The sequence below is a fragment of the Bradyrhizobium sp. AS23.2 genome, from assembly GCF_001908185.1.
Taxonomy (GTDB): domain Bacteria; phylum Pseudomonadota; class Alphaproteobacteria; order Rhizobiales; family Xanthobacteraceae; genus Bradyrhizobium.
The window spans coordinates 1-56,108 of sequence record NZ_LGHM01000110.1 but is presented as its reverse complement, the minus strand read 5'-3'; the positions used below and the strand labels follow the sequence as shown (position 1 = coordinate 56,108).

The 56,108-nt window shown below is 64.2% G+C and carries 56 protein-coding genes and 2 pseudogenes (1 of these 58 running past the window's edge); 34 read left to right on the top strand and 24 right to left on the bottom strand.

Annotated features, from left to right (window positions below):
- Window positions 1-14, top strand: partial view of a complex I NDUFA9 subunit family protein gene (locus AC630_RS23190; protein ID WP_074120758.1) — the 3' end only. It extends 952 nt beyond the left edge of the window; the window shows 14 of its 966 coding nt (coding positions 953-966); the start codon falls outside the window, past its left edge; its stop codon occupies window positions 12-14.
- Window positions 15-198: 184 nt separating this feature from the next.
- On the opposite strand, the gene AC630_RS23185 is transcribed toward AC630_RS23190, so the two are convergent.
- The 3 genes from AC630_RS23185 to AC630_RS23175 form a co-directional block, all read right to left on the bottom strand.
- Window positions 199-939, bottom strand: coding sequence for an SDR family oxidoreductase (locus tag AC630_RS23185; RefSeq protein ID WP_074120757.1), 741 nt, complete (start codon window positions 937-939; stop codon window positions 199-201).
- Window positions 940-942: 3 nt separating this feature from the next.
- Window positions 943-2,274 carry an FAD-binding oxidoreductase gene (locus AC630_RS23180; RefSeq protein WP_074120756.1) on the bottom strand — a complete coding sequence of 444 codons (1,332 nt, stop codon included), beginning with the start codon at window positions 2,272-2,274 and terminating at the stop codon, window positions 943-945.
- 100 nt (window positions 2,275-2,374) lie between these two features.
- Window positions 2,375-3,181 carry an undecaprenyl-diphosphate phosphatase gene (locus AC630_RS23175; protein ID WP_074120755.1) on the bottom strand — a complete coding sequence of 269 codons (807 nt, stop codon included), beginning with the start codon at window positions 3,179-3,181 and terminating at the stop codon, window positions 2,375-2,377.
- Window positions 3,182-3,352: 171 nt separating this feature from the next.
- On the opposite strand from AC630_RS23175, the gene AC630_RS23170 reads away from it, so the two are divergent.
- The 3 genes from AC630_RS23170 (at window position 3,353) to AC630_RS23160 (ending at window position 6,182) form a co-directional block, all read left to right on the top strand.
- A complete protein-coding gene (locus AC630_RS23170) occupies window positions 3,353-4,045 on the top strand; it encodes a glutathione S-transferase family protein (protein WP_074120754.1) in 693 nt (230 codons plus the stop codon).
- The gene (gene queG, locus AC630_RS23165; protein ID WP_074120753.1) at window positions 3,994-5,169 is read left to right on the top strand and encodes a tRNA epoxyqueuosine(34) reductase QueG; all 1,176 of its coding nucleotides are present in this window, start codon (window positions 3,994-3,996) and stop codon (window positions 5,167-5,169) included. The genes AC630_RS23170 and queG overlap by 52 nt, the downstream gene beginning before the upstream one ends.
- Before the next feature lie 212 nt (window positions 5,170-5,381).
- Window positions 5,382-6,182, top strand: a complete 801-nt coding sequence (locus AC630_RS23160) for an acyl-CoA thioesterase domain-containing protein (RefSeq protein ID WP_074120752.1) — start codon at window positions 5,382-5,384, stop codon at window positions 6,180-6,182.
- A gap of 120 nt (window positions 6,183-6,302) precedes the next feature.
- Here AC630_RS23160 and AC630_RS23155 read toward each other — a convergent pair whose 3' ends face one another.
- Window positions 6,303-6,770: a nuclear transport factor 2 family protein gene (locus AC630_RS23155; protein WP_074120751.1), complete on the bottom strand. Its 468-nt coding sequence runs from the start codon at window positions 6,768-6,770 to the stop codon at window positions 6,303-6,305.
- Between the two features lie 148 nt (window positions 6,771-6,918).
- Window positions 6,919-7,707 carry an alpha/beta hydrolase gene (locus tag AC630_RS23150; RefSeq protein WP_074120750.1) on the bottom strand — a complete coding sequence of 263 codons (789 nt, stop codon included), beginning with the start codon at window positions 7,705-7,707 and terminating at the stop codon, window positions 6,919-6,921.
- Window positions 7,708-7,958: 251 nt separating this feature from the next.
- Between AC630_RS23150 and infC the strand changes: the two genes are divergently transcribed.
- Window positions 7,959-8,498, top strand: a complete 540-nt coding sequence (gene infC / locus AC630_RS23145) for a translation initiation factor IF-3 (protein WP_074120771.1) — start codon at window positions 7,959-7,961, stop codon at window positions 8,496-8,498.
- Between the two features lie 63 nt (window positions 8,499-8,561).
- Here the strand turns inward: infC and AC630_RS23140 are convergent, their stop codons facing one another.
- Entirely contained in the window at window positions 8,562-8,981 is a 420-nt protein-coding gene (locus tag AC630_RS23140) for a hypothetical protein (protein WP_074120749.1), read from the bottom strand.
- Window positions 8,982-9,254: 273 nt separating this feature from the next.
- On the opposite strand from AC630_RS23140, the gene rpmI reads away from it, so the two are divergent.
- The gene (gene rpmI / locus AC630_RS23135) at window positions 9,255-9,455 is read left to right on the top strand and encodes a 50S ribosomal protein L35 (protein WP_008539890.1); all 201 of its coding nucleotides are present in this window, start codon (window positions 9,255-9,257) and stop codon (window positions 9,453-9,455) included.
- An 80-nt stretch (window positions 9,456-9,535) separates the two neighbouring features.
- A complete protein-coding gene (gene rplT, locus AC630_RS23130) occupies window positions 9,536-9,895 on the top strand; it encodes a 50S ribosomal protein L20 (protein ID WP_027550107.1) in 360 nt (119 codons plus the stop codon).
- 3 nt (window positions 9,896-9,898) lie between these two features.
- Here rplT and AC630_RS23125 read toward each other — a convergent pair whose 3' ends face one another.
- On the bottom strand, window positions 9,899-10,312 hold the full coding sequence (locus AC630_RS23125; RefSeq protein WP_074120748.1) for a hypothetical protein: 414 nt from the start codon (window positions 10,310-10,312) through the stop codon (window positions 9,899-9,901).
- Window positions 10,313-10,462: 150 nt separating this feature from the next.
- Here AC630_RS23125 and pheS point away from each other — a divergent pair, with 150 nt between their 5' ends.
- Genes pheS through AC630_RS23110 form a run of 3 tightly spaced genes read left to right on the top strand, consistent with a single transcriptional unit; the run spans window position 10,463 to window position 14,776 of the window.
- A complete protein-coding gene (gene pheS / locus AC630_RS23120) occupies window positions 10,463-11,545 on the top strand; it encodes a phenylalanine--tRNA ligase subunit alpha (RefSeq protein WP_074120747.1) in 1,083 nt (360 codons plus the stop codon).
- On the top strand, window positions 11,542-13,950 hold the full coding sequence (gene pheT / locus AC630_RS23115; RefSeq protein ID WP_074120746.1) for a phenylalanine--tRNA ligase subunit beta: 2,409 nt from the start codon (window positions 11,542-11,544) through the stop codon (window positions 13,948-13,950). Before pheS ends, pheT begins: the two co-directional genes overlap by 4 nt.
- Window positions 13,951-14,005: 55 nt before the next feature.
- Window positions 14,006-14,776, top strand: coding sequence for a sulfite exporter TauE/SafE family protein (locus AC630_RS23110; protein WP_074120745.1), 771 nt, complete (start codon window positions 14,006-14,008; stop codon window positions 14,774-14,776).
- A 170-nt stretch (window positions 14,777-14,946) separates the two neighbouring features.
- Here the strand turns inward: AC630_RS23110 and AC630_RS23105 are convergent, their stop codons facing one another.
- Window positions 14,947-16,335, bottom strand: a complete 1,389-nt coding sequence (locus tag AC630_RS23105) for a flavin monoamine oxidase family protein (protein WP_074120744.1) — start codon at window positions 16,333-16,335, stop codon at window positions 14,947-14,949.
- Between the two features lie 192 nt (window positions 16,336-16,527).
- On the opposite strand from AC630_RS23105, the gene AC630_RS23100 reads away from it, so the two are divergent.
- Complete coding sequence (locus AC630_RS23100) at window positions 16,528-17,478, top strand: YiiX/YebB-like N1pC/P60 family cysteine hydrolase (protein WP_074120770.1); 951 nt, start codon at window positions 16,528-16,530, stop codon at window positions 17,476-17,478.
- 144 nt (window positions 17,479-17,622) lie between these two features.
- Here the strand turns inward: AC630_RS23100 and AC630_RS23095 are convergent, their stop codons facing one another.
- Window positions 17,623-17,898 (bottom strand): metal-sensitive transcriptional regulator, encoded by a 276-nt coding sequence (locus AC630_RS23095; RefSeq protein ID WP_007598521.1) that lies wholly within the window; start codon window positions 17,896-17,898, stop codon window positions 17,623-17,625.
- A 50-nt stretch (window positions 17,899-17,948) separates the two neighbouring features.
- On the opposite strand from AC630_RS23095, the gene AC630_RS23090 reads away from it, so the two are divergent.
- The 3 genes from AC630_RS23090 to AC630_RS23080 all read left to right on the top strand — a co-directional run bounded on the left by AC630_RS23090 (window position 17,949) and on the right by AC630_RS23080 (window position 22,061).
- A complete protein-coding gene (locus tag AC630_RS23090; protein WP_074120769.1) occupies window positions 17,949-20,411 on the top strand; it encodes a heavy metal translocating P-type ATPase in 2,463 nt (820 codons plus the stop codon).
- A gap of 188 nt (window positions 20,412-20,599) precedes the next feature.
- On the top strand, window positions 20,600-21,046 hold the full coding sequence (gene nikR, locus AC630_RS23085; RefSeq protein WP_074120743.1) for a nickel-responsive transcriptional regulator NikR: 447 nt from the start codon (window positions 20,600-20,602) through the stop codon (window positions 21,044-21,046).
- A gap of 274 nt (window positions 21,047-21,320) precedes the next feature.
- Window positions 21,321-22,061, top strand: coding sequence for a sulfate transporter family protein (locus tag AC630_RS23080; RefSeq protein WP_074120742.1), 741 nt, complete (start codon window positions 21,321-21,323; stop codon window positions 22,059-22,061).
- A 154-nt stretch (window positions 22,062-22,215) separates the two neighbouring features.
- Here AC630_RS23080 and nth read toward each other — a convergent pair whose 3' ends face one another.
- Window positions 22,216-22,983 carry an endonuclease III gene (gene nth / locus AC630_RS23075; RefSeq protein ID WP_074120768.1) on the bottom strand — a complete coding sequence of 256 codons (768 nt, stop codon included), beginning with the start codon at window positions 22,981-22,983 and terminating at the stop codon, window positions 22,216-22,218.
- 22 nt (window positions 22,984-23,005) lie between these two features.
- Here nth and AC630_RS23070 point away from each other — a divergent pair, with 22 nt between their 5' ends.
- On the top strand, window positions 23,006-23,518 hold the full coding sequence (locus AC630_RS23070) for a DUF2244 domain-containing protein (RefSeq protein WP_074120741.1): 513 nt from the start codon (window positions 23,006-23,008) through the stop codon (window positions 23,516-23,518).
- A gap of 55 nt (window positions 23,519-23,573) precedes the next feature.
- Entirely contained in the window at window positions 23,574-24,470 is an 897-nt protein-coding gene (locus AC630_RS23065) for a methylated-DNA--[protein]-cysteine S-methyltransferase (protein ID WP_074120740.1), read from the top strand.
- Window positions 24,471-24,592: 122 nt separating this feature from the next.
- Here AC630_RS23065 and AC630_RS23060 read toward each other — a convergent pair whose 3' ends face one another.
- From AC630_RS23060 to dnaK, 8 genes are all read right to left on the bottom strand, one after another.
- Complete coding sequence (locus AC630_RS23060; protein WP_074120739.1) at window positions 24,593-25,216, bottom strand: 2,3-bisphosphoglycerate-dependent phosphoglycerate mutase; 624 nt, start codon at window positions 25,214-25,216, stop codon at window positions 24,593-24,595.
- Between the two features lie 105 nt (window positions 25,217-25,321).
- Complete coding sequence (gene dapB, locus AC630_RS23055) at window positions 25,322-26,137, bottom strand: 4-hydroxy-tetrahydrodipicolinate reductase (protein WP_074120767.1); 816 nt, start codon at window positions 26,135-26,137, stop codon at window positions 25,322-25,324.
- Between the two features lie 179 nt (window positions 26,138-26,316).
- Window positions 26,317-26,622, bottom strand: a complete 306-nt coding sequence (locus AC630_RS23050; RefSeq protein ID WP_074120738.1) for a DUF1330 domain-containing protein — start codon at window positions 26,620-26,622, stop codon at window positions 26,317-26,319.
- A gap of 79 nt (window positions 26,623-26,701) precedes the next feature.
- Window positions 26,702-27,412, bottom strand: coding sequence for an orotidine-5'-phosphate decarboxylase (gene pyrF, locus AC630_RS23045; RefSeq protein ID WP_074120737.1), 711 nt, complete (start codon window positions 27,410-27,412; stop codon window positions 26,702-26,704).
- 6 nt (window positions 27,413-27,418) lie between these two features.
- Window positions 27,419-27,997 carry an NADPH-dependent FMN reductase gene (locus tag AC630_RS23040; RefSeq protein WP_074120766.1) on the bottom strand — a complete coding sequence of 193 codons (579 nt, stop codon included), beginning with the start codon at window positions 27,995-27,997 and terminating at the stop codon, window positions 27,419-27,421.
- Window positions 27,998-28,054: 57 nt separating this feature from the next.
- A complete protein-coding gene (locus AC630_RS23035) occupies window positions 28,055-28,654 on the bottom strand; it encodes a class I SAM-dependent methyltransferase (RefSeq protein WP_074120765.1) in 600 nt (199 codons plus the stop codon).
- A gap of 87 nt (window positions 28,655-28,741) precedes the next feature.
- Window positions 28,742-29,866, bottom strand: coding sequence for a molecular chaperone DnaJ (gene dnaJ / locus AC630_RS23030; protein WP_074120736.1), 1,125 nt, complete (start codon window positions 29,864-29,866; stop codon window positions 28,742-28,744).
- A gap of 245 nt (window positions 29,867-30,111) precedes the next feature.
- Entirely contained in the window at window positions 30,112-32,013 is a 1,902-nt protein-coding gene (dnaK, locus tag AC630_RS23020) for a molecular chaperone DnaK (protein WP_074120735.1), read from the bottom strand.
- 394 nt (window positions 32,014-32,407) lie between these two features.
- Between dnaK and AC630_RS23015 the strand changes: the two are divergent.
- Both AC630_RS23015 and pncA read left to right on the top strand, forming a co-directional pair.
- Window positions 32,408-33,350 (top strand): annotated as a pseudogene (locus tag AC630_RS23015) (hypothetical protein).
- Window positions 33,351-33,635: 285 nt separating this feature from the next.
- Complete coding sequence (gene pncA / locus AC630_RS23010) at window positions 33,636-34,358, top strand: bifunctional nicotinamidase/pyrazinamidase (RefSeq protein WP_074120734.1); 723 nt, start codon at window positions 33,636-33,638, stop codon at window positions 34,356-34,358.
- A 144-nt stretch (window positions 34,359-34,502) separates the two neighbouring features.
- Here the strand turns inward: pncA and grpE are convergent, their stop codons facing one another.
- A complete protein-coding gene (gene grpE / locus AC630_RS23005) occupies window positions 34,503-35,117 on the bottom strand; it encodes a nucleotide exchange factor GrpE (protein ID WP_074120733.1) in 615 nt (204 codons plus the stop codon).
- A 96-nt stretch (window positions 35,118-35,213) separates the two neighbouring features.
- Entirely contained in the window at window positions 35,214-36,302 is a 1,089-nt protein-coding gene (hrcA, locus tag AC630_RS23000; protein WP_074120732.1) for a heat-inducible transcriptional repressor HrcA, read from the bottom strand.
- A gap of 180 nt (window positions 36,303-36,482) precedes the next feature.
- Here hrcA and rph point away from each other — a divergent pair, with 180 nt between their 5' ends.
- The 3 genes from rph to hemW are packed head-to-tail and all read left to right on the top strand — an operon-like array spanning window position 36,483 to window position 38,984.
- A complete protein-coding gene (gene rph, locus AC630_RS22995; RefSeq protein ID WP_074120731.1) occupies window positions 36,483-37,196 on the top strand; it encodes a ribonuclease PH in 714 nt (237 codons plus the stop codon).
- 11 nt (window positions 37,197-37,207) lie between these two features.
- Window positions 37,208-37,843, top strand: coding sequence for an RdgB/HAM1 family non-canonical purine NTP pyrophosphatase (rdgB, locus tag AC630_RS22990; RefSeq protein WP_074120730.1), 636 nt, complete (start codon window positions 37,208-37,210; stop codon window positions 37,841-37,843).
- Entirely contained in the window at window positions 37,830-38,984 is a 1,155-nt protein-coding gene (hemW, locus tag AC630_RS22985) for a radical SAM family heme chaperone HemW (protein WP_074120729.1), read from the top strand. Before rdgB ends, hemW begins: the two co-directional genes overlap by 14 nt.
- 111 nt (window positions 38,985-39,095) lie before the next feature.
- Here hemW and AC630_RS22980 read toward each other — a convergent pair whose 3' ends face one another.
- Window positions 39,096-40,328, bottom strand: a complete 1,233-nt coding sequence (locus AC630_RS22980) for a penicillin-binding protein activator (protein ID WP_208867039.1) — start codon at window positions 40,326-40,328, stop codon at window positions 39,096-39,098.
- Between the two features lie 362 nt (window positions 40,329-40,690).
- Here AC630_RS22980 and rsmI point away from each other — a divergent pair, with 362 nt between their 5' ends.
- The 7 genes from rsmI (at window position 40,691) to AC630_RS22945 (ending at window position 47,852) form a co-directional block, all read left to right on the top strand.
- On the top strand, window positions 40,691-41,665 hold the full coding sequence (rsmI, locus tag AC630_RS22975; protein ID WP_074120727.1) for a 16S rRNA (cytidine(1402)-2'-O)-methyltransferase: 975 nt from the start codon (window positions 40,691-40,693) through the stop codon (window positions 41,663-41,665).
- Window positions 41,652-42,053, top strand: coding sequence for a YraN family protein (locus tag AC630_RS22970; RefSeq protein WP_074120726.1), 402 nt, complete (start codon window positions 41,652-41,654; stop codon window positions 42,051-42,053). Before rsmI ends, AC630_RS22970 begins: the two co-directional genes overlap by 14 nt.
- A gap of 10 nt (window positions 42,054-42,063) precedes the next feature.
- Window positions 42,064-43,008, top strand: coding sequence for a glutathione synthase (gene gshB / locus AC630_RS22965; protein WP_074120725.1), 945 nt, complete (start codon window positions 42,064-42,066; stop codon window positions 43,006-43,008).
- A 428-nt stretch (window positions 43,009-43,436) separates the two neighbouring features.
- A complete protein-coding gene (gene cpaB / locus AC630_RS22960; protein ID WP_074120724.1) occupies window positions 43,437-44,258 on the top strand; it encodes a Flp pilus assembly protein CpaB in 822 nt (273 codons plus the stop codon).
- A gap of 10 nt (window positions 44,259-44,268) precedes the next feature.
- Window positions 44,269-45,786 (top strand): type II and III secretion system protein family protein, encoded by a 1,518-nt coding sequence (locus tag AC630_RS22955; protein WP_074120723.1) that lies wholly within the window; start codon window positions 44,269-44,271, stop codon window positions 45,784-45,786.
- Window positions 45,787-45,831: 45 nt separating this feature from the next.
- Window positions 45,832-46,566: a CpaD family pilus assembly protein gene (locus AC630_RS22950; protein ID WP_074120722.1), complete on the top strand. Its 735-nt coding sequence runs from the start codon at window positions 45,832-45,834 to the stop codon at window positions 46,564-46,566.
- The gene (locus tag AC630_RS22945) at window positions 46,563-47,852 is read left to right on the top strand and encodes a CpaE/TadZ family protein (RefSeq protein ID WP_074120721.1); all 1,290 of its coding nucleotides are present in this window, start codon (window positions 46,563-46,565) and stop codon (window positions 47,850-47,852) included. The genes AC630_RS22950 and AC630_RS22945 overlap by 4 nt, the downstream gene beginning before the upstream one ends.
- Window positions 47,853-47,927: 75 nt before the next feature.
- Here AC630_RS22945 and AC630_RS22940 read toward each other — a convergent pair whose 3' ends face one another.
- Window positions 47,928-48,701 carry a tetratricopeptide repeat protein gene (locus AC630_RS22940; RefSeq protein WP_074120720.1) on the bottom strand — a complete coding sequence of 258 codons (774 nt, stop codon included), beginning with the start codon at window positions 48,699-48,701 and terminating at the stop codon, window positions 47,928-47,930.
- A 79-nt stretch (window positions 48,702-48,780) separates the two neighbouring features.
- Window positions 48,781-49,026, bottom strand: a complete 246-nt coding sequence (locus AC630_RS22935) for a PilZ domain-containing protein (protein WP_011083489.1) — start codon at window positions 49,024-49,026, stop codon at window positions 48,781-48,783.
- Between the two features lie 229 nt (window positions 49,027-49,255).
- Between AC630_RS22935 and AC630_RS22930 the strand changes: the two are divergent.
- The 5 genes and pseudogenes from AC630_RS22930 to AC630_RS44135 all read left to right on the top strand — a co-directional run.
- A pseudogene (locus AC630_RS22930) lies at window positions 49,256-49,897 on the top strand (magnesium chelatase domain-containing protein); the annotation flags it as partial.
- 203 nt (window positions 49,898-50,100) lie between these two features.
- On the top strand, window positions 50,101-50,658 hold the full coding sequence (locus AC630_RS22925; RefSeq protein WP_074120718.1) for a hypothetical protein: 558 nt from the start codon (window positions 50,101-50,103) through the stop codon (window positions 50,656-50,658).
- A gap of 116 nt (window positions 50,659-50,774) precedes the next feature.
- A complete protein-coding gene (locus AC630_RS22920) occupies window positions 50,775-51,383 on the top strand; it encodes a hypothetical protein (RefSeq protein WP_143198242.1) in 609 nt (202 codons plus the stop codon).
- Between the two features lie 216 nt (window positions 51,384-51,599).
- Window positions 51,600-53,159, top strand: a complete 1,560-nt coding sequence (locus tag AC630_RS22915) for a DNA polymerase (protein ID WP_167561259.1) — start codon at window positions 51,600-51,602, stop codon at window positions 53,157-53,159.
- Between the two features lie 170 nt (window positions 53,160-53,329).
- Entirely contained in the window at window positions 53,330-53,734 is a 405-nt protein-coding gene (locus tag AC630_RS44135; protein ID WP_143198241.1) for a hypothetical protein, read from the top strand.
- Here the strand turns inward: AC630_RS44135 and AC630_RS48385 are convergent.
- A complete protein-coding gene (locus AC630_RS48385; RefSeq protein ID WP_502691531.1) occupies window positions 53,695-53,844 on the bottom strand; it encodes a hypothetical protein in 150 nt (49 codons plus the stop codon). The genes AC630_RS44135 and AC630_RS48385 overlap by 40 nt on opposite strands.
- Window positions 53,845-54,800: 956 nt before the next feature.
- Here AC630_RS48385 and AC630_RS22905 point away from each other — a divergent pair.
- A partial coding sequence (locus AC630_RS22905; protein ID WP_074120763.1) for a recombinase family protein occupies window positions 54,801-56,108 on the top strand: 1,308 nt, incomplete at its 3' end.

Here is a 56,108-nt window from a genome sequence, read left to right as displayed (position 1 = left end):
ATAACGGCGCGTAAGGTCTTCCTTCACCTCGCCCCGCTTGCGGGGAGAGGTCGGATCGCCCTTGCGATCCGGGTGAGGGGGTACAGGTCCCTCGACCATGTCACGTGTGGAGAGAGGCCCCTCACCCCAACCCTCTCCCCGTAAGAACGGGGCGAGGGAGTGCACCGCCGCCGTGGCCGCAGCGCAGACCCTCAAGCGTCAGAACTTCAGCTTCTTGAAGATCGCCTCCGGCAGCGTCTTGATGATGAGCATCACGAGGCGCCATTTGCCGCTGACATAGACGACGTCGGTCTTCTTCTCGACGGCCTGAAGGATCGCGTCGCCCACGACTGGCGCTTCGACAGTGAGCGGCCCGATCAGCTTCATGCCTTCTGTCATCCTGGTGCGGACGAAGCCGGGCTTCACCGTGACGACATGCAAGCCGCCGCGGCTGGCGCGGGCGCGTAGGCCCGACAGGAACGCCGAGAACCCGGCCTTGGCCGAACCGTAGACATAGTTCGAGGCGCGGCCGCGATCGCCCGCGACCGACGACACGCCGACGATCGTACCGTTGCCGCGCGCCAAGAACTTTTCCGCGAACAGGCCGAGGATCAGCGATGGGCCTTCGTAGTTCGAGCGCATGATCGTCGTGGCGTGCGCGAGATCTTCTTGCGCGCTCTCCTGCGTGCCCAATAATCCGACGATCGAGATGACCACGTCAGGCAACGCCGGAAGAGCGTCGACAAACCCGTCGAACGAGGCGGTGTCGAGCACGTCGAACTTATGGATGCCAACTTCGACGTTGTAACGCGCGCGCAGATCGGCGGCGTCGGGCTCCAGCACGGCGACGTCGCGCCCTGCGAGGGCGACATCGTACCCTGCCTTCGCAAAGGCGCGCGCGGTGGCACGGCCGATATCGGAGGAGCCACCCAGCACCAAGACTGTCTTGCGTGACGTCACGGCTTAAACCTCATCAATCAGACGCTGTGATAGTTTCGAGCGGATATTTCCGGCGGGATCGAGCGACTTGCGGATCGCGTTGAAGCGCGACAAGGCCGGATAGCCGGCCTCGAACGTCGCGCGCGACTGGCGCGCATCCTTGGCGAGATAGAGCCGGCCGCCGGCGGCGACGACGAGGCGATCGATCTCGTCGAGGAAATTCAGGACGTCACCCTTCATCGGGAAATCCAGCGCCAGGGTGTAGCCGGGCAGCGGGAACGACAGGATGCCGTCGCCCTGGCCGAGTTTCTTCAGCACCGCGAGAAAGGAGGCATCGCCGCGCCGTGCGACGCGGTCCAGGATATCGCCGAGCACGTCGCGCGCACCCTGCTCCGGGATCACGCATTGATGCTGGAGGAAGCCGCGCCGGCCATAGATGCGGTTCCAGTCGGCGATGCTGTCGAGCGGGAAGAAATAGGGATAGAGCGAAACCACATGATTGCCGCCGGCGCGCCTTGCGCCCATGCGGTAGTAGAGTTCGTTGAAGGCGCGGATGCTGTAGCGGTTCAGCGTCATCGACGGCAGGTCGACGGGCACGGCGAGCCCGGGATTCCTGCCGGCCGGAAATGCACCGGCGCCACCGGCAAGCTCGTCTGCGCGTGCGTGCTCACCGAGATAGATCAGCGAGCGGCCGAGATCGCGCCCTCGCGACGCGCAATCGATCCATGCCACCGAATAGGTCGCGGAATCACCGGCATCGAGCGCGCGCATCGCTGCATCGAGATCGGACGCGGAGATCACCCGCTCGCGGATCCAGCCGGTCTCGACCGGCCGCAACCGCATCGTCGCTTCGAGGATGACACCGGTGAGGCCCATGCCGCCGACGGTCGCGAAGAAGGCATCCGAATTCTGCTCGCGCGAGGCCTCGATGACTTCGCCCTGCCCGGTACGCAGCAGGATGCTGTCGACATAGCGGCCGAAGCCGCCCTCGCAATGATGGTTCTTGCCGTGCACGTCCGCGGCGATGGCGCCGCCGATCGAGACAAACCGCGTGCCCGGCACGACGAAGGGGAGGAAGCCGCGGGGTCCAAAAGTGTCGATCAGGTCCGATAGCAGCAGACCGGCCTCGAGGCGGATGCGCCCGGTCGCCGGATCGAACGACCTGACCCGGTCGAAGCCCGTCATCGCGACGGTCCTGGCTGCACCGATGGCCGCATCGCCATAGGCCCGGCCATTGCCGCGCGCAACTGCGCCGGCCAGACCGGCGACGGCCTCACCAACCGCCGCGAACGATCGCGGCCGCCGGAGATCGGTATCGACGACCGGAAAGCGTCCCCAGCCACTGACGAGGGTCATGGTTCAGCTCCTGTGCAGGGCGCGTACCGCCCTGCCCTGGAAACTGCCTACCGATCAAAAGCTTATATTACGTTGAGGCGTATCGGCGAGTTTTCAGAGGTTAATGACCGAGCGCCAGCGCGATCAGGCCGAGCGTGCCGACGATGACGCGCCACCAGGCGAATACCACGAAGCCGTGGCGGGTGACGTAGTCCAGGAACGTCTTCACCACGATGATCGCGGTGATGAAGGACACCACGAAGCCGATTGCGACGATGCCCATGTGGTCCATCGTCATCTCTGAGCGGTTCTTGTAGAAGTCGTAGGCGAACGCGCCGATCATGGTGGGGATGGCGAGAAAGAACGAGAACTCCGCCGCCGCACGCTTGTCGGCCCCCAGAAGCATCGCAGCGACGATGCTGGCACCGGAGCGAGACACGCCCGGGATCATCGCCACGCACTGCGCAATACCGATATAGAGGTACATCAACAGCGGAAACTTGGTGGCGTCGTGCTCTCGCGGCTTGAGATCGAGCTTGTCGACCCAGAGCAGGATGGCGCCGCCGACGATCAGCGTGAAGCAGACGACCCACGGATTGAACAGCACGCTCTTGATGTATTTGCCGGCAACGAGACCGACAACGACAGCGGGCAGGAACGCCACCAGCACGCCGATCACGAAGCGGCGCGAATAGCTGTCGCCCGTGAAGAAGCCGATCGCGACATCCCACAGCTTCCTGAAGTACAGCCCGACGATCGCGAGGATCGCGCCGAGCTGGATCAGAACGGTAAACGAATCCCAGAAAGCGCCCTCGCCGAGGTGAAAGAAGCGCTCCGCAAGCAGCAGGTGGCCGGTCGAGGAAACGGGAAGGAACTCGGTCACACCCTCGATGATGCCGAGGATTACTGCCCGTATTATATCTGACATATTTACGGTCCATTTCCGCTGGAAAAGCGGGGCTCTTCTCGCCTATTCGTCCCCATGCCGCAATCGCAAAATGCGCGAAATCACGCCCTTGCCTCGCGGTTTTGAAGGACTAGTGTCGCGCCACACAAACATTGATGGATTCTTAAGCACCATCAAATAGTCAAAGGTTTCATGTTTACGCTGTTCCATCATCCGTTCTGCCCGCATTCGCGCTTCATCCGCCTGATCGCGGGAGAATACGGGCTCGAACTTCGGCTGGTCGAAGAGCGCAGCTGGGAGCGGCGCGAAGCATTTCTGCTGCTCAATGCGGCAGGCACCACGCCGGTCCTGGTGGACGACGAGCAGCCGCCTATTCCGGGCGCGGCGATCATCGCCGAATATGTCGACGAGGCCTATGGCGCCGGGATGGGACCCAAGCGCCTGATGCCGGAGACGATCGGCGAGCGCGTCGAAGTGCGCCGGCTGATGGCCTGGTTCAACGAAAAGTTTTTCGAGGAGGTCTCCCATCCTCTCGTCACCGAGCGCATTTACAAGCGCTTCATGAGCGAGGAGAACGGCGGCGGTCCGCCTTCGGCCGACGTAATGCGCGCCGCCAAGGCCAACGTGCGCTATCATCTGGCCTATATCGGCTGGCTGGCGCAGACGCGAAACTTCCTCGCCGGCGACCGGCTCACTTACGCGGATCTCGCCGCCGCGGCGCATCTTTCGGCGATCGACTATCTGGGCGACGTGCCATGGAGCGAGGACGACGCAGCAAAGGCGTGGTACGCGCGGGTGAAATCCCGCCCGTCGTTCCGTCCGCTGCTCAGCGAATGGCTGGCGGGCGTGCCGGCGTCGCGGACCTACGTGGACCTCGACTTCTGAACTCCGATCCGACTGAATTGAAGGCGGCGCTGGCGCACGAAGCACGCGCGCTCGGCTTCGACTGCATCGGCATCACGGAACCCGGCACGATCGAAAATGCCGGAAAGCATTTTCTCGAGTTCATCGCTTCGGGCGGCCATGGCGACATGGACTGGCTCGCAGCACAGCCGGAGCGCCGCGTCGATCCGCGCGGGCTGTGGCAGGACGTGCGCTCGGTGATCATGCTCGGCGTCAACTACGGCCCCGACCAGGATCCGCTCGCGATCCTCGAGCAGCGCACGCACGCGGCGATCTCGGTCTATGCGCAGGGCGACGATTATCACGACCTGATCAAGAAGCGACTGAAGGCGCTGGCGCGCTGGCTGGTCGCGACCGCGCCGTCCGAAGTCAAAGTGTTCGTCGATACCGCGGCGGTGATGGAGAAACCGCTGGCGCAGGCCGCGCATCTCGGCTGGCAGGGCAAGCACACCAATCTCGTCTCGCGCGAATTCGGCTCCTGGCTGTTTCTCGGCGCGATCTACACCACGCTGGAGCTGCCGCGTGACGGCGCGGAGGTCGACCATTGCGGCTCGTGCCAGGCGTGCCTCGACATCTGCCCGACCGCGGCCTTTCCCGCGCCCTACAAGCTCGATGCGCGGCGCTGCATCTCGTACCTCACCATCGAGAACAAGGGACCGATCCCGCGCGAGTTTCGCAAGAGCATCGGCAACCGCATCTATGGCTGCGACGACTGCCTCGCCGCCTGCCCGTGGAACAAGTTCGCACAGGAAGGCCGCGAAGCAAAACTCGCCGCGCGTGACGAATTGCGCGCGCCTGGTCTCGCTGAACTCGTAAGGCTTGATGACGCGGCGTTCCGCGCGCTGTTCACGAAGTCGCCGGTCAAGCGCATCGGCCGCGACCGCTTCCTGCGCAACGTGCTGATCGCGATCGGCAACTCCGGCGATGCGGCGCTGGCGGAGCAGGCGCGGCGATTGCTGGACGACGCAAGCCCGCTGGTGCGCGGGGCCGCGGTGTGGGCGCTGGGGCAATTGATGCCGCGGGAAGATTTTGAGGCGATGAAGGCTGGCGCGTTGGGCAGAGAGTCCGACGAGAGCGTGCGCGAGGAGTGGCAAGCCCCCTCCTAATTCTCGGTGTCATGCCCCGCGAAGGCGGGGCATCCAGTACGCCGCAGCTTCTCGACCCAATCACTGCTGTCTCGGCGTACTGGATCGCCCGATCAAGTCGGGCGATGACAGCCGAGTGTGAGGACGCGCACTCCGTACCTGACCCTCACGCCTCCTCACCATGAGGATTGGGCATCTTGATTTCCCCGCAGCTTCCTTCAAGGTCGCGCGCCATGACAAACATGCCTTTCTTCACCCGCGACGGCGATACATTCCACCCGACGGAAGTCGCCAACGGTCCGTGGGATCCGAAATCGCTGCACGGACGCGTCATTGTCGGCCTGCTCGGCTTCGCCATCGAGGAGCGCCACTCCGGTCCTGAATTCGTGCCGGCGCGGCTCACCGTCGACATGTTCCGGCTGCCGACCATCGACAAGCCGATCGAGGTGACGACGCGGCTGGTCCGCGACGGCCTGCGCATCCGTGTGGTCGAGGCGGAATTCTTCTCGGCCGGCGTCAGCATGGCGCGCGCCTCGTGCCAGCTGCTTCGGCGAACGCAGAATCCGGAAGGTAACGTGTGGTCGCCGCCGAACTGGGATGCGCCGAAGCCGGCCGACATTCCCAAGCCGACCGATCCGCGGCTCGGCATGAACGGCAAATGGGCGACACGACCGATCGTCGGCCATATGGGCTCGCTCGGTCCGCGGCGGCTCTGGATGAGCGAGGTGCGCGAGCTCGTTGCGGGCGTGCGGATGACGCCATTCGTCCATGTCGCGACCGGCGCCGATTTTGCGAGCCCCTTTGCCAATGCCGGCGACAAGGGTCTCGGCTACATCAACAGCGACGTGACGATCTATCTGCACCGCTTGCCGGTGACGAACTGGATCGGCTTCGAGGTGATGAATCACCAGGCCACCGACGGCGTCGCGATCGGCGAGTGCTGGCTCTATGACGAACAGGGCCCGATCGGCACCGCGACGGTCGCGGCGCTGGCGCAACGCAAGCCGATGGCGAAGCCACCGCCGCCGCCGTAGTTTCTCACTACCGTCATTCCGGGGCGCGCCACTTGGCGCGAGCCCGGAATCCATTCAACGACAAACCTTGAGGGCTGATGGATTCCAGGTTCGCGCTTTGCGCGCCCCGGAATGACAGCATCACGCCAGATGCCGCTTCATCTCCGGCCGCGCCTTCAGCTCGGCGCCCTGCTTGCCGACGATCTTCGCGATCCGCTCCGGCGCAAACTTCAGATCGACGAACGCCGGCGCCGTGTTGGCGACTTCGTGATAGCCGGCGATCTTGCCGTCGCGCAGCGTCATGATCGCGACGCCCTCGAACATCGCCCGCGCGCCGCCCGCTTCCGGCAAGGTCGAGCGGTAGCTGAAAGTGTAGCGCGCATAGAGCGTGGTGCCGTTGGTTACAGGATCATGCATGTCCCAGCGGAAATCGGTCGCCGTGCGGTAGAACCAGTCATCGACCATCTCGGCGATTTTGGTGCGGCCTTCGAATGCGCCGTAGAAGACGTCGTGATAGACGCCGTCCTCGGTGAACAGTTCGGCAAAAGCCTTGCCGTTGCGCTGCTCGACCGCGTCGCAGAAGGCGCGCAGCATGGCGGTGGTGGTCATTGGCGTTTCTCCTCGCTCTTTTCTGTCATGCCCCGGCTTGACCGGGGCATCCAGTACGCCGCGGCTTCTCGGTTAAAGCACAACGGCCTCTGGAATACTGGATCGCCCGATCAAGTCGGGCGATGACATCGAGTGCTGAGCAACACCTTCACCCGATCTCCGCCACGGCGGCAAGAATGCGCGCGATGTCCTGCGGGCGCGACAGGCGATGGTCGCCGTCCTGGATCATGGTCAGCACGACGTCATCGGCCGGCAGCCGGTGCGTCAGCGCGAAAGCATGCTGCCACGGCACATCAGGATCCTGCGCGCCCTGCAGGATGCGGACGGGGCAACCGAGATCGATGGCGCTGCCGAGCAGCAGATGGTTCCGCCCCTCCTCGATCAGGTTCCGCGTGATCGGATAGGGCGAGCCGTCACCATAATCCGACGGCCGCAGCCAGACGCCCTTGGTCTCGATCTCTTTCTTCACTTCGGCGGAAAAATTCTTCCACATCAGTTCCTCGGTGAAGTCGGGCGCTGGTGCGATCAGCACGAGGCCGGCGAGCGAGGCCTTGCTGGTCCTCTTCTTGATCTCGCGCGCGAGCAGCAACGCCATCCAGCCGCCCATGGAGGAACCGATCAGAACCTGCGGGCCATCGCAGAACCGCTCGAATACCGCCACGCTCTCCTCCAGCCAGCGCCCGATGGTTCCATCGGCGAAATCGCCGCCGGATTCGCCGTGGCCGGAATAGTCGAACCGGACTGCGGCGCGGCCGTGGTCCCTGGCCCAGTCGTCAAGCGCTACCGCCTTGGTGCCTTGCATGTCCGACTTGAACCCGCCGAGCCAAACCAGCCCGGGTGCCTGTCCGCGACGGCTGCGCACCGCGATCCTGCGCGCGGACGGGCCGTCACCCACATTGATGAAGTCGAGCACGGCATCGGGAATTGCATTGGTCATGGAACGTTTACTCTGGCTGTGCGGTTTGAGCTGTTCGGGCGTGTTCCGCAGCGAAACCCGACGTCGGCATTGACCCTTTGGGACGCTTGCGGAACAGAAGCAAGGTGTCTATGTCGAGCAACGTGCCGACGGGCGTGACCAAAATGCCTCGCATTTGAGGCTTTTTCGATCGCAGCACGGACGACTTGCTTGCCCGCAAACGCATCTTCCTGCAAAATACCCGCCTCTTTCACAACTTTGGAGAACCACCCATTCGCCGTCCCAATAAAGCCCCGCCCGTTGCCGCCAAAGACGGGCCGCGCATCAATGATGATATTCGCAATGCGCAGATCCAGCTGATCGATCAGACCGGTGACAACAAGGGCACGGTCGAGACCGTCATGGCCATCCGGATGGCCCAGGAAGCCGGCATGGATCTGGTCGAGATCTCGCCGAACGTCAGCCCTCCCGTCTGCAAGATCATGGACTACGGGAAGTACAAGTATTCCGCCCAGAAAAAGGCCGCCGAAGCCCGCAAGCGGCAGAAGATCGTCGAGATCAAGGAGATCAAGCTCCGCCCGATGATCGACGATCACGATTACGACGTGAAGATGCGCGCGATGCAGCGGTTCTTCGAAGAGGGCGACAAGGTCAAGATCACGCTGCGCTATCGCGGCCGCGAAATGGCGCACCAGGAGATCGGCACCAAGCTGCTCGACAAGATCAAGACCGACGTCGCCGAGCTCGCCAAGGTCGAGCAGGACGCGCGGTTCGAGGGCCGTCAGGTCGTCATGGTGCTGGCGCCGCGCTGACGCCGGTTCTTCAGGACTGAGAGTTCAACGGCCCGTCCGGATCTCCGGCGGGCCGTTCGTGTGTCAGGTCCGCGTTGCCTGCCAGGTGCCGCTGCACCGGTCTCCCGATATGATGCCCTTCCAGGAGCCGGCGCCGACCAGGCCGACGAGACGGCCGCCGCCGCTGGCGTGGGACGCCCCGACCGAGACCTGAACCGCGACCGTGCCGCTGCGATTGACCCTGCCGGAAACCCGGCCGCCGCCTGCGGACGAAACGCGGCCGCCGGTCACAGTGAAGGGAACACTGTAGCCCGAGCGGCAATTGCCGCGGGTGGTGGCGAAGGTGACATTCCAGACGCCATCATAGCCGCCCGTACGATAGCCGCCCATACGCGCGTCGGCGGTCGAGGGCAGCACGGCTGTGGCAAGCACGGCCAGGAGCGCCAGATGGCGCGGGCGGGCGAGATCAGCCAAAGAGGAGCGCGATTCTGAAAAATGGGCCATTTCGGTCTTGCTCCGGGCGACGCGGCTTGGACATCAGAGTGGCGACTCCGAATAGTCGCCGGGCAGGTTCAGGCGGTTCATCGTTGCCAATTGGCTTCCGCTCTGTCATAAGCCCAGCCTTCATCGCCCGGCTGATTAAGGGCTGCCGTGGCGGTGTTTCGTGCGGGTTTCGCGCTAGTTCGTAAAAACCTGAGCACAATCAACGCTCTAACGAGCATTTTTGACGGCCAGCCGCCTTCGCGGGCGGATTTCTGTGGCCATTAGGAGAGCCAAATGCCCAAGCTGAAGACCAAATCGGGCGCTAAAAAGCGCTTCAAGGTGACTGCCACCGGCAAAGTGATGCACGCCCAGCGCGGCAAGCGTCACGGCATGATCAAGCGGACGAAGAAGCAGATCCGTCAGCTCCGCGGCACCCGCGTGCTGTTCAAGACCGACGGCGACAACGTCAAGAAGTACTTCTTGCCGAACGCCTGATCGCGTCCACGATCATTGCCACTTGCGCCGCGTTTCGCGCGGCAATCCGAAACCAAAGTCATCTCTGAAGGATTTTTGTCATGTCTCGCGTCAAACGCGGTGTGACCGCCCACGCCAAGCACAAGAAAGTCTACAAGGCCGCCAAGGGTTTCTACGGCCGCCGCAAGAACACCATCCGCGCCGCCAAGCCGGCCGTGGAGAAGGCCCAGCAGTACGCCTTCCGCGACCGCAAGCGCCGCAAGCGCACCTTCCGCGCGCTCTGGATCCAGCGTCTCAACGCTGCCGTCCGTCCGTTCGGCCTGACCTACAGCCGGTTTATCGACGGTCTCGCCAAGTCGGGCATCACCGTGGACCGCAAGGTGCTGTCGGATCTCGCGATCCGCGAGCCCGCGGCGTTCCAGGCGATCGCCGAGAAGGCCAAGGCCGCTCTCGCTGCCTAAGGGCTAGCGGGCTTTCCGGCCCGCAGCCTTCAGCGCTCGTTGCGAGTAACGCTGGGCGACCTCCGCCCGGCAGAATGCCGTGAACGATAGATACATGGTGCCGGATTCATTCCGGTACTTTCGGTCGCAGACGCGCATCTCGCGTTGGTAAGCGCGTTTCTGCGCAGTGTTCAGGCCGGGCATGAAGTCCGCCTCGCATTTCTTCTCGACGGCTGCGCCGAGCTTGACGTCGCCGCTCGCGGTCAATTCGCAATCCTGAAACACCTTCATCGCGCTTTTGCAGTCCTTCTGGGCACTGATGGTGTCGGCGACCTCGTCCAGCGTCATGGACTTCTCCATGCAAACCATGGCGCGCACCGGCGTCCCGGCGACCGATAGTACGACGGCCAGAACGGCCAGACAGGATCTTGAAAGCATCGCGCAGTCTCCTCGTATCCCCCTTGGTGCCGAGCCCCCGCGCGAGGTTCAACCCAGCCGTTCCTAAGCCCGAAATGACCGGCTTTTCGCTTGACGTTACGGCCTTCGGGCGGCGACAACCCAGCCGAATTTGGCAGCAGGGATTTGACTGTGTCCGACCTCGCAACGCTCGAAACTTCCATCCTCGATCAGATCGCCGCCGCCGGCGATGAAACCGCACTCGAGACGGTGCGCGTCGCAGCCCTCGGCAAGAAGGGTTCGATCTCCGCGCTGCTCGCCACTCTCGGCAAGATGTCGCCCGAGGAGCGCAAGACGCAAGGCGCCGCGATCAATCAGGCGAAGGACAAGGTCACCGGGGCGCTCGCCGCGCGGCGCGACGTGCTGAAGTCGGCGGCACTCGATGCGCGCCTCGCCTCCGAGACCATCGACGTCACCCTGCCGCTGCGCGACGCGCCGGCCGAGGCCGGCCGCATCCATCCGCTCAGCCAGGTCTGGGACGAGCTGACGACGATCTTCGCCGACATGGGTTTCTCGGTGGCCGAAGGTCCCGATATCGAGACCGACGACTACAACTTCACCAAGCTGAACTTCCCCGAAGGCCATCCGGCGCGCGAGATGCACGACACGTTCTTCTTCCATCCGAAGGAGGACGGCTCGCGCATGCTGCTGCGGACCCACACCTCGCCGGTGCAGGTGCGCACGATGCTGAGCCAGAAGCCGCCAATCCGCGTGATCTGCCCAGGCCGCACCTACCGCATCGATTCTGACGCGACCCACACGCCGCAATTCCACCAGGTCGAAGGCCTCGTCATCGACAAGAGCTCGCATCTCGGCCACCTCAAATGGATCCTGCACGAGTTCTGCAAGGCGTTCTTCGAGGTCGACCACATCAACATGCGCTTCCGCCCCTCGTTCTTCCCCTTCACCGAGCCGTCGCTGGAAGTCGACATCCAGTGTCGCCGCGACAAGGGCGAGATTCGCTTCGGCGAGGGCGAGGACTGGCTCGAGATTCTTGGCTGCGGCATGGTTCATCCGAACGTGCTGCGCGCCTGCGGCATTGATCCCGACGAGTACCAGGGCTTTGCCTGGGGCATGGGCATCGACCGCATCGCCATGCTGAAATACGGCATCGCCGATCTGCGCCAGCTCTTCGACAGCGACGTCCGCTGGCTGTCCCACTACGGCTTCAAGCCGCTCGAAGTGCCAACGCTTGCCGGAGGGCTGAGCTCGTGAAATTCACCCTCTCCTGGCTGAAGGATCATCTCGAGACCGACGAGCCGCTGGAAAAGCTCGCCGACAAGCTCACCATGATCGGGCTCGAGGTCGAGAACATCGAGGACAAGGCGAAGGCGCTGAAGCCCTTCACCATTGCCAAGGTGATCTCCGCCGAGCAGCATCCGAACGCGGATCGGTTGCGCGTCTGCATGGTCGACACTGGCGACGGCGGTGCGCCTGTGCAGGTCGTCTGCGGAGCGCCGAACGCGCGCAGTGGTCTCGTCAGCGTGTTCTCACCGCCCGGCACCTACATTCCCGGCAAGGACATCACACTCGGAATCGGTACCATCCGCGGCGTCGAGAGCCGCGGCATGCTGTGCTCGGCGGCTGAACTTCAGATCTCGAACGACCATGACGGCATCATGGAATTGCCCGCGGATGCGCCGATCGGCGCGGGATATGCCGAATGGGCCGCGCTCGGCGATCCCGTGGTCGAGATCAATCTGACGCCGAACCGGCAGGACTGCACCGGCGTGCACGGCATCGCGCGGGACCTCGCCGCCGCCGACATGGGCAAGTTCAAGGACCCGACGATCAAGCCGATCAAGGGCGAATTCCCCTGCCCCGTGAAGGTCACGGTCGAGGACGCCGCGCTGTGTCCGGGCTTCGCGCTGCGCCTCGTACGCGGCGTGAAGAACCGCCCATCGCCGGAATGGCTGCAGAAGCGGCTGACCGCGATCGGGCTGCGCCCGATCAACGCGCTGGTCGACATCACCAATTTCATGACCTACGACCGCGCGCGACCGCTGCATGTGTTCGACGCGAAGAAGGTGAGGGGCAACCTCGTCGTGCGCCGCGCGCGCGACGGCGAGACGCTGCTCGCGCTCGACGGCCGCACCTACAATCTCGATTCCAACATCTGCGTGATCGCGGATGAGCACGGCGTCGAATCGCTCGCCGGCATCATGGGCGGCGAGGCCTCGGGCTGCGACGAGAACACGACCGACGTGCTGATCGAATCGGCGCTGTGGAACGAGATCAACATCGCGCAGACCGGCCGCAAGCTCGGCATCAACTCGGATGCGCGGTACCGCTTTGAGCGTGGCGTCGATCCGGCTTTCATGGTGCCGGGGCTCGAGCTCGCGACGAAACTCGTGATGGAGATGTGCGGCGGCGCGCCATCCGAGAATGTCGTGGTCGGCAAGGCCTTCGGCGAGGACCGCGTGATCGAATTCCCGGTCACCGAGGTCAAGCGTCTCTCCGGCATCGAGGTGCCGCAGCCCGAGATGAAGCGCATCCTGACCCATCTCGGCTTCATGATGGCGGGCCCGGGTCCCGTGGTAAAGGTCGCGGTGCCGTCGTGGCGCTCCGACGTGCACGGCAAGGCCGACATCGTCGAGGAAATCGTGCGCATCTTCGGTGTCGACAAGGTGCCGATGACGCCGTTCGAACGTGGCGAGGACGCGCGCAAGCCGGTGCTGACCCCGATCCAGCTCCGCACCCGCCGCGCCAGGCGCGCGCTCGCGAGCCGCGGCATCATCGAAGCGGTGACCTGGTCCTTCATCACGAAGTCTGCGGCTGAGCTGTTCGGCGGCGGCCAGCGCGAACTCGAAGTGGCCAACCCGATCGCGTCGGATTTGTCCGACATGCGCCCGACCCTCCTGGCGGGCCTGATCGCTGCGGCGCAGGCGAATGCCGATCGCGGCTCTGGCGATGTGGCGCTGTTCGAGGTCGGCCAGGTGTTCAAGGGCGACCGCCCGCAGGATCAGTTCATGGCGGCGAGCGGCGTCCGCCGCGGCTTTGCCTCCTCGGAAGGTCTCGGCCGGCACTGGTCGGGCTCGGCGCAGGCTGACGTCTTCGACGCCAAGGCCGATGCACTGGCCGTGCTGGCTGCCGCCGGCGCGCCGATGCAGGCGCTTCAGATCGTCGCGGGTGGACCGACATGGCTGCATCCGGGCCGCTCCGGCACGATCCAGATCGGGCCGCAGAACGTGCTCGGCTATTTCGGCGAGGTGCATCCGCGCGCGCTCGAGGCGCTCGGCGCCGACGGCCCGCTGATGGTGTTCGAGGTGACTCTCGATCGCATTCCCGAGGCGAAGAAGAAGCCGACCCGCGCCAAGCCCGTGATCGAGCTGTCGGCGTTCCAGCCGGTCTCGCGCGACTTCGCCTTCATCGTTGACCGCGGCGTGAAGGCCGGCGACATCGTGCGCGCCGCGCAAGCTGTCGACAAGAAGCTGATCACCGGCGTGAATGTCTTCGACGTCTACGAGGGCAAGGGCATCGATGACGGCAGAAAGTCGATCGCGATCGCGGTGACGATCCAGCCGCGCGAGAAGACGTTGACCGACCAGGAGATCGAGGCCGTCGCCGCGAAGGTCGTGGCGGAGGTCACGAAGAAGACCGGCGGCACGCTGAGAGCATGATGCCGAAGAGCGTGAAGCGGTTTTCGGACAACATCATGCTCCAGAATCATCAAGCATGACGCTTACGGACCTCCTCTCGAAGGACGTCAGCCTCACCATCGCGATGGCGCTCTGCGCCGTCGCTTTCGTCTCGGGCACCGCGCGCGGATTCTCCGGCTTTGGTTCGGCCCTGATCTTCATGCCGCTCGCGAGCAGCGTAGCGCCGCCACGGCTCGTCGCGGCCCTGCTCCTCGTCATCGATTTCGTCGCGGCGGCGCCGCTGCTGCCGGACGCGTGGCGGAAGGCTGACCGCAAGGCCACCGCCGTGATCGTGCTGGGCGCGCTGGTCGGCGTGCCCGTCGGCACCTATTTCCTCAGCGTGCTCGAGCCAGTCACCACGCGTTGGATCATCTCCTGCTTCGTCGCGGCGCTCTTGCTTCTGCTGCTATCGGGCTGGCGCTATCGCGGCAAGGATCACGCCTGGCTCTCGGTCGGCATCGGCGGCCTTTCGGGCTTCTGCAGCGGGCTGGCGCAGACTGGCGGCCCGCCGATCGTCGGCTATTGGCTCGGCCGCCCGATCGCGCCGATCGTCGCGCGCGCCAACATCGTGCTGTTCTTCGGCGCGTCGGACTTCTTCTCGATGATCAGCTACGCGACCACCGGACTGATCTCGCGCGAATCGCTGGTGCTCTCGCTGATCGTCGGTCCGGTCTATGCGATCGGCGTCGCGTTCGGCGCCTCGCTGTTTGGACGCGCCAGCGAGAAAGTCTTTCGCGCGATTTGCTACGGGTTGATCGCGATGGCGGTCATCGTCGGGCTACCGGCTTTGGACGGCATATTGCGCTAACTCTCTCCGCCGTCGTCCCCGCGAACGCGGGGACCCATAACCCCAGGGAGAAGTTGTGGCGCGAGCTGACAATCACAAGTCTTCGTCAAACTACTCCCTGTGGTTATGGGTCCCGGATCTGCGCTCCGCTTGTCCGGGACGACAGCTGAATAGGTTGCGGCTTGTTTGCCCTACTGCCGCGGTGCCCTGCGCTTCTTCGTCGACTGCGTCGGCACCTCGATGGGCTCGTCCCTGAGCGCGCCGATCTTGCGGAGGGCTGCGTCCGCGGCGCGTTCGCCACTTTCCCAGGCACCGTCGACGGTGCCCCACAGCGTCTCGTGCGTGGCTTCGCCGGCGAGGAACACATTGCCCATCGGCTCGGTCAGGATCTTGCGCGAGAGCTGGCCGCCGGGAGCGGCCGCCGACATCGCGCCCATGACATAGGGCGAAGCGTTCCAGCGCGTCGCGCTGGTCTTCTGCACGGCGGCCGCAGCTTCGCTGCCGAACAGTTTTGTGATCCATTCCTTCGCGAAGGCCGCCATTGCCTTCTCCCCCTGCTCGGAGAGATCGCGGCCGAACGAGCCGCCGACATCGATCGAGCACAGCGACGAGCCGCCCATATTGGCGAACAGCAGCGCCGTGCGCGTCGAATTGCTCTGCTCGATGAGGATGTCGTCGCGCGACAGGCCGAGCGGATTGCCCGGCAGCTGCAGCACGATGTGATCGTAGCTGCCGAGGGTGAGCTTTGACGCGGCATCGAGCGTGCGCTTGGGGATATCGGGCGCGAATTTGATGGCGCCCGCGGTGAGCACGTTGGTCGACACCGTGACGATGGCGGCGCGGGCGGCGATCTTGCCGGCTTGCGTCTCCACGCTGACGTCGCGATTGCTCCAGGCGATCCGGCTCGCCGGCGTCGACAGCGCGACCGGCGCCTGCTCGCCGAGCTTCGTGATCAGGGTCCCCAAGCCCTGGCGGCAGGCGATCGCTGCATTTCGGTCCTGCGCCCTCGCCTTGTCGATCGCCGACAGCTCCTTCAGATCCTTGCCGGCAAAGCTCGAGCCCAGCACGAACTCGACCGCGCCGGCCCAATCGCCGAGATCCTTCGGCAGCACGGAGGCGCAAGAGCTATCCAGCTTGCCGCGCGCGGCCTCGTCGATGGCCCGATTGGCACGCACCAGCGCCGCCAGAAATTCCTCGGTCTCGCCCGCACGGGCGTTGCGGCGACCGATCCGCATCTTCTGGCCTGAGGGCGCCTGAATCACTTCGAGCCCGGCGCTGCGCGCCAGCCGGATCATCGGATTGGTGTCAGGGTTGTGCATCCAGCGCGCGCCGCGGTCGAACGGCGTGTCGAAGGTCGTGCTGTCCGTGATGCAGCGGCCGCCGATCTGCGATGCCGCTTCCACCACCACGACCTTGCGGTTGGCCGCCATGATGCGCCGCGCCGCGGCGATTCCCGCAGCTCCCGCGCCGATCACGACAATGTCAGCGTCGCGCGGCAAGGTAGCGGCCGTGACGCGCAGGACCGGCATCGCGGCAAGGGCCGCTGACGCCGAAAGGAAACCGCGCCGCGTGATTGTCATGTCATGGTTTCCGGGAACTTGCGACGAAAGGGAACAGCCAGCGAACCTTGCTGCATCTGGTGTTGCACGGCAACCATCATGGTGAATCAATCGTGCTTGATCTCACAGAACGATGAACTGAATTGCAACACGTTTCGACCATGATAGAGAATGGAAAAAAGGCGGCCGGAAAAGGCCGTGGGGGAGTTCGACATGGGGACGGTCTTAGATTCAGTCGGCAAGCTGATTGCCGCGTACCTCTCGAAGGAGGTGCCGGGCTACGAGCCGTTCACGCCAAGCGACCCGGAACATCTGCGCGGCGTCATCGAGCCGGGCGACGTGCTGCTGGTCGAGGGCAATAACCGCATCTCCGGCATCATCAAGTATCTGACGCAGTCGACCTGGTCGCATGCCGCGCTCTATGTCGGCCCGGTCGAGGGCGCGGAAGAGCCCAACGGCGAGCCGCATGTGCTGATCGAGGCCAATATCGGCGAAGGCGTCACCTCCGCACCGCTGTCGAAATACTTCCCGTATCACACCCGGGTCTGCCGTCCGGTCGGGCTATCCCATGAGGACCGCACTACGGTCTGCCGCTATGCGATCAACCGCATCGGCTTCGGCTATGACACCAAGAACATCATCGACCTCATGCGCTTCCTGTTCCCGGTGCCGGTGCCGCAGCGCTGGCGGCGGCGCATGATCGCGATCGGCTCGGGCGACCCGACCAAGATCATCTGCTCGGCGCTGATCGCGCAGGCCTTCGACGCCGTGCGCTACCCGATCCTGCCGAAGATCACCAAGGCCGGCAGCCGCGCCGCCCGCCGCGAGATCCTGCACATTCGCGATTCCTCGCTCTACATGCCCCGCGACTTCGACATCTCGCCCTATTTCGAAGTCGTCAAACCCACCATCGTGCACGGCTTCGACTACACGGCCCTGCATTGGTCCGACAAGCAGAAGCCGCTCGAGGAGGTAGCGGCCTCGTTCGGTGTGTTTCCAGAAACGTTCAGTTCGCCGCCGCTCGTTCCTGAAGCGATTGACGAAGAAGCGCCGGCTGAGATTTCGGCTGCAGAAGTGACGGCCGAAACCGCGCAGCCCGCGGAGATGGTCGAACGCATCACCGACTTGGAGCATCTCCGCCTGCTCAAGAAGCTCGCAGCGTAGGGCATCAACCCCACCGTCATTGCGAGCCAACGGGTCCGCGCAAAGCGCGGCCCGATGACAGGCTCCGCGAAGCAATCCAGAGTCTTTCCATCGTGACAGTCTGGATTGCTTCGTCGCTGCGCTCCTCGCAATGACGGTGGAAATTTATCGTTCCGCCCGTCCGATCACCGCCATCAACTCCGCGATCTTCTCGCGCTGATCGGCCTTGTCGCCGCTTGCGATGGCATGCTCGACGCAATGGGCGACGTGATCCTTCAAAACCTCCTCCTCGACCCGACGCAGCGCGGCGCGCACCGCCGAGATCTGCGTCACGATGTCGATGCAGTAACGGTCCTCCTCGACCATTTTCGAGAGGCCGCGAACCTGGCCCTCGATCCGGCCGAGACGTTTTCCGACGGATGCCTTGATGTCTTTGCGCATGAGGTCTATATACCCCTACCGGGTATGGGTTGCAAGGCCGGAGCATGGAAATGAACGACGCAGAACACAAGCATCACCACGACACGCAGGCTCATTCGGGATGCGGCTGTTCCGCTCACGCCACCCCGCCCGCTCCCAAGCCCGCGGCCTCGTCCTGCTGCGGCGGACACGGCGATCATGCCGGCCATGCGCATCACCACGGCCAAGACCTTGGCGCAGCCGCGACAAAGGTCCTTGATCCCGTCTGCGGCATGACGGTCGATCCCGCGACCTCAAAGCACCGCTTCGACCATCACGGCGAGACCTTCCATTTCTGCTCGGCCGGCTGCCGCACCAAATTCGCCGCTGATCCGGCCAAATATCTAGCCAAGGACGGGGCGCCCGAGCCGGAGATGCCCGCGGGCACGATCTACACCTGCCCAATGCATCCGGAGATCCGCCAGGTCGGTCCGGGAAGCTGCCCGATCTGCGGCATGGCGCTGGAGCCGGAAGTGGCAAGCCTGGACACAGGACCCAATCCCGAACTCGCCGACATGACGCGGCGGTTCTGGATCGGCGGCGCGCTGGCGCTGCCGGCCGTGGTGCTGGAGATGGGCGGCCATCTCGCCGGGCCACACAACTGGATCGATCCGACGCTGTCGAACTGGATCCAGCTCGTCTTCGCCACGCCCGTGGTGTTCTGGGCCGGTTGGCCGTTTCTGGTCCGCGGCTGGCAGTCGCTGCTCACGCGCAATCTCAACATGTTCACGCTGATCGCGATGGGCACCGGCGTCGCCTATGTCTACAGCCTGATCGGCACCATCGCGCCGCAGATTTTCCCCGCAACCTTCCGCGGCCATGAAGGCGCGGTCGCGGTCTATTTCGAGGCCGCCGCGGTCATCACCGTGCTGGTGCTGCTCGGCCAGGTGCTGGAGCTGCGCGCCCGCGACGCGACATCGGGCGCGATCAAGGCGCTGCTGCAGCTCGCGCCGAAGACCGCGCGACGCGTCGATGCCGACGGCAACGAGCACGAGGTCGAGATCGATTCGCTCCATGCCGGCGATTCCTTGCGCGTCCGCCCCGGCGAGAAAGTGCCCGTTGACGGCATCATTCTCGAAGGCCGTTCCTCGCTCGACGAATCGCTCGTAACAGGCGAATCGATGCCGGTCACCAAGGAGCCAGGTGCAAAGGTGATCGCCGGCACGCTCAACCAGTCCGGCAGCTTCATCATGCGTGCCGACAAGGTCGGGCGCGAGACCCTGCTGTCGCAGATCGTGCAGATGGTCGCGGACGCGCAGCGCTCGCGCGCACCGATCCAGCGCCTGGCCGACCAGGTCGCGGGCTGGTTCGTCCCGACCGTCATCGCCGTCGCCATCGTCGCCTTCGCCGCCTGGGCCTGGTTCGGGCCGGAACCGCGGCTGGCCTTCGGCCTGGTCGCCGCCGTCAGCGTGCTGATCATTGCCTGCCCCTGTGCCCTGGGCTTAGCGACCCCGATGTCGATCATGGTCGGCGTCGGCCGCGGCGCGCAGGCAGGCGTGCTGATCAAGAACGCCGAGGCGCTGGAGCGGATGGAGAAGATCGACACGCTCGTGGTCGACAAGACCGGCACGCTGACCGAGGGCAAGCCCAAGGTTGTCGCGATCGTCCCGGCAGCCGGCTTTGCGGAAGATGATATCCTGCGGTTGGCAGCCAGCGTCGAGCGCGCCAGCGAGCATCCCCTGGCCGACGCGATCGTGCGCGCGGCGAAGGAAAAGCAACTTGCTCTTGGGCAAGTCGAGCATTTCGACTCGCCCACCGGCAGGGGTGCGACAGGCAACGTCGACGGCAAGAGCATCGTGCTCGGAAACGCGAAATATCTGCGGTCGATCGGCATCGACACGACGGCGCTGGACGCCGAGGCCGAACGCCTGCGCCAGGACGGCGCCACCGTGATCAACATGGCCGTCGACAACAAGCTCTCCGGCCTGTTCGCGATCGCCGATCCGGTCAAGGCCTCGACCCCGGAGGCGCTGAAGGCGCTGGCGGCCGAGGGCATCAAGGTCATCATGCTGACCGGCGACAACCGCACCACGGCGGAAGCGGTGGCGCGCAGGCTCGGCATCGCTTCCGTCGAGGCCGAGGTGCTGCCGGATCAGAAGAGCGCGGTGGTGACGAAGCTGCAGAAGGCGGGCCGCAGCGTCGCGATGGCCGGCGACGGCGTCAATGACGCGCCCGCACTGGCCGCAGCCGAGGTCGGCATCGCCATGGGCACCGGCACGGATGTGGCGATGGAGAGCGCCGGCGTCACGCTTCTGAAGGGCGATCTCACCGGTATTGTCCGCGCGCGAAAGCTGTCGCAGGCGACCATGAGCAACATCCGGCAGAACCTGTTCTTCGCCTTCATCTACAACGCCGCCGGCATTCCGATCGCAGCCGGCATCCTCTATCCGACGCTCGGCGTGCTGCTATCACCGATCATCGCCGCGGCCGCGATGGCGCTGTCCTCGGTCAGCGTGGTCGGAAATGCGCTGCGGCTTCGCACGACGCGGCTGTGAGCGCTGCCGTTGCTCCCGCGCCCCGCTTGCGGGGAGAGGGTTGGGGTGAGGGGGAGTCTCCACAAGGACGGTAAGAGTTGGACTCGCGGAGATTCCCCCTCACCCGGAATTCAAGCTACGCTTGAATTCCGACCTCTCCCCGCACGCGGGGCGAGGTAAGAGAGAGCAGCGCCCGCGGAGAGGACCAGATGCAGCGAATTACGATCACGATCGAGGACGATCTGCTGGCGGAGATTGATGCTGCGGCCGAAGCGCGCGGCTACCAGAACCGCTCCGAGATCATCCGCGACCTCGCTCGCGCCGGCCTGCAACAGAGCACGGAAGACACCGCACAGACCGGCTCCTGCGTCGCCGGCCTCGTCTATGTCTACGACCATGCCGCGCGCGATCTCTCCAAGCGCCTGGTGCAGGAATTCCACGGCCACCACGACCTCGCGCTGGCGACCCTGCATGTCCATCTCGACGACAACAATTGCATGGAGATGACGGCGCTGCGCGGCGACGCCGCCGAAGTCAGGCATTTCGCCGACCACATCATCGCCGAACGCGGCGTACGCTACGGCCGCGTGGTGATGATCCCGACGGGCGAGGGAAAGCCGGCGAGGGCACGGAAGCACGGGCACCGGCACGAGTAGGAGCCATCCTCTCGTGCCCCGGACGCTGCGCAGCGCTTCTTGGGCGATGCGCTGCAGAGCCAGGGCCCATCTCACCGCGAGCGCAAGCTCCTGGGTCCCGGCTCTGCGGCGCGTCGGACCGGACGATGCTTCGCATCGCGGGGACATGCCGCGCCGCATCCGGGACACGAGAGCGGCTGAGCCTTAAGCCGCAGGAACTGACGGGTCAGCCTCCCTTGCCGAAGCGGCCTGGGGTGTCTACCTCTCGCGGGTGGTTTTCGTGAGAGGAACTCCCATGCTGGATGCCGCCGTGAAGGCGCTGTCGCAAATGCTGTCGCCGGCGATGCGCTCGATCCTGTGGCGCTCGATCGGTGTCGCACTGGTGCTGATCACCGTGCTGGCGATCGGCTTGCAGCGGCTCCTGAGCTGGTTTGCGACCTATGGCGAGGTCTGGCTGGAAGGCCTGCTCGGGCCGAGCTGGCACTCCTCGCTCGAGGTCCTGGCCTGGATCGTCTCAATCGCAGCCGGCCTTGGCGTTGTGTTCGGCGGCGTGTTCCTGATGCCCGCGATCACCTCGCTGGTGGCGAGCCTGTTCGTCGACGACGTCGCCGACATCGTCGAGCGCGAGCACTATTCGGCCGAGCGGCCGGGCGTCGCGCTGCCCTTCAACCAGGCGATCCTCGAGGGCGTCAAGACCGCGCTGCTGACGCTTTTGGTTTATCTCGCCGCGCTGCCGCTGGTGTTTTTCGCCGGCGCCGGTTTCCTGATCTTCTTCCTCGCCGCCGCATGGCTGCTGGGTCGCGAATATTTCGAGCTCGCGGCGATGCGCTTCCGTTCACCGGAGGACGCCAAGGCAATGCGGCGCGACAATGCCGCCACCATCTTCACTGCCGGCCTGTTCATCGCTGCTTTCGTCTCGATCCCGATCGTCAACCTGGCGACGCCGATCTTCGGCATGGCGTTCATGGTCCACATGCACAAGCGCCTGTCCGGAGCGCGCCCCGAGCTGATCGAGCCGGCGCGGCAGATGCGGTGACGGTAGACACAACCGGCTTGCCCGGACACAACTCTCGCTGCCGTTCCGGAACGCCTCGAAGAGGCGAACCCGGAATCTCGAGATTCTCTGGTGCGCAATTGCGCACCTGAGTTCGATGCTTGCGCATCGCCCCGGTCTGACGGCAGATGCTCCCTCAGACCGTCTTTTCCGGCCATCGGCAGAGATCGTTGATCAGGCAAACCTCGCAGCGCGGCTTACGCGCAAGGCAAGTATAGCGGCCGTGCAGGATCAGCCAATGATGGGCATGCAGCATGAACTCGGCCGGGATCACCTTTTCGAGACCAAACTCGACTTCCAGCGGCGTCTTGCCGGGCGCGAGCCCCGTGCGATTGCCGACGCGGAAGACATGCGTGTCGACCGCCATGGTGTGCTCGCCAAAGGCCATGTTGAGCACCACGTTGGCGGTCTTGCGCCCGGCGCCGGGCAGCGACTCGATCTCGGCTCGCGTGCGCGGCACTTTGCCGCCGAACTCGGCTAGCACTTTTGCCGACAGGGCAATGACGTTCTTTGCCTTGGTACGGTAGAGGCCGATGGTCTTGATGTATTCGCGCAGGCGTTCTTCGCCGAGGTCGAGCATCTTCTGCGGGGTGTCGGCAACTTTGAACAATTCGCGCGTCGCCTTGTTGACTCCGGCGTCGGTCGCCTGCGCCGACAGCACCACGGCGACCAGCAGCGTGAACGGATTGACGTGCTCGAGTTCGCCTTTCGGCTCGGGATTGGCTTTGCGGAAACGGCTGAAGACCTCGTGGATCTCGGCCGGCGTCCAAGGTTTTGTAGACTTGGGCTTCGTAGCCTTGAGCGATTTCTTCGCGAGAGCCCTTGGCCTGGCAACAGTCGCCTTTGCCTTTTTCTTCGGCACGGGCGCTTTGCGCGGGGCCGGCTTGCGGGTGATTTTCGCCATGATCGGGATATACTGAGGGACGATGAGCACAGGCAACGAAATTGAGCGCGAGGTGCAGATCTTCTCGGCGATGCTGACGCCGCACCGCTCGCTCAACCGCACCGGCTTCCTCGCCGTGATGCTGTTCGTGAGCGTGGTCAGTTTCGTCACCGGCCTCGTCTTCCTGATGATGGGCGCCTGGCCTGTGTTCGGCTTCTTCGGCCTCGACGTACTGGTGATCTGGTGGGCCTTCAAGGTCAATTTCCGCGCCGCGCGGGCGAGCGAGCAGATCGTGGTGACGCCGTCGGAATTGCGCGTGCGCCGGGTCAGCCATCGTGGCCATGTCGCCGAATGGACGTTCAACCCGCTCTGGGTCCGGCTCGACCAGGAGGTCGACGAGGACTTTGGCCTCGAGCATCTCTACCTGATCTCGCGCGGGCACCGGCTGCAGATCGCCGGCTTTTTGGGACCCGAAGAAAAGACGAGCTTTTACAAAGGCTTGGTCGAGGCGTTGAATGCCGCGAGGCGCGGTCCGACCTACAATCCAATTTCCTGATTCCGGATCAGAAATCGGGTGGTTTCGCGCCCGACGCTCTCCTACATTTCAGGTCATGATGACACTCGCCATACATGACCAGCGCCTGGCCAGGCCGGGCCACCAGAGCGCCGCGCTGCGCGATTATGACTCCGTGCGCCGGGCGATCGCGTTCATCTCGGAGAACTGGCGCGCGCAGCCGACCATCGAAGCGATGGCCGATGCGGCCGGCGTCACGCCGGATGAGTTGCACCATCTGTTCCGCCGCTGGGCCTCGATCACACCGAAGGCCTTCATGCAGGCGCTGACGCTCGATCACGCAAAGGGACTCCTGCGGGACTCGGCGAGCATCCTCGACGCCGCGCTCGACTCGGGCCTCTCGGGCCCCGGCCGGCTGCACGATCTCTTCGTCACCCACGAAGCGATGTCGCCGGGCGAATGGAAGAACGGCGGCGCGGGCCTCACCTTGCGCTACGGCTTCCATCCCTCGCCGTTCGGCACGGCGATCGTGATCGCGACCGATCGCGGCCTGTCGGGTCTTGCCTTCGCCGATCACGGTGAGGAGAAGGCCGCGCTCGCCGACATGACGCGGCGTTGGCCGAAGGCCACTTACGTCGAAGATCACGAGGGCACAGCGCCACTGGCGCAGCGCATCTTCGACCCCAAACTGTGGCGGCCGGATCAGCCGCTGCGCGTGGTGATGATCGGCACCGATTTCGAGGTGCGGGTCTGGGAGACGCTGCTGAAGATCCCGATGGGCCGCGCGGTGTCCTATTCGGACATCGCCTGCAACATCAACAACCCGAAGGCCTCGCGCGCCGTCGGTGCTGCCGTCGGCAGGAACCCGGTTTCGTTCGTCGTGCCCTGCCACCGCGCGCTCGGCAAGAGCGGCGCGCTCACCGGTTACCACTGGGGCATCACCCGCAAGCAGGCGATGCTGGGCTGGGAGGCCGGGCAGCTGGGGATGCACTAGGCCTGCTGCCGTAGGGTGGGCAAAGCGAAGCGTGCCCACTATGCATCAGCGATCGCGGGAGAATGGTGGGCACGGCGCTATGCGCCTTTGCCCACCCTACGGCTCTGCCGTTTGCGGCGAAGCTAGCCCGCCAGATCCACCTTCGACGCCACGGTCGAATCCGCATTGAGGCGGTAGATGATCGGCACGCCGGTGGCGAGCTCGCGCTTCAAGATGCCTTCGGGCGAGAGCTTTTCCAGCACCATGATCAGCGCGCGCAGCGAATTGCCGTGGGCAGCAACCAGCGTGCGCTTGCCGTTGAGCACGCCGGGCAGGATCTCCTGCACGTAATAGGGCAGTGCGCGCGCCAGCGTGTCCTTCAGGCTCTCGCCGCCGGGCGGCGGCACGTCGTAGGAGCGGCGCCAGACCAGCACCTGGTCCTCGCCCCATTTCTTGCGAGCGTCGTCCTTGTTGAGGCCGGACAGATCGCCATAGTCGCGCTCGTTCAGCGCGAGGTTCTTCGATGTCGGCAGGCCTTCCTGGCCGAGCTCGCCGAGGATGAGATCGAGCGTGTGCTGCGCGCGCGTCAGCACCGAGGTGTAGGCGACGTCGAACACGAGGCCCTGCGCCTTCAGCTTGCGGCCGGCTTGCTTCGCCTCGGTCACGCCGAGCTCGGTGAGATCGGGATCCTTCCAACCCGTGAACAGGTTCTTCAGATTCCATTCGCTCTGGCCGTGACGCACGAGCACGAGAAGACGTTCGCTCATTGACTGCTTTCCATTCAGGTTATTGTTTGAGCATGATCTTGTCGGAAAACCGCTCGCACTTTGCGCTAACGCGGCCCTTCGGGTCCGGATCATGCTCCAGCTCGCTCAGATGTCTGCGAGGCCGAGCACGTCGGCCATGGAGTAGTGCCCCGGCTTCTTGCCGTGCGCCCACAGCGCCGCCTTCAGCGCACCGTGCGCGAACAGCATGCGGTCTTCGGCGAGGTGCGACAGCGTCAGGCGCTCGAACGGACCGAGGAACGTCACGCTGTGCTCGCCGGCGACGGTGCCGCCACGCAGGGACGCGAAGCCGATGTTGCCGGGCTTGCGTGCGCCGGTGATGCCGTCGCGGCCACGTTCCGAATGCTCCTCGAGCGAGATGCCGCGGCCGGCTGCAGCGGCCTGGCCCAGCATCAGCGCGGTGCCTGAGGGCGCATCGACCTTCATGCGGTGGTGCGTTTCCACGACTTCGATATCGAAGCTCTCGTCGAGCGCCTTGGCGACGCGCTTGACCACGGCGGCGAGCAGGTTGACGCCCAGGCTCATATTGCCGGACTGCACCACGACCGCGCGGTTTGTGACGCTCTTGATCACGGCGTTGTCGGAGGCCGACAGGCCGGTGGTGCCGACGACGTGTACGATGCCGCGCTCGGCGGCGATCGCGACATTGGCGATGGTCGCGGCCGGCACGGTGAAATCGAGAATGCCGTCGGCCTCCTTCGACATCGCCCAGAGATCGGCGGAAAGCATGATGCCATTGGCGGGCAGGCCAGCGAGCACGCCGGCATCCTTACCGAGCAGCTCCGAGCCCGGCGCCTCCAGCGCGCCGGCCAGCACCGCGCCTTCGGTGTCGGCAATCGCCCGCGTCAACGCGCGGCCCATCCGGCCACCGGCTCCAGCAACAATCAAGCGCATGTCGGACATGGTGTGATCCTCTTCGGGGCCGTTGTAGCGGGGGGATGCAGTTCCGGCAACCGAGGGACCATAGGCCGTCATTCCGGGGCGATGCGGAGCATCGAACCCGGAATCCAGAGTGGTGGCGCGAGATTCCGGGTTCGCCCTTCGGGCGCCCCGGAATGACAGCGTCTGGTGTCGTGGAAACCCTACGACGGCTGCGGGCCGTCATAGCCCTCGATGATGATGAGGTCGGCGATCGAGTGCGGCTGGCGCACCTTGATGTTGGCCTGGTATTCCGGCGAGTTGTAACAGGCGATCGCGGTCTCGTAATCCGGGAATTCGATCACGACGTTGCGGGTGCGGCTGGCGCCTTCGACGGTGGTGAACTTGCCGGCGCGGACGACGAAGCGGCCACCCCATTTCTTGAAGATCGGACCGTTGGCGACGGCATAGGGCTTGTAGCCCTCGTCATTGCTCACGTCGACGCGTCCGATCCAGTAGCCTTTTGCCATTGTTCTTCTCCCTGGTTGTTGCCACCTATTTGGGCATGATCTGATCGGAAAACCGCTGCACACTTTTCGGGATCATGCTCTAGCCAAGCGCCTGTGCGATCTCGGCCTGGATGGCGTCAGCGATCGCCCTGGGGTCCGTGGCTTCCACCACCGGCCGCCCGACGACGAGATAATCGGCGCCCGCAGTGATCGCGCGGCCCGGCGTCATGATGCGCTTCTGGTCGCCGGTCGCCGCGCCCGCCGGCCGGATGCCGGGCGTGACGAGGTGCATCTGGTGGCCGACGATCTTGCGAAGGCTACCGACCTCCTCGGGCGACGACACGAGCCCGTCGATGCCAAGCACCTGCGCCTGCTGCGCGCGCGCCTCCACCAGTTCGGAGACGCCGAGCCGGTAGCCGGCCGCGTGCAGATCGTCTTCGTTGTAGGAGGTCAGCACCGTCACGGCGAGGATCTTCAGGCCAGAGCTGCCGCGGCCTTCGACGGCGCCCTTCATGGTCTGCGGATAGGCGTGCACGGTGAGGAAGGTTGCGCCGAGCCTGGTGATGCTCTCGACGCCTTGCGTCACGGTGTTGCCGATGTCGTGGAGCTTGAGATCGAGAAAGACCTTCTTGCCCTTGTCGGCGAGCTTGCCGACCAGCGGCAATCCGCCGGCATAAGCGAGCCGATAGCCGATCTTGTAGAAGCTGACGCTGTCACCGAGCCGGTTGACCATCGCCTCCGCGGCATCAACGCTCGGCAAATCGAGCGCGACGATCAGGCGGTCCTTCGGGGCGATTTCGGCTGGCGTCATGGCACCTCACATCATGCGTTGGGAAATGTCGATCACCTGCCGCACCAGCTCCTTCAGCGCGTCGATATCGGCCTGGTTCTTGAGTCTGTCCATATCGTCATAGGCCTGGTCGGCAAAGGCGAGCGTGAGCTGGCTGGCAATCACATTGGCGTGGCAGGAGGTCAGGATCAACCGCAACGCCTGGAGCGCGCGGGCAGCGCCCAGCCGGCTCTGCGAGGCGCCTGCGAGCGCGAAGGCGCGGTTGCGAAACACCTCGCCGCGCGCCTCGTGAGGGTCCTGCACGCGGCTGACCCAGTCGATCGCGTTCTTGAGCAGCGGCGGCACCGAGGCATTGTACTCGGGCGAGACGATCAGCACGCCATGATGCGTGCCGATCATGCGCTTGAGATTGACGGCGTGCTTGGGCACGCCGGACTTGGCCTGAAGATCGCCGTCATAGATCGGCAGCGGAAAATCGGCGAGCGAGATGCAGGTGACGTCGACGCCGGCCTGGGCGAATTCATAGGCCGCGACCGCCGCCAGTTTCGCATTGTGCGAACCGGTGCGCAGCGAGCCGGGAATGATCAGGATTTTTGGTGCGGGCATCCGATCCAATGCGTTCGGCGAAACGAGCCCGCCGCGCAAAGAGGGAAGCCGGCGGAATTAGTTCTTGCGATACACCCAGACGCGGGCCGGCGGAAGGTTCATCCAGATCCGTTCCGAGGCCTCTGTGGACACGCCGGGCAACGATTTCGGGATCGGCGGCACGACCGCATAGGTGAACTGCACGAAGGGCGCGCCAGGCGCGAGCGCCGTGAAGGCGTCGCGGATCAGCCGCAGTCGCGTCAGCATCGGCTTGGTCACCAGCGGCAGGCCAGAGACCACGGCGGAGGCGGGCGCGCTCAACACGTTCCAGAGCGTATCGCGCAGGCGGTAGGCATCGCCCTGCACTACCTTGGCCTGCGGATAGCGATCGCGCAGCAGGGCGCAGAAGCCGGGATTGTATTCGACGAGGACGAGGCGCTTCTGGTCGACGCCGCGCTCGATCAGGGCCGAGGTGATGGCGCCGGTGCCGGGCCCGAGCTCGACCACCGGTGCGTCGGAGTCGACATCGACGTAATGGGCCATGGTCCGGGCAAGGAGCTTGCCCGAAGGCATCACCGCGCCCATGTGCAGTGGCTTTTCGATCCACGACCTGAGGAAACGCACCTCATCATCGAGACGAGGCTTCTTCAACGCACGCGCAGACGATGGCAATGGCATGTCAGGACCAGAGGGACCGCGCGACTGCGGCATGTCAGAAAATGGTCATAAAGAGGTATAGGCCGCAGGCGATACGGTCAAGACGAGTCAGTTGGCCCGATTACCGAAGAAATCCTTGACCTTGGCGAAGAAGCCCTCGGATTCCGGCTGGGTATTGCCGGAGGAGAGCTTTTCGAACTCGGCCAGCAATTCCTGCTGCTTCTTGGTGAGATTTTGCGGGGTCTCGACCACGACCTGGACATACATGTCGCCCGTCTGGCGCGAGCGCAGCACCGGCATGCCCTTTGATGCAATGCGGAATCGGCGGTTCGACTGGGTTCCGGCGGGGACCTTCACCTTGGCCTTGCCCTTCTCGATGGTCGGCACCTCGAATTCGCCGCCGAGGGCAGCCGTCACCATCGAAATTGGCACGCGGCAGTGCAGATCGGCGCCGTCGCGCTGGAAGAACTGGTGCTGGCCCAGCGACAGGAAGATGTAGAGGTCGCCCGGTGGGCCGCCGCGGACGCCGGCCTCGCCTTCGCCGGCAAGCCTGATCCTGGTGCCGTCCTCGACGCCGGGCGGAATGTTGACCGACAGCGTCCGCTCGCGGGTGACCCGACCCTGGCCGGAGCAGGACGGGCAGGCGTCCTCGATCATCTGGCCGCGGCCCTGGCAGCCCGGGCAGGTCCGTTCGAGCGTGAAGAAGCCCTGCGACTGCCGCACGCGGCCGGCGCCGCCGCAGGTCGAGCAGGTCTTCGGCTTGGTGCCGGCCTTGGCACCGATGCCCGAGCAGGCCTCGCAGGTGACCGAGACCGGGATCTCGATCTGCGCGGTCTTGCCGCCGAAGGCTTCCTCGAGCGTGATTTCCATGTTGTAGCGCAGGTCGGCGCCGCGCTCGCGGCCGCCGCGGCCGCGCTGCCCGGCCATGCCGAACAGATCTTCGAAAATATCGGAGAAGGAGGAGGCGAAGCCCGCGCCGAAGCCGGCGCCGCCGCCGCCACCCTGCTCGAAGGCGGCGTGGCCGAAGCGGTCATAGGCCGCGCGCTTGTCCTTGTCTTTCAGGACCTCGTAGGCCTCGTTGATTTCCTTGAACTTGATTTCGCTGCTGTCGTCCCCGGGATTGCGGTCCGGGTGGAACTTCATCGCCAGCTTGCGGAAGGACGATTTCAGCTTGCCCTCGTCGGCGTCGCGTTCAACTTCGAGCGTTTCGTAGTAGCAGCGCTTGGTGGACATGTCTGACTCGGTCTATCCAATCGCGATCTAGGTCGGCGACGAATGGCGTCGCCACGCGACGATATAAGCAGCCTTCGGCCTTGCGGCAGAGGGCCGCATAGCGGCATTCAACATAACGGCTGGGAATTGATCGATCGTAACGGGCGCCTCGCCCGTCGAGCCCGACACGACGGCCTCCCCCGGGAGAGGGGAGGCCGATAGTACGTGTGGGGTCCAAGCCGTCCGCATCATCACCCTCTTGGGGTTCAGGCGGACTTCTTGTTGTTCTTGTCGTCGTCGACCTCGGTGAATTCCGCGTCGACGACGTCGTCCTTCGCAGCGTCCTTGGCCGCGTCGGCCTCGGCCTGCTGCTTGTACATGGCCTCGCCGAGCTTCATCGAAGCCTGGGCCAGCGTGTTTGTCTTGGCCTTGATCGCCTCGGCGTCGTCGCCCTTCAGCGCTTCCTTGAGATCGCTGACGGCATCCTCGATGGCGCGGCGCTCGCTCTCGGCGACCTTCGAACCGTGCTCGGCAAGCGCCTTCTCGGTCGAATGCACCAGGCCGTCCGCTTCGTTCTTGGCCGTAACCGCCTCGCGGCGCTTCTTGTCCGCCTCGGCATTGGCCTCGGCGTCCTTGACCATCTTCTCGATGTCGGCTTCCGACAGACCACCGGAGGCCTGGATGCGGATCTGCTGCTCCTTGCCCGTGGCCTTGTCCTTGGCCGAGACGTTGACGATGCCGTTGGCGTCGATGTCGAAGGTCACTTCGATCTGCGGCATGCCGCGCGGGGCCGGCGGAATGCCCATCAGGTCGAACTGGCCGAGCATCTTGTTGTCGGCCGCCATTTCACGCTCGCCCTGGAAGACGCGGATGGTGACCGCGTTCTGGTTGTCCTCGGCGGTCGAGAACACCTGGCTCTTCTTGGTCGGGATCGTGGTGTTGCGGTCGATGATGCGGGTGAACACGCCGCCCAGCGTCTCGATGCCAAGCGACAGCGGGGTCACGTCGAGCAGCAGCACGTCCTTGACGTCGCCCTGGAGCACGCCGGCCTGGATCGCGGCACCGATCGCCACGACTTCGTCCGGGTTGACGCCCTTGTGCGGCTCCTTACCGAACAGCTGCTTCACGACTTCCTGGACCTTCGGCATGCGCGACATGCCGCCGACCAGCACGACTTCGCCGATCTCACCGGCGGTGACGCCGGCGTCCTTCAGTGCCTTGCGGCAGGGCTCGACGGTCTTCTGGATGAGGTCATCGACCAGCGCCTCGAACTTGGCGCGGGTCAGCTTCATCGTCAGATGCTTCGGGCCGGTCTGGTCCGCGGTGATGAAGGGCAGGTTGATCTCGGTCTGCGTCGTCGACGACAGCTCGATCTTGGCCTTTTCAGCGGCTTCCTTCAGGCGCTGCAACGCGAGCTTGTCGTTGCGCAGGTTGATGCCCTGCTCCTTCTGGAATTCGTCGGCCAGATAACCAACGAGGCGCATGTCAAAGTCTTCGCCGCCGAGGAAGGTGTCGCCGTTGGTCGACTTCACCTCGAACACGCCGTCGCCGATTTCGAGAATCGAGATATCGAACGTGCCGCCGCCGAGGTCGTACACGGCGATCGTGCCGGTCTTGGTCTTGTCGAGGCCGTAAGCGAGCGCGGCCGCGGTCGGCTCGTTGATGATGCGCAGCACTTCAAGGCCCGCGATCTTGCCGGCGTCCTTGGTTGCCTGGCGCTGGGCGTCGTTGAAGTAGGCGGGAACGGTGATGACGGCCTGGTCGACCTTCTGGCCGAGATGGGCTTCCGCGGTCTCCTTCATCTTCTGCAGGATGAAGGCAGAGACCTGCGAGGGCGAGTAGGTCTGGCCGTCGGCCTCGACCCAGGCGTCGCCGTTGGAAGCCTTCACGATCTTGTACGGGACGAGCTTCTTGTCCTTCTCGACCATCGGGTCGTCGTAGCGGCGGCCAATGAGGCGCTTCACTGCGAAGAAAGTGCGCTCGGGATTGGTAACGGCCTGGCGCTTGGCGGGCTGGCCGACGAGGCGCTCACCGTCGTCGGTAACGGCGACGATCGAAGGCGTCGTGCGCATGCCTTCGGAATTCTCGATGACTTTGGCGTTCTTGCCATCCATCACGGCGACGCACGAGTTCGTGGTGCCGAGGTCGATCCCAATGACCTTTCCCATGGTCCTGATATCCTTGTTTTTGCGGCAGGTTGGCTGGGCCCAGAAGGCACCCGATCCAAACCCCCTAAGATCAAACATCCGCGATATTGCGATGATTGAGGCTCATATAGGAGGGGGGGAGGGGCCCGCAAGGACCGAACGCAAGTTTCGGCCGTGAAAACATTGGGTTTTAGAACATCATATCCGGGCTTCACCGCCCTTGCGGGTGAGGAATTGTTAACAGGTTCAGGCCTCCGCAAGCCCCCGCCGCCGTGATCCGCCCCACCCTGTTACGGCAAGGCCAAACCCGCTAAAAGGCGGGCGGCCGGACAGGCGCCGCGAGGCTGCTTCGCGCGACATAGCGGCCCGGTGGCCGACCATCGAACGGCCTCAATGTGAACCAATCAGAGTGCCCATGAAGCTGATCCGCCCCCTCGCTGCGCTCACCCTCCTCGTCGCCTCCGCGCTTCCGGCCGTTGCCGCCGACGCCGTTTTCCCGCCCGGGCTGCGCCTCGGCATGGTGCCGCTGATCGGTCTCAGCACGGCAAAGACCTTTCCGGGCTTCGAGAACCAAGACGGCAGCGTCAAGGTGCTGATCACCGAGCTGCCGCCGGCAGCCTATGGCGAGGTCGTGAGCGCCTTCAATTCCAATCCTGCGGGCACCGGCGGCGTGAAGCAGGACAAGATCGAGACACCCGCGGGCCTAGCCTATTTCACCACCGAGAGCGGCAAAGCCGGTGATACCCCGGTGAAGCGCTATTCGATGATCGTGCCGGGCGCCGGTTTCTCCGGCTATGTGGCGGTGCAGATCCCCGAGAACGCGACGAAGATCTACACCGACGAGGCGGTGCGGCAGATGTTTGCGAGCGCCGTCACCCGCAGGGAGGTATCGGCCGACGAGCAGATCGCGCTGATGCCGTTCAAGATCACCGATCTCGCTGACTTCAAGGACATCCGCACCCTGGCACCGGGCAGCAGCATCATCCTGGCCGACGGCAACGAGAGCACAGGCTATGAGTCGAAGCCGTTCATGATCCTCGGCCTGATCGGCGCCACGCCGCAGCAGGCCGACGACCGCGCCCGCTTCGCCCAGGAGGCGGCGCTCCAGATCCCCGGCGTGCGCGAGTCCCGCATCACCATGTCCGAGCCGATCCGCATCAACGGCCAGCAAGGTTTTGAGACCCGGATCGACGGCGTCAGCGGCAAGGACAAGACACCGGTGACCGTGGTGCAGTGGATTCGCTTCAGCAGCGGGGGGGGCCTCGCTGCGCATCATCGCCAGCGCCCCGCGCGACCAGTGGTCGGCCGCCTTCACCCGCTTCCGCGCGGTGCGCGACGGCATCCAGCCGAAGGGGTAAGGCGAAGGCGGCGCAACACACTCGGTGTCATCCCCGCGAAGGCGGGGATCCATACCGCGTGATCTCGCGGTTGCAGTCGGTCGCAGTCCCACGAAGAGTCTTCGCCAAACCTCTCCCTGTGGTTATGGATCCCGGGCTCGCGCTTTGCGCGCCCCGGGATGACGGTGATGTTGGGGTTGTGAGCCCAGGCGCTGGACAAAGCCGGCTGCATTTTCGGGCTTCTGTTCGCGCACAAGCGGAACTAGGCTTCGCCTCCATTGGATTCATCCTGAGGGGAGGCGAACGATGCTGGATCGGCGACACATCCTGGCGGCGCTTGGGACGACGGCGCTGGCGGCTCTCGCGCCAACCGCGCTCTTTGCGGCGACGTCGATCAAGCCGGACGACACGTCCGCGCTGCTCGTGATCGACGTGCAAAACTGCTTCCTGCCCGGCGGCAGCCTCGCGGTGAAGGAGGGCGAGCAGGTCGTGCCCGTCATCAACAAGATCGCAAAGGCATTCTCGAACGTGGTGATGACGCAGGACTGGCATACGCCCGGCCACGTCTCGTTCGCCTCGGTGCATTCCGGCAAGAAACCGTTCGAGACCATCGATCTTCCCTACGGCAAACAGGTGCTGTGGCCGGACCATTGCGTGCAGGGCACCGACGGCGCCGCGCTGTCGAGGGACCTCGCGATCCCGCACGCCGAGCTCATCATCCGCAAGGGTTTTCACAAGGACGTCGACAGCTACTCGGCTTTCCTCGAAGCCGACGGCAAGACCTCGACGGGCCTTGCCGGCTATCTGAAGGGACGCAAGATCAAGCGCATCTTCGTCGCCGGCCTGGCTACCGATTTCTGCGTCGCCTGGACCGCGCTCGACGCGCGCAAGGCGGGTTTCGAGGTCTATGTGGTGGAAGACGCCTGCCGCGGCATCGACACGCAGGGCTCGCTCGCCAAAGCCTGGGCCGACATGGCCAAGGCCGGCGTGAAGCGGATTCAGTCTGCGGATATCGCGGTGAGCGCGTAGGCGACGCGTAAAACTGCAAGACCCTCATCCTGAGGAGCGCGCTTCTTCGCGCGCGTCTCGAAGGATGAAGGCCGAGCTGAGAGACCCGGGCCTGCATGGTTCGAGACGGCGCTGACGCGCCTCCTCACCATGAGGATTGATGGCTTACACCGCGCTGTTCGGCTCGTTGTTGTTGGCGGCAGGCGCGGCCTTCGCGCCGCCCTTGGCAACGCCGACCAAAGCCGGACGCAGCACCCGTTCGCCGATCGTGTAGCCGGCCTGAACGACCTGCACCACTGTGCCTGTCGGCACCGACGGATCGGGCACCTCGAACATCGCCTGCTGGAAGTTCGGGTCGAACTTCTGGCCCTGCGGATCGAACTTCTTCACGCCGTGCTTTTCCAGCGCGTTGAGCAGCGAGCGCTCGGTGAGCTCGACGCCCTCGATCAGCGCGGTCAGGCCGGGGTCTGCCGCGGCACGCGCCTCGGCCGGAACGGCATCGAGCGCGCGCTGGAGGTTGTCGGCGATGTCGAGCACGTCGCGGGCAAAGCCGGTGATGCCGTAGAGACGGGCGTCAGCCACTTCCTTGGTGGTGCGCTTGCGGAGATTCTCCATCTCGGCCAGCGTCCGCAGCGTGCGGTCGCGCGCCTCGGCGGCTTCCTTCTGCAACAATTCGACCGAGCCGAGCTCGGGATCGTCGGGCATGATGTAGGGCTTTGACACCACTGGCTCGCCGGTCGGCGGGGTCGTGTCGTCGGGCTGCCGGTCTTGATCGGTCATCGGCTCTGGTCTCGAACTCGTTTCAAGGGATTGTTGGCCCGGATATCGTGCCTAAAGCCACGAAAATCAAGCGCCCGTGATCAGACGAAATGCCGCTCAGCCCCCCAGGAGCCGACTGACGATGCGGGCGGCGTAGTCCACGGTCGGGATCACGCGGGCATAATTCAGCCGCGTCGGCCCGATCACGCCCAGAACACCGACGATATGGCCGGCGGCATCCCGATAGGGCGAGATGATCGTGGAGGAGCCGGACAGCGAAAACAGCTTGTTCTCGCTGCCGATGAAGATTCGCACGCCTTCCGCGGTTTCGGCCCGGCCGAGCAGGTCGATCACGCCGCGCTTGGTCTCGAGATCTTCGAACAACAGGCGCACCCGTTCCAGATCCTCCAGCGCGTGCAGGTCCTCGAGCAGATTGGCATGGCCGCGGACGATGAGCTGGCGGTCGTCGTTCTCGCCGCCTGACCAGCTTGCGATCCCGGTCGAGATCACTTTCTGCGTCAATTGATCGAGCTCGGCGCTGGCCTCCCCGAGCGCGGTTTCGAGCTCGAGCCGCGCCTCGGCCAAGGTCCGGCCCCGGATCCGCGCGTTGAGGAAATTGCTCGCCTCCGTCAGCGCCGAGGATGGAACTCCGGGCGGCAGCGTCAGCACGCGGTTTTCGACCTGGCCGTCCTCGCCGACCAGGACCACCAGCGCCTTTTCCGGTTCCAGGCGGACGAATTCGATGTGTTTGAGCCGGGCATTGGACTTCGGCGTCAGAACGACCGCGGCGGCGCGGGTCAGACCCGACAGCCGCGTCAGCGCCTGGTCCAGCGCCGCCTCGACCGACTGGGCTTGGCCGACGGAGGCGAGTTGGCCCTGGATTGACTGCCGTTCGGCCTCGTTGAGGTCGCCGACCTGCATGAGGGCGTCGACGAAGAAACGCAGGCCAAGTTCCGTCGGCAGCCGGCCAGCAGAGGTATGCGGCGCGTAGATCAGTCCGAGCAATTCCAGATCGGCCATGACGTTGCGGACCGAGGCCGGCGACAGCGGCGTGGCGATCAGGCGAGAAATGTTCCGCGAGCCGACCGGCTCGCCGGTCGCGAGATAGCTTTCGACAATTTGACGAAAGATGTCGCGGGAACGCTCATTGAGCTGGGCGAGGCCCGCGCGCGGCGCGATCAGATGGATCGGATCGTGATGGGCCACGACGGTAACTCCTCTCAGATGCTCATAATTTGTCCATCCCGGGCCGTTCTGACAAGCGCGGCGTTCGCGGACCGAACGTCGGAGGTGAATAAGGCCTTGATCTTCCCCCTTGCCGCCCACCCGCGCCCCACCTACAAGCACCGCGAACAGCCCTTTTCCGTGAGTTTTGGAGGATTTCCCATGCGGCCAAGCCGCCGTGCGCCCGACGAATTGCGCCCCGTGACGCTTGAGCGCGGCGTGGTCAAATATGCGGAAGGCTCGTGCCTGGTGAAATTTGGCGACACCCATGTGCTGGTCACCGCCACGCTGGAAGACCGCCTGCCGCCGTGGCTGAAGGGCCAGGGCCGCGGCTGGGTCACCGCCGAATACGGCATGCTGCCGCGCGCGACCTCGGAACGTACCCGCCGCGAGGCATCCGCCGGAAAACAGAGCGGCCGCACCGTCGAGATCCAGCGCCTGATCGGCCGCTCGCTTCGCACCATCATCAATCTCGAAGCGCTCGGCGAGCGCCAGATCACGGTCGATTGCGACGTGCTCCAGGCCGACGGCGGCACGCGCACGGCGTCGATCACCGGCGCCTGGGTCGCGCTCGCCGACTGCGTCAACTGGATGAAGGCGCGCAACATGGTCAAGGCCAACGTCCTGCGTGACAACGTCGCCGCGATCTCCTGCGGCATCTACAACGGCACGCCGGTGCTCGACCTCGACTACGCCGAGGATTCGGAGGCCGAGACCGACGCAAATTTCGTCATGACCGGCGACGGCCGCATCGTCGAGGTGCAGGGCACCGCGGAACGCGAGCCGTTCACGCAGGACGAGTTCCTGGCGCTGATGGCGCTGGCGCGCAAGGGCGTTGCGCGTCTCGTGGACTTGCAGAAACTGGCCGTGGCGTAGTCAATAAGCCCATGCACCGCCGAATCACCGGAAAGCTGGTCATCGCGACCCACAATCCCGGCAAGCTCGCCGAGATGAAGGAGCTGCTCGCGCCTCACGGCATCGAGGCGGTGTCGGCTGGTGAGCTCGGCCTCGGCGAGCCCGAAGAGACCGGCAACGATTTCCGCAGCAACGCCGCGATCAAGGCGATCGCGGCAGCTCAGGCGGCGAGGCTTCCCGCTTTCGCCGATGATTCCGGCATCGTGGTCGACGCGCTCGACGGCGCGCCCGGCATCTACAGCGCGCGCTGGGCCGGCCCGACCAAAGACTTCACCGCGGCGATGGCGCAGATCGAACGCCTGCTGCAGGAGCGCGGCGCGGCTACGCCGGACAGGCGCACCGCGCATTTCGTCTCCGCGCTCTGCGTCGCCTGGCCCGACGATCATCTCGAACAGGTCGAGGCGCGCGCCGACGGCACGCTGGTCTGGCCGCCGCGCGGCACCGCGGGCTTCGGCTATGATCCGATGTTCCTCCCCGACGGTCACGCGCGCACCTTCGGCGAGATGACCAGCATCGAGAAGCACGGACTGCCGCCGCTCGGCCTTGGCCTGTCGCACCGTGCCCGCGCCTTCGTGAAACTGGCGGAGATCTGCCTTGAGCCGCGCTAAGGAAGCCTTCGGCGTCTATGTGCACTGGCCGTTCTGCCTGTCGAAGTGCCCCTATTGCGACTTCAACAGCCATGTCCGCCATGCCGCAATCGACGAGGCGCGCTTCGCCGCCGCCTTCGCGCGCGAGATCGCGACCACGGCCGAGCGCGCGCCCGGGCGCGAAGTCACCTCGATCTTCCTCGGCGGCGGCACCCCGTCGCTGATGCAGCCCTCAACCGTCGGCGCAGTGCTCGACGCGATCGGCAAGCACTGGCACGTCGCTGGCGATGTCGAGGTGACGCTGGAAGCAAACCCGACCAGCGTCGAGGCCACGCGTTTCGCCGGTTATCGCACATCCGGCGTCAACCGCGTTTCGCTTGGTGTGCAGGCGCTCGATGATGCCTCGCTGAAAGCGCTGGGCCGCCTGCATAGTGCGCGCGAGGCACTCGATGCCGTCGCCATCGCGCGCCGCTCGTTCGATCGCTACTCGTTCGATCTGATCTACGCCCGTCCCGACCAAACGCCGGCGATGTGGGCCGACGAGCTGCGTCATGCGATCGATGAAGCGGCCGAGCATCTGTCGCTCTACCAGCTCACGATTGAGGAAGGCACTCCGTTCTTCGGCCTGCACCAGGCCGGCAAGCTGAAGACGCCGGACGAGGCGGTCGCGCGCGCGCTCTACGACATCACGCAGGAGACCTGCGACAAGCTCGGCCTGCCCGCCTACGAGATCTCCAATCACGCGCGGCGTGGCGCCGAGTGCCGGCACAATCTCGTCTACTGGCGTGGCGAGGAATATGCCGGCATTGGCCCCGGTGCGCATGGCCGGCTCGACATCAACGGCGTGCGCCATGCCACCGCCACCGAGAAGCGTCCCGAAGCCTGGCTGATGCGGGTCGAGAGCAACGGCCACGGCGTCGTCACCGACGATCTCCTCAACAGCGAGGAGCGCGCCGACGAATTCCTGCTGATGGGATTGCGTCTCGCCGAAGGTATCGACCCCGAGCGCTACACCGCGCTCTCCGGCCGCCCGCTCGACCCCGGCCGCATCGCGCTGCTGCGTGAAGAGGGCGCGATTACGGTCGATGCGACGGGGCGATTGCGCGTGACGAGCAGCGGATTCCCTGTGCTGGACGCGGTGGTCGCGGATCTCGCGGCGTAGCTGGGTGCCGTAGGGTGGGCAAAGCGAAGCGTGCCCACCACTTCAATGCGATTTGCAGATAGATGGTGGGCACGGCGCATAGCGCGCCTTTGCCCACCCTACGGCACCTGGCTACGCCCCAAAGCTCTTCGGCGAACCCGCGACCGCAACACCTCCGCCGGTCGTTACCTTCATCACCGCTAGGCCGCGCTCGTTGGTGCCGTCGGCACGGAAGCGGAACAGGCCGTCGATGCCGGCGAAGCCCGACGGATTGGTGAGCACGTCGGACGAGAAGCGCGTGGTGCCCTGCGTGCGTGCGAGCGCGGCGACGAGGGCGACTGCATCATAGGCGAGCGTGGCGGTGCGCACCGGCTCGCCGCCATATTTGGTGCGATAGCGGCCGGAGAAAGCGCGGAAGCCCGCCGGATCGGGCGCGGCGTAGAGGCCGCCCTGCAGCGCCGGGCTCGCATAGACGCGCGGATTGTCCCACAGCCCGGTGCCGAGCAGCTGGATGTTGCGTAAGTTCGCACCCGCCGCGCTCATCGCATCCGCCACCGCAACCACGGCATCGCCGTCATCGGCAATGAACAGCGCATCCGCGCTGCCGAGCTGCTGTGCGACAGTGCGCGCCGGCGTCGCGCGATCGGCGCCGTATTTCTCGAAGGCAACGATACGCCCGCCACGCCGTGGCACCGCCGCTTTCACCGCGGCCTCAACGACATTGCCATAGGCATTGTCGGGCACGAGCACGGCGACGGAGCGCTTTCCGATGCTGGCCGAATATTCGACGATGCGGTTGACATCGGACTCCGGCAGGAAGCTGAGCAGATAGACACCGCGGCCGGCAATGCTGGAATCGGTCGAGAACGCGATCACCGATATGCCGCGCGTGCGCGCGACCTGCGCCACCGCCGGCACCGACTGCGCGAACAGCGGCCCCACGATGATCTCGGCGCCTTCGTCGACCGCCTGCTGCGCGCCTGCCAGCGCGCCTTGCGGGCTGCCGTTGTCGTCCTTGATCAGGAGCTGGATGTTGGGATTCTGGAACTCGGCCAGCGCCATCTCGGCGGCGTTGCGCATGGATTGCGCCGCAAGCCCGGCGTTGCCGGCCGCCGAGAGCGGCAGGATCACGGCGACCTTCACCCCGCCTGTGCCGGCGGTGGTGGCCTGCTGCGGCGGGCCGGCCGGCTGAGCCGGGGGCGCGGAACCGCCGAACGGACTGGAGAACTGGCTGAGGCTCTGCTGCACGCCGGAGCAGGCCGACAGCACGGGCGCGCCGAGCAAGAGCCCAAGGGCGCTCCGCCGGGTCGCTCCCGACAATCGGGGCCCCTGATCGGGAGACTTCAATTCGCGCGGGCCCAGCATGGCAACTTCTCTTCTGACCGGCCCTCTCCGGCCAGTCACGACAACTCTTTCCGCGACACAAGCCGCGGATTCAGGCATATTGTCGACAAATAGTTAACTAAAACAAAAGGATAATGACCTCTTAACGCGGCCGCACCTCGAGTCCTGGCTAGCTATTCGCCGTCCGTCACGCAGCATCAAGGGGGCGTTTCCGCCGTGAATATGGCGCTGACGCTTCATTCCCTCTCGAATGTGACCCCGGATGGATCACATTTCCGTCCTTCCTCACCCCATGACTTAGTATCTGGCCCAGACATCATCTTTTTATCTTTTTCGGAGGACCGGTTCCCAGCCCTCCGGATCATGCCTAAGTTCGTTTCATTATGCGCGCAAAGCCGGCCCCGATAAATACGCCTGAAGGCACAGACGCCGCCTCGCGCGGTTTCTCCATCGATGCTCATCACCTCGCCGCCCCGAAGGCGGCGCCGGGCCTCCATCTGGTCGCAACCCCCATCGGCAATCTCGGCGACATTACGCTGCGGGCGCTTCGGACGCTCGCGGGCGTCGACGTCATCGCCTGCGAAGACACCCGCATCACGCGGCGCCTGACCGAGCGCTATGCCATCGCGGCCCAGCTCAAACCCTATCACGAGTACAACGCGGAAGCCGCGCGTCCAAAAATCCTGGAGGCGCTGGGGCAGGGCGGCTCGGTCGCGCTGGTGTCGGACGCCGGCACGCCACTGATCTCCGACCCCGGCTTCAAGCTGGTGCGCGAGGTCTGCGCGGCCGGCCACGCCGTTTATGCGCTGCCCGGCCCGTCCTCGGTGCTGGCGGCGCTGTCGGTCGCGGCGCTGCCGACCGACCGTTTCTTCTTCGAGGGTTTCCTGCCGGCGAAATCCGCCGCGCGCAGGTCGCGCCTTGCCGAGCTCGCGCGCATCGATGCGACGCTTGTGATGTTCGAATCCGGCAACCGCGTGCAGGACACGCTCGCCGAGCTCGCCGAGATCATGGGAACGCGCGAGGCCGCGATCTGCCGCGAGCTGACGAAGCTGCACGAGGAAGTTTCGCGCGCGACGCTGCATGAGCTGGCGCGCGAGGCTGATGCGCTGGAGACGCGCGGCGAATTCGTGCTGGTGATCGGCCCGCCTGCGGCGGACGCCGAGGTGCTGACACCGGATGCGCTGGACGATCTCCTGCGCGAGCAGCTTGCCGCGCATAGCGTCAAGGATGCGGTGGCGCATGCGGTCGCACTTTCGGGACGGCCGCGCCGCGAGGTCTATGCCCGCGCGCTCGAACTCGCCAAGAATCTGCACAAGAATCTGCACAAGGATTTGCGGGGCGGCGATGGCGAAGGCTGAGGGGGCTGAGGAACCGAAAGTAGCCTCGCCCGAACGCGTCGCCGCGTTCCGCACCGGCATCTCCGCGGAGAGCCGCGCCGCAGCCTACCTCATGGCCAAGGGCTATCGCATCCTCGCCAAGCGCTACCGCACCCCGCATGGTGAGATCGACATCGTGGCGCGCCGCCGCAACCTGATCGCCTTCGTCGAGGTCAAGGCGCGCGCGACGCTGGATGACGCCGCCTTCGCCGTGACCCCGCGCCAGCAGCAGCGCATCATCGACGCCGCGCAAGGCTGGCTCGTAGCGCATCCCGAGCATGCCGAATTCGAATTGCGATTCGACGCCATGCTGATTGCGCCGAAGCGACTTCCGCGCCATGTGTTGGCGGCATTCGACGCCTCGACCTGAAAGGCAGACCATGAAACTGAACGTCGCCGTCCAGATGGACCCCATCGCCCGCATCAATATCAAAGGCGATTCCACCTTTGCGCTGCTTCTGGAGGCACAGAAGCGCGGTCACAGCCTGTCCTATTACACGCCCGACAAGCTCTCGATGGTCGGCGACGAGATCGTCGCACCGGTTCAGCTCCTGACCGTGCGCGACGAGCCTGGCGATCACTTCACCCTCGGCGAACCCCGTCGCGAGGCGCTCAACGGTTTTGACGTGGTGCTGCTCCGCCAGGATCCGCCGTTCGACCTCGCCTACATCACCTCGACGCATCTGCTCGAGCGCATTCATCCGAAGACGCTGGTCGTCAACGACCCGGCGTCCGTGCGCAATGCGCCGGAAAAATTGTTCGTGATGAACTTTCCGCAGCTGATGCCACCGACGTTGATCTCGCGCGATCTCGACGAGATCAACGCCTTCCGCGACCGGTACGGCGCCGTCGTCATGAAGCCGTTGCACGGCCATGGCGGCGCCGCGGTGTTCCGCGTGATGCCGCAGGACATGAATTTCGGCTCGCTGTTCGACATGTTCTCGGTGACCTTCAAGGAGGCCTGGGTGATCCAGCAGTTCATTCCCGAGGTGAAGCACGGCGACAAGCGCATCATCCTGGTCAACGGCGAGTTCGCGGGCGCGGTGAACCGTGTGCCGGCCGCCGACGATCTGCGCTCCAACATGGTGCGCGGCGGCGCGGCAAAGGAGACCGAGCTCAGCCCGCGCGAGCGCGAGATCTGTGAGACGGTTGGGCCGGCGCTGCGCGAACGCGGCCTGCTGTTCGTCGGTCTCGACGTCATCAACGGCAACCTCACCGAGATCAACGTGACATCCCCCACCGGCATCCGCGCCATCGCGCGGCTCGGCGGTCCCGATATTGCGGCGAAGATCTGGGACGTGATCGAGCAGAAGCGAGCGAAGTAGCGCCTGTCACTTCGTAGCGCCATTAACGACCCTCACCCTGAGGAGCCGCGCGTGCGCGGCGTCTCGAAGGGCGAGGCCACCGGCCGGGCCTTCATCCTTCGAGACGCTTGCTGCGCAAGCTCCTCAGGATGAGGGTCGGTCATCGCATCGTTCGCTAGCACGATCGCGCGGCATCTCGCTCACACGCCACTAACCACCCATTCACCATGACGCCGCGCGCCTCGTTCGAACGCGGGGGCCGCATCGCGTGAATCTACGGGGGCCATTGCCCGCCGAATAACGCGGCATTCACCATCTGCCCAAAACTCGGATCGTGACCGGCCATCACATTCGGCCTCGCAACACCCCTTATACCTTTACTCCCTACTCATCGACACCGGGGAAGCCGCCACGTGCGGTTCGAGTGCCCGGCGTAAGAGTAGAAGCGTATGAACACCGCACGCATTGTCGTTCTCGTCATCGCGCTGGGCGCCGGCGGCGTCGCTGCGTATCTGGCGAGCGGCTATGACAACAAGCCCGCGCCCATCCTCCCCGTCGCCGAGAAGCTGCCGACGGTCGAGGTCCTGATCGCGAAGAACGACATTCAGCTCGGCCAGGCTGTGAAGCCTGAGGACCTGCAATGGCAGAGCTGGCCGGCGGCGACTGCGAGCAGCGCCTTCATCCGCCGCGACAACAGGCCCGAGGCCCAGACCCAGATCGCCGGTTCAATTGCACGCGTCCCCTTGATGCAGGGGGAGCCGATCCGCGAGCAGAAGCTGGTGAAGGCCGAAGGCTCCGGGTTCATGGCCGCGATCCTGCCTTCCGGCATGCGGGCCGTCTCCACCGAGATTTCCGCCGAGACCGGCGCCGGCGGCTTTATCCTGCCGAACGACCGCGTCGACATCGTCCTGACCCGCCGCCTGAAGAATCCTGATGGCGGCAGCACCAACGGTCCAACCGGCGGCAACGACCTCGTCATTTCCGAGGTCATCCTGAGCAACATCCGCGTGCTCGCGATCGACCAGGCGCCGAAGGAAAAAGACGGCCAGAACGCCGTCGTCGGCAAGACCGTCACGCTCGAGCTCAGGCCCGACCAGGTCGCCACACTATCGGCCGCGCGCCAGGGCGGCACGCTGACGCTCGCGCTGCGCAGCATCGTCGATGCCAACGCGGCGGACGGTACGCCCGAGGACCAGGCGATCAAGCGGCCCGGCGGCGTCAATGTCATCCGCTACGGGGTGCAGGCACGGCAACTGACGTCACAGAAGTGATGGGGATACCATGAACTACGGGGGAGATAGGGCGGGCTTGCGCATTCGGGGGAAGCGCGCACGCTCGTTCTGGACGGGGACGATGCTGATGCTGGGGCTGCTCGCAGCCTCCGATTGGGTCAGCGCCGCGGATGCGCCGGTCGGCGACCAGGCGCCGATGCAGATGCCTGATCTCGGCGTGACGTCGGTCGCGACCATCACGCCGGCCCGGACGCGCTTCCTGTCGCTCGGCGTCGGCAAGTCGGTCGTCATCGACCTGCCGCGCGAGGTCAAGGACGTGCTGGTGGCCGATCCCAAGATCGCCAATGCGGTGATCCGCTCGGCGCAGCGTGCCTATATCATCGGCGGCCAGGTCGGCCAGACCAACGTCGTGTTCTTCAGCGCCGACGGCCAGCAGGTCGCCTCCTACGACATCGCGGTGAAGCGCGACCTCAACGGCATGCGCACCGCGCTGCGCCAGTCGCTGCCGGGCGTGCAGATCGAAGGCGTCGGCGACAGCGTGATGCTGACCGGCTCGGTGTCGAGCCCGGTCGAGGCCCAGCAGGCCGGCGACGTTGCCGCAAAGCTCGTCGGCAGCAGCGAAAAGGTCGTCAACAACATCGTCGTGCGCGGCCGCGACCAGGTGATGCTCAAGGTCGTCGTCGGCGAAGTGCGCCGCGACATCGTCAAGCAGCTGGGTGTCGATCTCAGCGCCAGCCTGAACGCCGGCACCGCGGTGGTGAATTTCAACAATTCCAACCCGTTCTCGGCCAGCGGCGGACCGCTGGTCAGCAACAACGGGCTCGGCGTGGCCGGCCTCGCCAAGGGCGTTGCCACGGTCAGCGCCACGATGCGCGCGATGGAAAGCGCCGGCGTGATGCGCACCCTGGCCGAGCCGAGCCTGACGGCGATCTCGGGTGAATCCGCGACGTTCATCGCGGGGGGCGAATTCCCGATTCCCGCGGGCTATTCCTGCGATCCGGTCACCCACGTCTGTACCACCCAGATCACCTACAAGAAGTTCGGCATCTCCTTGAACTTCACTCCGGTCGTGCTCAGTGAGGGCCGGATCAGCCTGCGCGTGATGACCGAGGTCTCGGAGCTGTCGGCTCAGAACGCCATCACGGTGTCGCAGGCGCTGTCCTCGAACTCGACCAACTCGATCACCATCCCTTCGGTCCAGACCCGACGCGCCGAGACGACGCTGGAAATTCCCTCGGGCGGTTCAATGGCGATGGCCGGCCTGATCCAGCAGCAGACCAAGCAGGCGATCAACGGCCTGCCCGGCGTCGACCAGGTGCCGATCCTCGGCGCGCTGTTCCGCAGCCAGGACTACGTCAACAACGAGACCGAGCTGATGGTGATCGTGACGCCCTATGTGGTGCGCGCGGTTGCCCAGAAGGAATTGTCGCGGCCCGACGACGGCTTCGCGCCGGCGTCCGATGCGCAGACGGCGCTGCTCGGCCGCATGAACCGCCTCTATGGCATTACGCGCCGCGTCGATCCGATCAACGGCACTCCCGGCGATTTCGGCTTCATCATCGACTGAGACGAACGGACGGCTTGGGGAACGGGCAAGAGGGGGGATGAAGCGATGACGAAGACGATGGCCTATCGACGTCGCAATCTAAGCGTCACGCTGGCATTGACGGGCCTGTCCGTCATGCTCGGCGCCTGCAACACCACCGGCGAGATCGTCACCCAGACAGTGCCGACCGACTATCGCCAACGCCATCCGATCGCGGTGCAGGAAGGCAAGCGCTCGATCGTGATCTTCGTCGGCAAGTCCAGAGGCGGCCTCTCGGCCGCGCAGCACTCGGACGTCGCGGGCATTGCCCGGGACTGGGTGCGCGAGGGCACCGGCTCCGTCGTCGTCGACGTACCCGTCGACACCGCCAATTCGCGCGCTGCGGCGGCGACCTATCAGCAAATCCGATCCGTGCTCGCATCCGGCGGCGTGCCGTCGCGCGCCATCGTCCAGCATCCGTATCGCCCCGAGGATCCCGGACTGCTGCCCACCATCCGCCTGAGCTATTCCAGGATCGCCGCGGTCGCCGGCCCCTGCGGGCTGTGGCCGGAAGACGTCGGTCCGTCCATCCTCGACCCCGGCTACAACGAGAACCGGCCGTACTTCAATCTGGGCTGCGCCAGCCAGCGCAATCTCGCGGCGATGATCGACAACCCGGCCGACCTCGAGCAGCCGCGCTCCGAGACCCCTGCTTATACCGCACGGCGCGACATCGCCTTCGACCGTTACCGTAAGGGCACGCCGATCGCGACCGTCAATCCCGAGGCCGAGAAGGCCAAACTCAGCGACACCGGAAAATGACAGGCATCCACGACGAAGAAGCGGACGATCCGCGGCACCCCGAGGAACACATTGCGCCGGTTCCTCGCATCTCCGTGCAGGCCTTTTGCGAGACCGAGCAGACGCTCGCCGCGGTAACTGCGGCGGGGCAGGATCGCCGGCTTGCCAAGGCGCACCTCACCGCCAAGGACGGCGGCCTCGCCGCGGCGATCGAAGTCTATGAATCGATGCCGACGCCGAACGTCATCGTGATCGAGTCCGACGGCACGCGCGACATCCTCGAAGGTCTCGACGACCTTGCCGGCGTCTGCGACCCCGGCACCCGCGTGGTCGTGATCGGCAATCCCAACGACACCGCGCCCTATCGCGAGCTGGTGCGCCGCGGCGTCAACGACTATGTGGTCGGACCCATCGAAACCCTCGACGTCGTCCGCTCGATCTGCAGCCTGTTCTCGGCGTCCGAGGCCATCATCACGGGCCGCGTCATCGCGGTGGTCGGCGCCAAGGGCGGCGTCGGCGCCTCCACCGTCGCGCACAATGTGGCCTGGACGATCGCGCGCGACCTCGCGCTCGATTCCGTCGTGATCGATCTCGACCTCGCCTTCGGCACCGCCGGCCTCGACTACAATCAGGACCCGGTTCAGGGCATCGCCAACGCGGTGCTGTCGCAGGATCGTCCTGACACGGCCCTGCTGGAGCGCCTGCTCGCCAAATGCACCGAGCGTCTCAGCCTGCTGGCGGCGCCCGCGACGCTGGATCGTGTCTACGATTTCGGCGCCGAGGCTTTTGATGCGATCTTCGACACGCTGCGCATGACCACCCCCTGCATCGTGCTCGACGTTCCCCACCAATGGTCGGGCTGGACGCGGCGCGCGCTGGTCAACGCCGACGACATCGTGATCGTGGCCGAGCCCGATCTCGCGAACTTACGCAACACCAAGAACATGCTGAGCGTGTTGAAGGCGGCGCGGCCGAACGACCGGCCGCCGCTGTACTGCATCAACCAGGTCGGCATGCACAAGCGGGCGGAGATCGCGGTCAAGGCGTTCGCCAAGACGATGGAGAGCCAGCCGATCGCAGTGATCCCGTTCGATTCGAAGCTGTTCTCGACTGCGGCCAATAACGGCCAGATGATCGCGGAGGTCTCCAAAAGCCACCGCACCACCGAGCTGTTCCAGAACATGGCGAACCGTCTCGCCGGGCGCGGCGAGGTGAAGAAGCCGAAACGCTCGCTGCTCGGACCGCTCCTCAAGAAGCTGAAGGGCAGGTCGGGTCGCGGATCCGCCCCGCATCGCAAGGCGTCGTAGGCGCAAGAGCGTTTTCGAGCGAAGTGGATACCGGTTCGCGTCGAGAAAACGCGTCAAAACCAAACAGAGCGCGGGCTACCTGTCCGCCCGCTGCTGCTTCTTCGCCAGCAACTGGCGCAGCGCCGTAACCTTTGCCGCCGCCTGATCCGGCGGCAGATCGGCCTTCACGATGGCCTCGGCCTCGGCCTGCTTTCCTTCCAGTCCGAGCACGAGCGCCAGATTGGCCCGCACGCGGGGCTCGGCGGGGTTGCGCTCATGCGCGCGGCGCAGCGTTTCCTCAGCCCTCGGCAGATTGTTCTGGAGCATGTAGGACAGGCCGAGATTGGAGAGCACCGACGGCTCGTCGGGCACGATCTTCAGCGCGGTCGCATAATATTGCTGCGCCTCTTCGTTACGGCCGAGCTGATCGAGCGCCGCGCCTTGCGCCGACAGGATGCGCCAGTCCGGATCCTCCGGCGTATGTGCGCGGCTCAGCACATCGAAGGCCTGCTGGAAATTGCCATTGTCGGCGAGCGCGCGGCCATAGCCGGCGAGCAGCGCCTTGTTGCTGGGATGCCCGAGCACGGCCTGCTCCAGCACCGCGACCGCCTGGGCGCGCTGGCCGCTCTCGCGCAGCGCCTTGCCGTACTCGAGCGCGACGTTCGGATCGCTCGGTTTGGCACGATAGCGTGCGCGCAGTGCGTCCATGTCCGGCTTGGTATCGGCATTGCTTGCCGTTTCCGGCTTACCGCCGAGCGCGCCGGTGACGTCCTCGAGGCCAGCGGTTTGACAGCCACCGAGAGCAAGGATCAAGAGCGCGGAAAACAGATATCTCGCCGGGGGAGAGGCAAGGGACAAACGCTTGGGCATGCTCTGATCACTCGGCGACTGATCAGCGATGCTTACCCATTAACGCTAAAGTCCCGTTAAGGACGCGGCCCCTCAGACCTTAGTCGGTGAATTCAGCACCGAATTCGCAGCCGATGCGCCAGCGCAGGCGGCACTGGCGGGAATAGTCCGGTGCGAAGATGATGGTGAATTGCGGCGGCACTTCCAGAAATTCCGCCACCACTTTCACGCCGCCATCCGAGATATCCGTGATCGTGCAGTCCCGCGGCAGCGAGCCCGCACCAAAGTGAATCTTGGCGAGCCGGCTGCACACCCGACGTTCGCTTCTCCGGCGATTTGCTAGCATTTCGATTGTTCACTTGTTGGATCACGGCCCATCCCGCAGCCCTAGGAGTAGCGGACATTCGTTGGAATGTGCTGATGACAGCCGCTCGCATTCGAGGCGTAGTGTCCGCACCGTGTTTACGATTGGTTAGGGCTTGTGGTCAGGGCTTGCGCGGCCCCGGAGATGTTCCCGTATTGTTCTTGCAGAGAGGACCGGGCTCTGCTACCCCTAATTGTGCGGGAGGGCAGGCATGGTTCAGCGGGTTTCTACCGTCGCCTTTGAGGGGATCGAGGCCCGTACGGTCGACGTGCAAGTGCAGGTCGCGGCGGGCTTGCCGGCTTTTGCCATCGTCGGCCTGCCGGACAAGGCTGTGTCGGAAGCGCGCGAGCGCGTTCGCTCGGCGCTGATCGCCTCGGGACTGGCGCTGCCGGCGCGGCGGATCACCGTCAATCTCGCGCCGGCCGATCTTCCCAAGGAAGGCAGCCATTACGACCTGCCGATCGCGCTCGGGCTGATGGCCGCAATCGGTGCGATCCCGCCGGATGCGCTGACGGGTTTTACCGTTCTCGGCGAGCTCGGCCTCGACGGCTCGATCGCGCCTGTGGCCGGCGTTCTTCCCGCCGCAATCGGCGCCAATGAGCGCGAGGAAGGTTTGATTTGTCCGGCGGCCTGCGGCTCGGAGGCGGCGTGGGCGAGCCCGGACATCCAGATCATCGCAGCACACTCGCTGATTCAGATCGCCAATCACTTCAAAGGCACACAGGTGCTGTCGCGGCCCTCGCCCCGGGTGCACGAGGTGGCCGCCTCCACGCTCGACCTGCGCGACATCAAGGGCCAGGAAAGCGCCAAGCGCGCGCTGGAGATCGCGGCCGCCGGCGGCCATCATCTCCTAAAGTGATGTCCTTTTGCTTGAAGATTAATTGGCCACCTGATCTTGATATGATGGGCATTTGATTTTGACACCGAAGTTCATCTACCCCGACGGCCCGTAAAGGTTTTGCTAACCTCGTTTCTCGATCGGTGACTCACTGGCAGGCTAAGCAAGAGCGAGTGGTCGCGTTGGCGCGCGATGACGCCCCCCTTTGTCGAGGACACATGGCGGAATATTCCGATACCAATAAGGTCGGTTCAAACCCGATAGCAGACCCAGAGCTCGTTCGAGTGCTGTCCGAGATTCGTCAGCTTGACGTCAAGGAAGCTGGATCTCCAGTTTCCCGAAGAGGTGAGTGCAACTGGACGTTAGATCCACTCGAAGAGGATGACCGAAAAGCGATAGCTATTTTCGCGCTTGCAGGCCTGCAGCCAGAGAATCGTTTCCACCGTGATCTCCTGCTCGAGGTGCTCATCGACTTTGTCGCCTTCGCGGGCGCGCCGTCGTGGACGGAACTGGAGTTATGGCACCTGCTGAGGGACGTTCACTACACCCGAAGAGCCCTTGAGCATTTGGGTAAGCCGAGCGATCTAGCGAGCGCCTGTGAAGAAATAGCAACGCAGTCGGAATTCGAACAACATAAACCTTCCGCCGGGACGTTGAAGCGGCGTTACCACATCGGCCACGCGCATTTTACGGCCAGGCTCGATACCGACAGCTTCGTTCGAGACTGGCCACCTCTCGTCTTGAATGAGCTTAAGGCCGTTCTCGAAAACGGATAAGATGGGCGTTCTTCCTAAGCCCTGAAGTGCGGAAAACCACCCCACTTTTTTAGCACCTTCATTCAGCCCTATTTGGATAGCGCACCGCGTGGGTGCACTACCTGAAAGGAAAGTGGATGAAAGAACTGAAAACCGAAATCGCCTCGAACAACGAGGCACCGATCAAGCCTCAAAGCATCTTTTCGGACCTCGACAAGCTGCGGCTCTCCATTGGTTCGACCGTATTTGGTGGCACTACCGAAATTCTGTCGAAAGTGGCCGTACGCAAGCCTCAAAAGCAGGAATTTGTGCGTGTTCATCCCGACGAAGGGATGATGCTCGCAACGGCTGTTTACGAGGACAAGCAGGAGCGTGAGTTCTACTTCGTGGCTCCCAACATGATGTCAGCGATGCTTGGGGAAACGACCCCGGTCATCCTCGTCACCGCTATTAATCGGCAGAAGGTTAGTTTTCTTTGGCCGATCAAGGTCGCGAACGACAACAGCAGCGGGAATGCGTGGCAGGATAGCGCTCAGCAAGGCTGTGAAGTTGCCAAGAAGACATGGGTTCGGCTGGTGGCCGACATGTCGTTGGGCGCTTACCGCATCTGGGCAGCGCAGGGGGACCTCTCCGAACCTGAATGGCGGCCGGAACCTCTGAATGAACTGCTGGAAATCGCCTTTCGCGGGCGGGTGATCGAGAACGATGATCATCCCGTCGTTAGGCGGCTTCGCGGCTTGATCTGACCATGCCCACTCATCGCAAAAAAAAACGACGGCCTTCAGGCCGTCGTCCCCGCTCGGCGTATCTGGTGCGTCGATTTCGAATTTCAGGCTGGACAAGGCAAACGTCCCCGTCCGATCTGTATGGTTGCAAGGGAAATTGTGACTGGACGGACCATCCGCCTCTGGCACGACGAACTCAGGAGCCTTACCCGCTCCCCTCTCGATACGGGACCGGATGTGCTTGTCGTAGCCTATATGGCGGCCGCCGAGATGGGTTGCTTTCTTGAACTCGGCTGGAATCCTCCAGAGAAGATTCTCGACCTCTTCGTTGAACATCGCGTCGAAACCAATGGCTGCTATTTGCCAATGGGTAACGGCATGCTTGGCGCTCTCGCCATGCGCGGGCGGCCGCACATTGGCGTCGACCACAAGGAGAAGATGCGGTCCCTGATCCTTGATCGGACGACTTGGAACGACGCCGAAAGGAAAGCCATCCTCGACTATTGCGAGTCTGACGTTGATGGCCTCGTTGTCCTGCTCGAATTGATGGCGGCCTCGATCGACTGGTCCCGCGCCCTCTTTAGAGGACGGTACATGTCCGCTGTGGCTCGCATGGAGCGGAGCGGCGTACCTGTGGATCGGGCGCTCTATCGGACTTTCGTTGAACAGTGGCCTGAAATTAGGGGACGGCTGGTCGAGGAAGTAGACCGTGAGTACGGTGTCTACGATGGCATCTCATTCCGCCTCAACCGGTTCGAGGCTCTCCTGAAGGCACGCGGTATGTCTTGGCCGAGGCTGCCGTCAGGCACTCTGGACCTAAAGGACGACACGTTTAAGGAGCAGTGCAGGCTCTTCCCTCAGCTCGGTCCGCTGCATGAGCTTCGGCAATCGCTCAGCAAGCTCCGCAAATCAGACATTCAAATGGACTTGGACAACAGGGCTCGCACCAGCCTCCGTCCGTTTCAGTCCATCACGGGTCGTAACCAGCCGCCGGCGAGCGAATTCGTTTTTGGACCTTCGAAGTGGCTGAGGGGCATCATCAAGCCTGATGACGGCTATGGCATCGCCTACATCGACTTCGTGTCACAGGAGATCGGGATCGCGGCTGGGCTTTCCGGCGACCCGCGGTTGGCAGAGGCCTACGCAGAAGGCGACCTCTATATGGGCTTCGCTAAGCAGTCTGGACTCGCACCGCTCGATGCGACCAAGGCCACTCATCCGGTGATTCGGGAGCGGTGCAAAACGGTCGTGCTCGGTCTCAACTACGGTATGGGCGCTGAAGGCATGGCGCATCGAGCTGGCATCAGCATCGCCGAGGCCCGGGAGATGATCCAGCTCCACAAACAGTTGTACCACCAGTTCTGGGAATACAGCAGCACGGTGGTCGATAGCGCGATGATCTCGAACCGCCTGAGCACGGTCTTCGGTTGGCAACGGTGGGTCAAGGCCACAGATAAACCGACCTCGCTTATGAACTTCCCCATGCAAGCGAACGGTGCGGAAATGATGCGAATCGCCGCAATCGCAGCGACCGAAGCCGGGATCAATGTTTGTGCACCGATCCACGATGCCTTCCTGATTGCAGCGCCGTTGTGGCGGCTCGACGATGACGTTCGACACATGTGCGAGATCATGTCGAAGGCCGGCTCCTACGTCACTGGTGGGCTGCCTATCCGCACCGAAGCCCGGATTATCCGGTATCCAGAACGATACATGGATGAGCGGGGCATCGCGATGTGGAATCGAGTTGTTCGACTGGTTGGTAGGCCAGACGCAACCTACCGGGTGAATACATGAACGATCGCAGCAGCGCGAATGTGGTGTCGCTTCACTGCGATACCGTCTCATCTAATAATAGATCTACTAACACACCTGAATCGAGGACTCCCGAAGTAGAAATTCCGACGGCCGCAAGCCGCGACAGGGCCATGCGCATGACTGATAGGTTCCTAAAAGGGCCAATCCCGATGAGCGACCTCTGGGCGGCGGCAAGACTGCCGGGCCAGGCGCTTGCGGCGTACTTGGCTATTCGCCATCAGTGCGACCTCACGCGAAAAGCCACCGTAACGCTTCCCAGAGCTCTCCTAGAACACTTTGGGATCGACAAAGATGCGAAGGCGCGGGCTCTCAAGAGTCTTTCCGCAGCCGGCCTGATCCAGGTCATTCAGCATCGCGGGAAATCCGCGCGAATCTCCCTTCGCGAGCCCCCTCGAATTGAGAAAAGCTCTGATGTCCTCAGAGGAGAGGCTTGCGGTGCTGTGGTGGAGTGCCGTCAAAAAAATGCCCGAGAGAACAACCCGGATTTCGTTCGTAATGTTCAAAGTGAGCCGCTTCACCGTTTTCCGGCCTGGTGGGCACGCACTTGTCCATGACATTGCGGACACCGCTTGATGCGGTCCTTGTCCAATCGAAGTGCATCTTTCAGCGTGATCGTTGACCAGACGCCAAGCAACTTGAGCCCGCAGGTTGGTTCCTGCCCCATACCGCCAATATGCCGCGAGTTATGGGAGAATCGAGCGCCCACCCTTTTGAAGGCTATCATTGATGGCCGAGGCGATTCTAGGCGGCAATGCCTTCTGTCGCACTGACCTAGCAACGCTTATGGGAGTACAGTAAGCTATTAAAGCGTCTCCATAACGAGACGCCTTCCGTGCAGCACAAAAGTGATCGGTTGCCTGACAATCAAAGTTGGCAGTTGGTCCAATCTATAGAATCAAGTAGCGACCGCTTCTGCCGCATCTTGGCGAGGTAACCAGTCCAGCCTTCGTCAGACTGGTCATGAACATCTACCTGGTGATAGCCAAAGTCAGTTGTCGACCATTGATCTTTGATCGTCGCCAGGAACCGCTCGAAAGAGCAATGGTTCGGACGGTTGACTATCCCGATGATCGGTATGTGTCTATCACCTCTACCAGATCCAAGAGCTTGGCACGAACACCAACCAACTCGATGCCCGGTGTTAGAGAAGGCCGGTCCGAAGCAGATAGAAAGTAAGCGAGTACAGCATCGGAATGCCGTGCAAGATGTATGAGGTGGGGCCCGCTAGGTCCGTGCGTCCCAGCAAGCCAGTGCTTGACCGTCCTCTCGCTTGCGCCCGTCCAAACCATCAACGTTTTAACAGCGCGATGGCTTGTCCCGAGCTCACTTCTCAGGGCAATCGCAATGGCTCGCTCGAATGGATCGGTACCATCATTTCCGGAACCGCGCGAGCCTCGGTGTAACTTCTTACCCTTTTTCGGAAACATCTTTCCATCCTCCGCATCTATTCTGTGATGAATGCGCGGATGGCTGGCGCCATTAGGACATCGGCTCCATTTCGAGTGGCTTGGTTTGCCTCTCGATAAACAATTGGTTTGGAATTGCGCGGTGGTTGATCAGGATCGCAGCGTTGATGGTGCTAATGGACACGGCGTGGTCCGAGCAGCCGAGTACGTTCGGATGTCAACCGAGCATCAAAAATACTCGACTGAAAATCAGTCGGACGCCATCCGCCGTTATGCGGCTGCGCGTGGAATCGAGATTGTAAAGACGTACGCTGACGCCGGGAAAAGCGGGCTACGCTTGGATGGACGCGATGCGCTCAAGAAGCTGATCGATGACGTTCAAACTGCAAATGCTGACTTCGAGACGATCCTTGTCTATGACGTTAGCCGGTGGGGCCGATTTCAAGACGCGGACGAAAGTGCGTACTACGAATATATCTGTAAGCGCGCAGGTATTGCGGTCCACTACTGCGCCGAGCAGTTCGAAAACGACGGCAGTCCCGTCTCGACGATTGTAAAAGGCGTCAAGCGGGCCATGGCCGGCGAATATAGCCGGGAACTCTCCGCGAAGGTTTTTGCTGGCCAGTGCCGCTTGATTGAGCTGGGATTTCGTCAGGGCGGCGCACCTGGTTACGGGTTGCGCCGTGTTCTCATTGATCAGGCGGGCAACTCGAAGGGAGAACTTCGTCGCGGCGAACATAAAAGCATTCAGACCGACCGCGTCGTGCTCGCTGCGGGTCCCGACGCCGAGGTCAATATAGTTCGAGAGATTTATCGGCGCTTTGTCGACGAGAACGTTTCGGAGCGTCAACTTGCAGAAGAGCTCAACGCCCTCGGGATCACACGCGAATTGGGGGAGCCCTGGACTCGGGGGACTGTCCACCAGGTGCTGATCAACGAAAAATATATCGGGAATAACGTCTGGAATCACGTCTCCTTCAAGCTAAAGAAGCGGCGTGTGCGGAACCAGCCAAGCATGTGGATACGGTCTGACGGTGTATTCCCGGCGCTTATCAGTCGCGCCCTGTTTGACACTGCACAAACGATCATCAGGGCGAGATCACTTCGACTATCGGACGAAGAAATGTTGCGCTCCTTGCTGGCGCTACGGGATAGCGCCGGCCTCTTATCGGGATTAATCATCGACGAAGCTGAAGGACTGCCGTCCAGTAGCGCCTACCGCTCTCGGTTTGGAAGCCTGCTCCGGGCATACCAGCTTGTGGGGTACACGCCTCGCCGGGATTTTCGTTACGTGGAGATCAACCGCCACCTTCGAAAACTTTATCCGACCGTGGTTTCCGGGATCGTAGGCGGATTCCAATCCGCGGGATGCGCGCTTGTGCAAGCCCCTGAGACGGACTTCATTACGATCAATGGCGAAATAACCGTGTCGATCGTGATCGCTCGCTGCCATCAAACGGTCGCGGGTTCGCATCGCTGGCGGTTGCGATTCGAGACTGGCCAGCAACCCGATATCACTGTC

Coding starts and splice junctions, on each gene's coding strand:
- AC630_RS23160 (WP_074120752.1), top strand. CDS start 5,382: ATGACAAACATGCCTTTCTTCACCCGCGACGGCGATACATTCCACCCG.
- AC630_RS23080 (WP_074120742.1), top strand. CDS start 21,321: ATGCTGGATGCCGCCGTGAAGGCGCTGTCGCAAATGCTGTCGCCGGCG.
- AC630_RS22925 (WP_074120718.1), top strand. CDS start 50,101: ATGGCGGAATATTCCGATACCAATAAGGTCGGTTCAAACCCGATAGCA.
- dapB (WP_074120767.1), bottom strand. CDS start 26,137: ATGTCCGACATGCGCTTGATTGTTGCTGGAGCCGGTGGCCGGATGGGC.
- AC630_RS23125 (WP_074120748.1), bottom strand. CDS start 10,312: ATGCTTTCAAGATCCTGTCTGGCCGTTCTGGCCGTCGTACTATCGGTC.
- nth (WP_074120768.1), bottom strand. CDS start 22,983: ATGGCGAAAATCACCCGCAAGCCGGCCCCGCGCAAAGCGCCCGTGCCG.
- AC630_RS23170 (WP_074120754.1), top strand. CDS start 3,353: ATGTTTACGCTGTTCCATCATCCGTTCTGCCCGCATTCGCGCTTCATC.
- AC630_RS23090 (WP_074120769.1), top strand. CDS start 17,949: ATGAACGACGCAGAACACAAGCATCACCACGACACGCAGGCTCATTCG.
- rsmI (WP_074120727.1), top strand. CDS start 40,691: ATGCGCGCAAAGCCGGCCCCGATAAATACGCCTGAAGGCACAGACGCC.
- AC630_RS22940 (WP_074120720.1), bottom strand. CDS start 48,701: ATGCCCAAGCGTTTGTCCCTTGCCTCTCCCCCGGCGAGATATCTGTTT.
- dnaK (WP_074120735.1), bottom strand. CDS start 32,013: ATGGGAAAGGTCATTGGGATCGACCTCGGCACCACGAACTCGTGCGTC.
- gshB (WP_074120725.1), top strand. CDS start 42,064: ATGAAACTGAACGTCGCCGTCCAGATGGACCCCATCGCCCGCATCAAT.
- dnaJ (WP_074120736.1), bottom strand. CDS start 29,866: ATGTCCACCAAGCGCTGCTACTACGAAACGCTCGAAGTTGAACGCGAC.
- AC630_RS22950 (WP_074120722.1), top strand. CDS start 45,832: ATGACGAAGACGATGGCCTATCGACGTCGCAATCTAAGCGTCACGCTG.
- AC630_RS23155 (WP_074120751.1), bottom strand. CDS start 6,770: ATGACCACCACCGCCATGCTGCGCGCCTTCTGCGACGCGGTCGAGCAG.
- AC630_RS22945 (WP_074120721.1), top strand. CDS start 46,563: ATGACAGGCATCCACGACGAAGAAGCGGACGATCCGCGGCACCCCGAG.
- AC630_RS23150 (WP_074120750.1), bottom strand. CDS start 7,707: ATGACCAATGCAATTCCCGATGCCGTGCTCGACTTCATCAATGTGGGT.
- rph (WP_074120731.1), top strand. CDS start 36,483: ATGCGGCCAAGCCGCCGTGCGCCCGACGAATTGCGCCCCGTGACGCTT.
- pyrF (WP_074120737.1), bottom strand. CDS start 27,412: ATGACGCCAGCCGAAATCGCCCCGAAGGACCGCCTGATCGTCGCGCTC.
- rpmI (WP_008539890.1), top strand. CDS start 9,255: ATGCCCAAGCTGAAGACCAAATCGGGCGCTAAAAAGCGCTTCAAGGTG.
- AC630_RS23060 (WP_074120739.1), bottom strand. CDS start 25,216: ATGAGCGAACGTCTTCTCGTGCTCGTGCGTCACGGCCAGAGCGAATGG.
- AC630_RS23105 (WP_074120744.1), bottom strand. CDS start 16,335: ATGACAATCACGCGGCGCGGTTTCCTTTCGGCGTCAGCGGCCCTTGCC.
- AC630_RS23040 (WP_074120766.1), bottom strand. CDS start 27,997: ATGCCCGCACCAAAAATCCTGATCATTCCCGGCTCGCTGCGCACCGGT.
- AC630_RS23065 (WP_074120740.1), top strand. CDS start 23,574: ATGATGACACTCGCCATACATGACCAGCGCCTGGCCAGGCCGGGCCAC.
- pncA (WP_074120734.1), top strand. CDS start 33,636: ATGCTGGATCGGCGACACATCCTGGCGGCGCTTGGGACGACGGCGCTG.
- rdgB (WP_074120730.1), top strand. CDS start 37,208: ATGCACCGCCGAATCACCGGAAAGCTGGTCATCGCGACCCACAATCCC.
- cpaB (WP_074120724.1), top strand. CDS start 43,437: ATGAACACCGCACGCATTGTCGTTCTCGTCATCGCGCTGGGCGCCGGC.
- AC630_RS23175 (WP_074120755.1), bottom strand. CDS start 3,181: ATGTCAGATATAATACGGGCAGTAATCCTCGGCATCATCGAGGGTGTG.
- AC630_RS22935 (WP_011083489.1), bottom strand. CDS start 49,026: ATGCTAGCAAATCGCCGGAGAAGCGAACGTCGGGTGTGCAGCCGGCTC.
- AC630_RS44135 (WP_143198241.1), top strand. CDS start 53,330: ATGAGCGACCTCTGGGCGGCGGCAAGACTGCCGGGCCAGGCGCTTGCG.
- AC630_RS23140 (WP_074120749.1), bottom strand. CDS start 8,981: ATGGCCCATTTTTCAGAATCGCGCTCCTCTTTGGCTGATCTCGCCCGC.
- nikR (WP_074120743.1), top strand. CDS start 20,600: ATGCAGCGAATTACGATCACGATCGAGGACGATCTGCTGGCGGAGATT.
- AC630_RS23070 (WP_074120741.1), top strand. CDS start 23,006: ATGAGCACAGGCAACGAAATTGAGCGCGAGGTGCAGATCTTCTCGGCG.
- AC630_RS23035 (WP_074120765.1), bottom strand. CDS start 28,654: ATGCCATTGCCATCGTCTGCGCGTGCGTTGAAGAAGCCTCGTCTCGAT.
- AC630_RS22970 (WP_074120726.1), top strand. CDS start 41,652: ATGGCGAAGGCTGAGGGGGCTGAGGAACCGAAAGTAGCCTCGCCCGAA.
- AC630_RS23050 (WP_074120738.1), bottom strand. CDS start 26,622: ATGGCAAAAGGCTACTGGATCGGACGCGTCGACGTGAGCAATGACGAG.
- AC630_RS23095 (WP_007598521.1), bottom strand. CDS start 17,898: ATGCGCAAAGACATCAAGGCATCCGTCGGAAAACGTCTCGGCCGGATC.
- grpE (WP_074120733.1), bottom strand. CDS start 35,117: ATGACCGATCAAGACCGGCAGCCCGACGACACGACCCCGCCGACCGGC.
- AC630_RS23180 (WP_074120756.1), bottom strand. CDS start 2,274: ATGACCCTCGTCAGTGGCTGGGGACGCTTTCCGGTCGTCGATACCGAT.
- AC630_RS23110 (WP_074120745.1), top strand. CDS start 14,006: ATGACGCTTACGGACCTCCTCTCGAAGGACGTCAGCCTCACCATCGCG.
- AC630_RS22920 (WP_143198242.1), top strand. CDS start 50,775: ATGAAAGAACTGAAAACCGAAATCGCCTCGAACAACGAGGCACCGATC.
- AC630_RS22980 (WP_208867039.1), bottom strand. CDS start 40,328: ATGCTGGGCCCGCGCGAATTGAAGTCTCCCGATCAGGGGCCCCGATTG.
- AC630_RS22955 (WP_074120723.1), top strand. CDS start 44,269: ATGAACTACGGGGGAGATAGGGCGGGCTTGCGCATTCGGGGGAAGCGC.
- queG (WP_074120753.1), top strand. CDS start 3,994: ATGGCTGGCGGGCGTGCCGGCGTCGCGGACCTACGTGGACCTCGACTT.
- AC630_RS48385 (WP_502691531.1), bottom strand. CDS start 53,844: ATGGGGCAGGAACCAACCTGCGGGCTCAAGTTGCTTGGCGTCTGGTCA.
- rplT (WP_027550107.1), top strand. CDS start 9,536: ATGTCTCGCGTCAAACGCGGTGTGACCGCCCACGCCAAGCACAAGAAA.
- AC630_RS23100 (WP_074120770.1), top strand. CDS start 16,528: ATGGGGACGGTCTTAGATTCAGTCGGCAAGCTGATTGCCGCGTACCTC.